Annotated in this window: 50 protein-coding genes and 1 riboswitch (2 of these 51 only partly in view); of the genes, 23 read left to right on the forward strand and 27 right to left on the reverse strand. The window is 40.6% G+C overall.

Annotated features, from left to right (window positions below):
- Positions 1-596: the start of a PAS domain-containing protein gene (locus tag NSQ11_RS18495; protein ID WP_341109363.1), read on the reverse strand. The gene continues 919 nt to the left of window position 1, outside the view; the window shows 596 of its 1,515 coding nt (coding positions 1-596); the start codon lies at positions 594-596; its stop codon lies off the left edge, out of view.
- A 318-nt stretch (positions 597-914) separates the two neighbouring features.
- Here NSQ11_RS18495 and NSQ11_RS18500 point away from each other — a divergent pair, with 318 nt between their 5' ends.
- Positions 915-2,252 carry an amino acid permease gene (locus NSQ11_RS18500; RefSeq protein WP_007498042.1) on the forward strand — a complete coding sequence of 446 codons (1,338 nt, stop codon included), beginning with the start codon at positions 915-917 and terminating at the stop codon, positions 2,250-2,252.
- A gap of 218 nt (positions 2,253-2,470) precedes the next feature.
- Here the strand turns inward: NSQ11_RS18500 and NSQ11_RS18505 are convergent, their stop codons facing one another.
- From NSQ11_RS18505 to NSQ11_RS18550, 10 genes are all read right to left on the reverse strand, one after another.
- The gene (locus NSQ11_RS18505) at positions 2,471-3,574 is read right to left on the reverse strand and encodes a DNA alkylation repair protein (protein WP_050826767.1); all 1,104 of its coding nucleotides are present in this window, start codon (positions 3,572-3,574) and stop codon (positions 2,471-2,473) included.
- Positions 3,575-3,760: 186 nt separating this feature from the next.
- On the reverse strand, positions 3,761-5,584 hold the full coding sequence (locus NSQ11_RS18510; RefSeq protein ID WP_342501195.1) for a hypothetical protein: 1,824 nt from the start codon (positions 5,582-5,584) through the stop codon (positions 3,761-3,763).
- A gap of 65 nt (positions 5,585-5,649) precedes the next feature.
- Complete coding sequence (locus NSQ11_RS18515) at positions 5,650-6,108, reverse strand: type II toxin-antitoxin system antitoxin SocA domain-containing protein (RefSeq protein WP_017359902.1); 459 nt, start codon at positions 6,106-6,108, stop codon at positions 5,650-5,652.
- Between the two features lie 386 nt (positions 6,109-6,494).
- A complete protein-coding gene (locus NSQ11_RS18520) occupies positions 6,495-7,823 on the reverse strand; it encodes a GntP family permease (protein WP_017359903.1) in 1,329 nt (442 codons plus the stop codon).
- A gap of 24 nt (positions 7,824-7,847) precedes the next feature.
- On the reverse strand, positions 7,848-9,392 hold the full coding sequence (gene gntK / locus NSQ11_RS18525; protein ID WP_024720429.1) for a gluconokinase: 1,545 nt from the start codon (positions 9,390-9,392) through the stop codon (positions 7,848-7,850).
- 193 nt (positions 9,393-9,585) lie between these two features.
- On the reverse strand, positions 9,586-10,419 hold the full coding sequence (locus tag NSQ11_RS18530; RefSeq protein WP_169476088.1) for a MurR/RpiR family transcriptional regulator: 834 nt from the start codon (positions 10,417-10,419) through the stop codon (positions 9,586-9,588).
- A gap of 116 nt (positions 10,420-10,535) precedes the next feature.
- Positions 10,536-11,471: a nucleoside hydrolase gene (locus NSQ11_RS18535; RefSeq protein ID WP_099496961.1), complete on the reverse strand. Its 936-nt coding sequence runs from the start codon at positions 11,469-11,471 to the stop codon at positions 10,536-10,538.
- A 98-nt stretch (positions 11,472-11,569) separates the two neighbouring features.
- Positions 11,570-12,049 carry a DUF1433 domain-containing protein gene (locus NSQ11_RS18540; RefSeq protein WP_182488999.1) on the reverse strand — a complete coding sequence of 160 codons (480 nt, stop codon included), beginning with the start codon at positions 12,047-12,049 and terminating at the stop codon, positions 11,570-11,572.
- A 63-nt stretch (positions 12,050-12,112) separates the two neighbouring features.
- Positions 12,113-12,592, reverse strand: coding sequence for a hypothetical protein (locus NSQ11_RS18545; RefSeq protein ID WP_017359908.1), 480 nt, complete (start codon positions 12,590-12,592; stop codon positions 12,113-12,115).
- A gap of 83 nt (positions 12,593-12,675) precedes the next feature.
- Positions 12,676-13,182 carry a DUF1433 domain-containing protein gene (locus tag NSQ11_RS18550; RefSeq protein WP_182489000.1) on the reverse strand — a complete coding sequence of 169 codons (507 nt, stop codon included), beginning with the start codon at positions 13,180-13,182 and terminating at the stop codon, positions 12,676-12,678.
- A 132-nt stretch (positions 13,183-13,314) separates the two neighbouring features.
- On the opposite strand from NSQ11_RS18550, the gene NSQ11_RS18555 reads away from it, so the two are divergent.
- The 3 genes from NSQ11_RS18555 (at position 13,315) to NSQ11_RS18565 (ending at position 16,981) form a co-directional block, all read left to right on the forward strand.
- A complete protein-coding gene (locus NSQ11_RS18555) occupies positions 13,315-14,799 on the forward strand; it encodes a lipase (RefSeq protein WP_335358078.1) in 1,485 nt (494 codons plus the stop codon).
- 12 nt (positions 14,800-14,811) lie between these two features.
- On the forward strand, positions 14,812-15,222 hold the full coding sequence (locus NSQ11_RS18560) for a hypothetical protein (RefSeq protein WP_076821413.1): 411 nt from the start codon (positions 14,812-14,814) through the stop codon (positions 15,220-15,222).
- Positions 15,223-15,304: 82 nt separating this feature from the next.
- A complete protein-coding gene (locus NSQ11_RS18565) occupies positions 15,305-16,981 on the forward strand; it encodes a hypothetical protein (RefSeq protein ID WP_136944665.1) in 1,677 nt (558 codons plus the stop codon).
- A 15-nt stretch (positions 16,982-16,996) separates the two neighbouring features.
- On the opposite strand, the gene NSQ11_RS18570 is transcribed toward NSQ11_RS18565, so the two are convergent.
- Complete coding sequence (locus NSQ11_RS18570) at positions 16,997-17,896, reverse strand: LysR family transcriptional regulator (RefSeq protein ID WP_017359912.1); 900 nt, start codon at positions 17,894-17,896, stop codon at positions 16,997-16,999.
- 171 nt (positions 17,897-18,067) lie between these two features.
- On the opposite strand from NSQ11_RS18570, the gene NSQ11_RS18575 reads away from it, so the two are divergent.
- From NSQ11_RS18575 to NSQ11_RS18605, 7 genes are all read left to right on the forward strand, one after another.
- Positions 18,068-19,063: a LacI family DNA-binding transcriptional regulator gene (locus NSQ11_RS18575; RefSeq protein ID WP_110487214.1), complete on the forward strand. Its 996-nt coding sequence runs from the start codon at positions 18,068-18,070 to the stop codon at positions 19,061-19,063.
- Between the two features lie 172 nt (positions 19,064-19,235).
- A complete protein-coding gene (locus NSQ11_RS18580) occupies positions 19,236-20,501 on the forward strand; it encodes an extracellular solute-binding protein (protein WP_046344817.1) in 1,266 nt (421 codons plus the stop codon).
- Positions 20,502-20,646: 145 nt separating this feature from the next.
- A complete protein-coding gene (locus NSQ11_RS18585) occupies positions 20,647-21,885 on the forward strand; it encodes a sugar ABC transporter permease (protein WP_007497272.1) in 1,239 nt (412 codons plus the stop codon).
- Between the two features lies 1 nt (position 21,886).
- Positions 21,887-22,729 carry a sugar ABC transporter permease gene (locus tag NSQ11_RS18590; protein ID WP_041087477.1) on the forward strand — a complete coding sequence of 281 codons (843 nt, stop codon included), beginning with the start codon at positions 21,887-21,889 and terminating at the stop codon, positions 22,727-22,729.
- A gap of 11 nt (positions 22,730-22,740) precedes the next feature.
- A complete protein-coding gene (locus NSQ11_RS18595; protein WP_144610858.1) occupies positions 22,741-23,949 on the forward strand; it encodes a glycosyl hydrolase 53 family protein in 1,209 nt (402 codons plus the stop codon).
- A 23-nt stretch (positions 23,950-23,972) separates the two neighbouring features.
- Entirely contained in the window at positions 23,973-26,039 is a 2,067-nt protein-coding gene (locus NSQ11_RS18600) for a beta-galactosidase (RefSeq protein ID WP_265784374.1), read from the forward strand.
- 294 nt (positions 26,040-26,333) lie between these two features.
- Positions 26,334-27,662 carry a citrate:proton symporter gene (locus NSQ11_RS18605; protein WP_052320571.1) on the forward strand — a complete coding sequence of 443 codons (1,329 nt, stop codon included), beginning with the start codon at positions 26,334-26,336 and terminating at the stop codon, positions 27,660-27,662.
- Positions 27,663-27,707: 45 nt separating this feature from the next.
- Here the strand turns inward: NSQ11_RS18605 and NSQ11_RS18610 are convergent, their stop codons facing one another.
- The 7 genes from NSQ11_RS18610 to NSQ11_RS18640 form a co-directional block, all read right to left on the reverse strand.
- Positions 27,708-28,136, reverse strand: a complete 429-nt coding sequence (locus NSQ11_RS18610; RefSeq protein ID WP_007497283.1) for a DUF4064 domain-containing protein — start codon at positions 28,134-28,136, stop codon at positions 27,708-27,710.
- Positions 28,137-28,162: 26 nt separating this feature from the next.
- A complete protein-coding gene (locus NSQ11_RS18615) occupies positions 28,163-29,113 on the reverse strand; it encodes an ABC transporter permease (RefSeq protein WP_035703987.1) in 951 nt (316 codons plus the stop codon).
- The gene (locus NSQ11_RS18620; RefSeq protein ID WP_035390031.1) at positions 29,110-30,039 is read right to left on the reverse strand and encodes an ABC transporter ATP-binding protein; all 930 of its coding nucleotides are present in this window, start codon (positions 30,037-30,039) and stop codon (positions 29,110-29,112) included. Before NSQ11_RS18620 ends, NSQ11_RS18615 begins: the two co-directional genes overlap by 4 nt.
- A 328-nt stretch (positions 30,040-30,367) precedes the next feature.
- On the reverse strand, positions 30,368-30,706 hold the full coding sequence (locus tag NSQ11_RS18625) for a zinc ribbon domain-containing protein YjdM (protein WP_017359922.1): 339 nt from the start codon (positions 30,704-30,706) through the stop codon (positions 30,368-30,370).
- A 93-nt stretch (positions 30,707-30,799) separates the two neighbouring features.
- Complete coding sequence (locus NSQ11_RS18630) at positions 30,800-31,939, reverse strand: glycerate kinase (RefSeq protein ID WP_342501196.1); 1,140 nt, start codon at positions 31,937-31,939, stop codon at positions 30,800-30,802.
- Positions 31,940-31,968: 29 nt separating this feature from the next.
- Positions 31,969-33,240 carry a GntP family permease gene (locus tag NSQ11_RS18635; protein ID WP_342501197.1) on the reverse strand — a complete coding sequence of 424 codons (1,272 nt, stop codon included), beginning with the start codon at positions 33,238-33,240 and terminating at the stop codon, positions 31,969-31,971.
- Between the two features lie 117 nt (positions 33,241-33,357).
- On the reverse strand, positions 33,358-34,470 hold the full coding sequence (locus NSQ11_RS18640) for a sugar diacid recognition domain-containing protein (RefSeq protein WP_035703978.1): 1,113 nt from the start codon (positions 34,468-34,470) through the stop codon (positions 33,358-33,360).
- A gap of 160 nt (positions 34,471-34,630) precedes the next feature.
- Between NSQ11_RS18640 and NSQ11_RS18645 the strand changes: the two genes are divergently transcribed.
- From NSQ11_RS18645 to NSQ11_RS18665, 5 genes are all read left to right on the forward strand, one after another.
- On the forward strand, positions 34,631-35,281 hold the full coding sequence (locus NSQ11_RS18645; protein ID WP_035703974.1) for a TetR/AcrR family transcriptional regulator: 651 nt from the start codon (positions 34,631-34,633) through the stop codon (positions 35,279-35,281).
- Positions 35,282-35,350: 69 nt separating this feature from the next.
- Complete coding sequence (locus tag NSQ11_RS18650; protein ID WP_035703969.1) at positions 35,351-36,604, forward strand: MFS transporter; 1,254 nt, start codon at positions 35,351-35,353, stop codon at positions 36,602-36,604.
- Positions 36,601-38,928 carry an ABC transporter permease gene (locus tag NSQ11_RS18655; protein ID WP_050826778.1) on the forward strand — a complete coding sequence of 776 codons (2,328 nt, stop codon included), beginning with the start codon at positions 36,601-36,603 and terminating at the stop codon, positions 38,926-38,928. Before NSQ11_RS18650 ends, NSQ11_RS18655 begins: the two co-directional genes overlap by 4 nt.
- Before the next feature lie 13 nt (positions 38,929-38,941).
- Positions 38,942-39,703: an ABC transporter ATP-binding protein gene (locus NSQ11_RS18660; protein ID WP_017368394.1), complete on the forward strand. Its 762-nt coding sequence runs from the start codon at positions 38,942-38,944 to the stop codon at positions 39,701-39,703.
- Between the two features lie 658 nt (positions 39,704-40,361).
- Positions 40,362-41,540: a tetratricopeptide repeat protein gene (locus tag NSQ11_RS18665; RefSeq protein WP_050826779.1), complete on the forward strand. Its 1,179-nt coding sequence runs from the start codon at positions 40,362-40,364 to the stop codon at positions 41,538-41,540.
- Positions 41,541-41,633: 93 nt separating this feature from the next.
- Here NSQ11_RS18665 and NSQ11_RS18670 read toward each other — a convergent pair whose 3' ends face one another.
- The 5 genes from NSQ11_RS18670 to NSQ11_RS18690 form a co-directional block, all read right to left on the reverse strand.
- On the reverse strand, positions 41,634-42,482 hold the full coding sequence (locus NSQ11_RS18670) for a PRD domain-containing protein (protein ID WP_008347382.1): 849 nt from the start codon (positions 42,480-42,482) through the stop codon (positions 41,634-41,636).
- Positions 42,483-42,513: 31 nt separating this feature from the next.
- Positions 42,514-43,980 (reverse strand): glycoside hydrolase family 1 protein, encoded by a 1,467-nt coding sequence (locus NSQ11_RS18675; protein WP_008347383.1) that lies wholly within the window; start codon positions 43,978-43,980, stop codon positions 42,514-42,516.
- Positions 43,981-43,984: 4 nt separating this feature from the next.
- Positions 43,985-45,844 (reverse strand): beta-glucoside-specific PTS transporter subunit IIABC, encoded by a 1,860-nt coding sequence (locus tag NSQ11_RS18680; protein WP_017368397.1) that lies wholly within the window; start codon positions 45,842-45,844, stop codon positions 43,985-43,987.
- 330 nt (positions 45,845-46,174) lie between these two features.
- The gene (locus NSQ11_RS18685; protein WP_035390045.1) at positions 46,175-47,128 is read right to left on the reverse strand and encodes a hypothetical protein; all 954 of its coding nucleotides are present in this window, start codon (positions 47,126-47,128) and stop codon (positions 46,175-46,177) included.
- 111 nt (positions 47,129-47,239) lie between these two features.
- Positions 47,240-48,133 (reverse strand): hypothetical protein, encoded by an 894-nt coding sequence (locus tag NSQ11_RS18690; protein ID WP_212338942.1) that lies wholly within the window; start codon positions 48,131-48,133, stop codon positions 47,240-47,242.
- Positions 48,134-48,315: 182 nt separating this feature from the next.
- On the opposite strand from NSQ11_RS18690, the gene NSQ11_RS18695 reads away from it, so the two are divergent.
- The gene (locus tag NSQ11_RS18695; protein WP_017368401.1) at positions 48,316-48,867 is read left to right on the forward strand and encodes a PadR family transcriptional regulator; all 552 of its coding nucleotides are present in this window, start codon (positions 48,316-48,318) and stop codon (positions 48,865-48,867) included.
- Between the two features lie 4 nt (positions 48,868-48,871).
- Entirely contained in the window at positions 48,872-49,360 is a 489-nt protein-coding gene (locus NSQ11_RS18700) for a DUF4188 domain-containing protein (protein WP_342501198.1), read from the forward strand.
- A 10-nt stretch (positions 49,361-49,370) separates the two neighbouring features.
- On the opposite strand, the gene NSQ11_RS18705 is transcribed toward NSQ11_RS18700, so the two are convergent.
- Positions 49,371-49,994 (reverse strand): CoA pyrophosphatase, encoded by a 624-nt coding sequence (locus tag NSQ11_RS18705; protein ID WP_017368402.1) that lies wholly within the window; start codon positions 49,992-49,994, stop codon positions 49,371-49,373.
- Between the two features lie 170 nt (positions 49,995-50,164).
- Here NSQ11_RS18705 and NSQ11_RS18710 point away from each other — a divergent pair, with 170 nt between their 5' ends.
- Both NSQ11_RS18710 and NSQ11_RS18715 read left to right on the forward strand, forming a co-directional pair.
- Positions 50,165-50,371: a helix-turn-helix transcriptional regulator gene (locus tag NSQ11_RS18710; protein WP_025208285.1), complete on the forward strand. Its 207-nt coding sequence runs from the start codon at positions 50,165-50,167 to the stop codon at positions 50,369-50,371.
- Positions 50,368-51,048: a DUF3169 family protein gene (locus NSQ11_RS18715; RefSeq protein ID WP_342501199.1), complete on the forward strand. Its 681-nt coding sequence runs from the start codon at positions 50,368-50,370 to the stop codon at positions 51,046-51,048. Before NSQ11_RS18710 ends, NSQ11_RS18715 begins: the two co-directional genes overlap by 4 nt.
- Positions 51,049-51,095: 47 nt before the next feature.
- Here the strand turns inward: NSQ11_RS18715 and NSQ11_RS18720 are convergent, their stop codons facing one another.
- On the reverse strand, positions 51,096-52,442 hold the full coding sequence (locus NSQ11_RS18720) for an amino acid permease (protein ID WP_008347408.1): 1,347 nt from the start codon (positions 52,440-52,442) through the stop codon (positions 51,096-51,098).
- Between the two features lie 162 nt (positions 52,443-52,604).
- Positions 52,605-52,684, reverse strand: a riboswitch (glycine riboswitch).
- A gap of 276 nt (positions 52,685-52,960) precedes the next feature.
- Here NSQ11_RS18720 and NSQ11_RS18725 point away from each other — a divergent pair.
- From NSQ11_RS18725 to NSQ11_RS18735, 3 genes are all read left to right on the forward strand, one after another.
- Positions 52,961-53,977, forward strand: a complete 1,017-nt coding sequence (locus NSQ11_RS18725) for a LacI family DNA-binding transcriptional regulator (protein WP_007497313.1) — start codon at positions 52,961-52,963, stop codon at positions 53,975-53,977.
- A 648-nt stretch (positions 53,978-54,625) separates the two neighbouring features.
- The gene (locus NSQ11_RS18730) at positions 54,626-55,807 is read left to right on the forward strand and encodes an MFS transporter (protein ID WP_007497314.1); all 1,182 of its coding nucleotides are present in this window, start codon (positions 54,626-54,628) and stop codon (positions 55,805-55,807) included.
- Positions 55,808-55,825: 18 nt separating this feature from the next.
- Positions 55,826-56,728: a quinate/shikimate dehydrogenase gene (locus NSQ11_RS18735; protein WP_335358123.1), complete on the forward strand. Its 903-nt coding sequence runs from the start codon at positions 55,826-55,828 to the stop codon at positions 56,726-56,728.
- A 46-nt stretch (positions 56,729-56,774) separates the two neighbouring features.
- On the opposite strand, the gene NSQ11_RS18740 is transcribed toward NSQ11_RS18735, so the two are convergent.
- On the reverse strand, positions 56,775-57,671 hold the 3' portion of the coding sequence (locus NSQ11_RS18740) for an MFS transporter (RefSeq protein ID WP_017368408.1). The gene runs 297 nt beyond the window's last position; the window shows 897 of its 1,194 coding nt (coding positions 298-1,194); its start codon lies off the right edge, out of view; the stop codon is at positions 56,775-56,777.

Below are 57,671 nucleotides of genomic sequence, written 5' to 3' on the forward strand. Positions count from 1 at the left end.
TCTTCTTTCAATTTCTGATCATGAATATCAAAAAGAGCCCCTGCCACACGAAGAGGTACCCCATTTCGATCTCGAATCGTCGTTCCAGTTGCTTTGAACCAGCGATACTCGCCATTTTTCAACATCAGACGATATTCGATATCATACGGTGTACGGCCAGAATGATCCAATAAATGCGTAGAGAATGCATTCAAGGTGTATTCCTGCTCATCTGGATGAATTCGAGATGCCCAACTGTCTAAGACATTCGGAAAATCGTTTTCATTTTGGAAACCTAGCATTTTGCGGAAATCATCCGTCCATGTGAATTCGTTTTTTGGATTCACAGGATCTCCTGCTACAACCGTCATATCCCATAGACCCACTTTAATGGCTTTTGTCACTAAATTCATACGCATATGAATATCTTCTTGCGCTTCTTGCATCTTTTGCAACGCTTCATTTATTTGAGCCACTGCTTCTATTGTTTGACTAGAAGAGAATGCAGCAGTATCAATTCTGGCTGAAAAATCTCCCTTCTCTATTCGTTCAACTAATTGACTGCTTTCACTAAGAAGGGCTCCCGACGATGAATCACTTGCTTTTCTCATAAACATCTTCAATAACTCCTTTCATTCTTTCGTACGTTTTTGAAATATTTTACAGTTATAAACAATTCTTTATTAGGACTTTAGTAATACAAAAGATATATCGACAAAAACTGAAAATTGTTTATGTCAGAATGAAGGCAAAAGTTCATTTTTTCACGAAGTTTCAGATTTTGGGGATGGGTCATGGAAAAGATTTATGGAAGAAAACGGCTCATTTGATAGAATCAACCGCCTATTTTGTCTGAAAAATCTCTTTTTTTATATTGACACTGACCGCTCGAAAAAAGAAAATGGAACATAAGCATTTTAAAAAAGGAGAACGTCATGAGCGCGAATCAGGAACAACACGAATTAAAAAAGCTTTTATCGCCGCGTCATATTCGCATGATTGCGATGGGCGGGGTCATTGGTACAGGAATCTTTAAAGGAAGTGCCGATACAATCGGCTTAGCAGGTCCTGGAGTTATCTTTTCCTATGTATTTGCTGGATTGCTTCTTCTCATTGTCATGGCGGCTTTAGCTGAAATGGCCATCGTCTACCCGGGGAATAACCTTCGCGACCTCATACAGATTGCGCTTGGTCAACGTTTTTCATTTGTTGTCGGATGGGTTTACTGTTTTATGTGGCTCACTGTATGTGTCATTGAAATCATTGCAGCGGGGAGTTTGCTTCAATATTGGATGCCAAACGTACCATTATGGTCTTTATGTTTACTTTGCTCGCTCTTAGTCATCGGAATTAATTTAAATAATGTAAAATACTTTGGTGAAATTGAGTTTTGGTTCGCTGGAATGAAGATTTTCGTTATTATTGTGTTTATTATTCTCGGTGCTGCATTATTATTTGGAATCATTCCGAGCGAACAAAGCACGCCTGTTCTCACCAATTACCAAAACTTTGTCCCGAACGGATGGGGTGCTGTCTTTGCCTCATTATTAGTAGTGATCTTCTCGTATGGAGGCTCTGAATTGATCGGGCTGACCATTACAGAAACAAAGGATGCAGAAAAGGTGTTACCTGGTGTTGTCAAAAGTATGATGTGGCGCATCATCTTGTTTTACACACTGCCGATTTTGATTATTTGCGGACTCATTCCTTGGAATCAAATCGATCCGAATAACAGTCCTTTTGTCCAAGTCTTTTCAGCAGCTGGCATGCAGGGTGCCTCTCACTTCATTAATTTCGTCTTAATTACAGCTGTTCTATCTGCCGCCAACTCTGGTATTTACGGTACGACGAGAATGATTCATTCTCTATCTAAATCAGACGGCGGTCCAAAAAAGCTGGCACAGGTCAACAAAAGAGGTGTACCTATTTTAAGTTTATGGGTGACCGTTCTGTTTCTTTTAATCGGAACATTCTTTGCTTACTTGTACCCAGATCAAATTTTCAGCTATATGCTGGCTATCCCTGGTTTTGCGGTTTCTCTTATTTGGATCAGCATCTGTCTGGCTCATTTGAAACTGCGTCCAAGATATCCGCAGGAACCGTATTTCAAAGTTTGGTTATTTCCGTATTTCACTTTATTTGCTGGTCTTGTACTCAGTGTCAGTTTTGTTCTGTTCCTATTCAGACCAGAGAACTTACCTAGCTCGATTATCAGTATCGGTTTCTTAGCAGCCGCCATCATTGCTTCATTCTTAATGAAAAAGAAAGCTTAGAAACGAAGCAAAAACCCGCCTCAGTGGCGGGTATCAAATTGTTGACAAAGGGCTAAAATGAACTTGATTTTAGCCCTTTGTCTTCTTTTCAGCGTGATAGAAAACCTTTGCAGTCTAAGAAGGACGAGTACTGGCGCGGAGCGAATTTGACATTCGTGAGCACCAGCGCGCAGGACTGACACCGAATGCGAGGGTTTGTCTACACGCTGAAACCCGCCTCAGTGGCGGGTTTTTTCATGAGCAGCTGCTGCGACTTCGAAATCAACAGACGCTTTTGGGATGCCGTTGATGATGATGGTTAATGTATGAATGCCCTCATAGTGCTTTCTCGTTGTCATATTTTGAAACGACTGTGACCGGACAAATTCTCTATGCAGCGCCGATCCTGTTTCAAATTCTGTGATTTTAAATACCTTTTGATTGCGTGTACCACGAGCTTTCACGTAATCAACGGCATACTCTACGCGCAGCTTTAATGGCTTATCAACCTGAAGAATAAAATGAAAGGTCAGCTTCTCTCCAATACGAACGGGGTCTTGCGTCACCTTCAAATCCGTTACTTGGATAGACGGATCATCTCCATAGCCAAATAAAGCCATGATATCTGGATCGCCTTTTTTCAATAACGTACGGGATGCATGTTTGACAATCCAGTTTGTATGTTCATTGGTTCCATACCAGCTTTTCACCATTTGCTTCATGAGGTCTGGCTGAATTGCAGAAATATCATTTAAATGATTCGCCACACTTTTTTGCACATACTTGGCCGAATCTGACTTCAAATTTTCTAAAATGGGCAGCGTGACAGAAGGGTCCTTTTTCAGCGCAGGGACGGATAATCCCCACGGCAAACGAGGCCTGCATCCTTCAATAGCGAGACGGCGAATATGTTCATTTTGATCCTGTGACCACACAAGCATCTGCGCCAGCATTTTCTCTTGATCTTGTATGAGAAAAGGTCGAACGGCAAATTCAGCAGTGGAAAACGGTGTAAAGAATTCAAGTGCTTTGATCGAGATATCCCAATGGTCAACACCATATGTCTCGACGTAGTCTGGAAATACAAGCGCACTGAGCCCTGTAAAATGCGGTGCTGTCTGACGCAGTACATCGATTGCCTTCTCATAATCCTCAGGCAGACAGGCGTGCATCGATTCAGTCACTCTTCTCATTCGTCCTTTTAACTCCAGCTGCTCCCAATCCTCTTGAAACACAAGCTGCTGAAAGTGATCAGCATCAAATACAGTTGACGCTTGCGCAAGTTTTTCTGCTAAATGTTGAATAAATGGTTCATTATATACATGTTTTAAAGGTTCGATCATGTCCGCCTCCCATAGCTCAATATCTTACCCTAACTGTCGAGAAAAGTGATTAATATTTTTAGTTTTCATTTAACGGAAAAAGTTAATACTAGGTTTCATTCATTTTACAAACATAATTTAGAAGATAGATCCTTTTATTACGATAAGAAACTCCCCAAAAGAACCTTAGCGAGTTTTAAAACATTGCTATAATAATTTATTTACTAACGAACTAATTATTTTGGGAAAAGATGCTTCTTTATCTGAACTAGGAGGGTTTACACCAAGTTCATTATAGATAATCTTCATAATTTCAGTATCCTCAAAAAATAGTAACCCATACTTTGTTGATGCTATCTTTGTTTTGGTTATTATGTACTCTGAATAATCACAAGGATTACATTCTTTTCTCAATTGTATCTCAGTGCCTTTTTCTCTTCTCCTATTTACATACCAAAGTTTTTTTTTAATAGAGTATACGTGTTGTCCATATAGTAGTATGAATGCTTTTCTAAGACAATAATCGAATGTTTCATCATTTATTTTAATTGGATAATCAGGATGCTCATTTATCCCTTTAAAAGTATCTTCATTTTTATTTTCCTGCTGTTCTTCCCATATTGATGTAAATAGAGTAGGACGTTTCTTTAGTATTTTTAGCCCCCTGTTAATATCCTTTCCTGAAATATTGGTTACAAGAAATTTAACAAGGAACCCTGCAGTGGCATAGTTAGAAATCTCTATACTTTTAATTAAATTTTGCAGAAGGATAATGATAGTAGAACTTTTAAGTATGTTGCTACTCAGGTAATCCTTTAGTGAATATACAGCATTAGTTAAGTTAATTAACTGATTTTTTGTTATTAATTTCATTATTAGATATTTATTTACAAATAGTGTTTGTTCCTTAGGTATATTGCTAATACCTTTAAGAAAAATAGATAGTTGCCTTTCATCACTTGTATCAATAGTATCTATGTAAGTAGCTAAATTGTTTTGAAATAACCGAACAAACTGCTCCTCAGGAATATACATCTTAAAATATAAGTCAACCAAATCTTGTCCTTTATTGTATTGTTGGTTTTTCATTAAAGAAATTATTAAAGAAAAGTTACTCCTTAAAGCAGATCGATATACCTCTAAAAATTGGTTACCATCTTTATCAATTAAATAAGAATGGACAAAACCAATATTATACCTGTCAGTATTATGCTTAAATTTTTCTATCACCATTATCTCGAACTGCTCTATATTATCTTGAAATTCCTTATTCATATTGTTTTCAGCTGCAAACTTGAAATTTTGGAACACACTTTCTAAGCTAAAATGAAGTTTTTCATACCATTCCTCTAATAATCCTTCAAACTTTGGGTTTCTGTCTGCATATACAATTTTATCAAATAATTTAGAGGTATCCTTTACAGAATCTTGAAGCATCTTATTCACACTCATAGTTTTAAACAAATGTTTAACTAGTCCAATTATTAGATAAACCAATAATAATAATGTACATAACATGAGTATATTACCAGAAAAAACCTTTTTTGTTATCGATAGAGATTCTTCATATCCGTTTTTTTTCATTAATCTGCTGTACTTAGAAACTAACAAACTTCCAAAAGTGACATTAAAAATCATGCAAAAAACAACTAACATAACCCACCTATTTCTTTTACTATTAGTCGAAGCAGATGGAGCAACACTTTTTTGCTCTCGATATGTAAACACATAAATTGCAGATATTAACGATATAATTATTGTAAGCGAGCTAATAATTGTCTGAATTAAGTTTTTAATATACACATCATGAATATTAGTAATTTGTTTTATCCATGTAAAGGCTTTTACAAATTCTCCATTCCAAGGATTAGGGATTCTATAAATCAAAAAGGCTATAGGGATTATTGATATATATAGTAACAAAATACATATTGAATGTTTATTTATTAATTTTGATATTTTATGTATAGCCCAATCTTTATACGTTCTTATATATCTAGCTTTAGTACTTTTGAGAAACCATTCTCTCACTTCAACACCCCTTAAAAGTAAAAATTTAGAAAATAGACCAAAAAAAAGAGGCGTTTAAAACTGCCTCAAATATTTAATGCTGGCTCATCAGCGAAATAGTCAATAATATCTTGAACTTCTATTACATCATTTATGGTAGTGTTAATCCACGGATCCTCTTGATGGGTAAGTTCTTCTAAGAACTTTCCATCTAGATGACCAAATTGTTCCCAGACTTCTGTTATTGTTTCAATTTCATCATCAGTTAATTTAGGCTCTTCAATGACTAATCCCTTATTTTCAAATTCCTTATGAGGAATTGTAAAGTATCCATAATCCTTATATCTACGGTAAATTTTCGGGACTACGGGGCCGTGTTTCCAAGCTTCAATTTCTTCAGTAAACAGAGTAGCTTTTCGATCTCGTAAGCTAAATGCCTGTGCGTAATATAGTAGTTTTTGTAGTTTTAACGGAGTTATAGCGAAACGTGTTCTTTCTTTACTAAGACTAATGAAGTATTCTGCAACATCTATTACATTTGCCATAGTATCTCCTCCTATCTACTCTTATTATAATACAAACACTTGTTTTTGTAAAAGCACACATGGAATTTTTGCCATTTAAATGTTCTTAACATTATTAAAACTATTCCCAACATTGTTGTATTTAATGTGTTTCTCTACAGTTTATGTAAAAGAGACATTTGTTGACCTGTTACTTGCCTAAAATAATCTAATCAACATGATTTTTTATTCCAGATAACCAGTCAAAATGCCTTGTGTCTTGTTGCTGAATTGTGTTTCTAATCTTAACTGTTCAATTATGAAAATGACAACACATTTTCACTCATATTGCATAACTGCTCAAGCACTGCATCTTTTAAGTGCAGCACTAAAACAGCCCAATTCCGAAGAATTGAGCTGTTGTCCCGTTATATAAACATATTAATAATCATAATAAATGCAATGGCGCTAACGGAAATGATGGTCTCCATAGCCGTCCATGTCAAGAACGTCTCTTTGATGGTCATACCAAAATACTCTTTGATCAGCCAAAAACCAGAATCATTGACATGAGACAAAATCAGTGAACCCGCTCCTGTTGCTAAAACAAGCAGCTCTCTGCTCACATCCGGCATGGATGCAGCGATTGGGGCTACAATTCCGGCCGCTGTCATCATGGATACTGTAGCAGATCCTGTTGCCACACGAATAACCGCAGCAATCAACCAGCTAAGTAAAATCGGTGAGATTGGGGAGTGTTTGGCTAAATCAGCAATATAATCCCCAACGCCTGAATCGATCAATACATTATTGAACGCTCCGCCTGCACCAATCACAAGCAGAATGGAAGCGATCGGTCCCAAACAATCGTTACTGAATGACAGCACTCGGTCACGGCTCATCCCTTGTATAAAGCCAAGACTAAAGAAAGAATACACTGTCGCAATCAATAAAGCTGTTATGGGATCTCCAATGTACTTAAACATCTGATACCACATACTATCCTCTGGCAAAATAATGTCCGCCAACGTGGCAAGCAACATAAGAATGACCGGCACCAAAATGGTAAACATCGTATTCGCAAAACCAGGAAGCTTCCGATCAGCATGTCGTTCCGTGAATTGCTTTCTGAGCATCTCTGGAACTGGTTTATGTATCCGTTTTCCAATCCACTTACCATACAGCGGTCCAGCGATAATAGCTGTTGGCAAACCGACGATGATTGAAAAGAAAATCGTTTTCCCCACGTTGGCATGATAGATGCCTACTGCTGCCATGGCAGCTGGATGAGGCGGAACTAGCCCATGCACAACAGACAATCCTGCGATTAATGAAATCCCAATCGTCACGAGCGAAATGCCCGTTTCAATCGCAATGGTAAAGAGTAAAGGAATGAGAAGAACGAATCCGACCTGGAAAAAGACAGGTATCCCCACGATAAAGGCTACAAACATCATCGCCCAATGCACATTCTTCGTCCCAAAACGACTGATGAGTGTTTGAGCTATCCGCTCAGCGCCCCCTGACTCAGCCATCATTTTCCCAAGCATGGTCCCAAGCGCTAGTACAATCGCCAGTAACGATAACGTGTTCCCTAATCCCGTTTTAATCGATTGAATGATTTCCTGTAAATCCATTCCTGTAGCAAAGCCTACTAGCATAGAGGTAATGATCAAACTCACAAACGGATTCAACTTAGCGACTGTAATGAGAATGAGTAAAAGGACAATCGCCGCAATCACAATGAATAAAAGCATGTTCTCCCACCTTTTCCCCGATGTTTAACGATTTTGTTTTAATTGCAACGCACTAATGACATCAAATTCATCCTTCAGTTTGTCATAGAGACGCTCATATAAATAAAACAGCTCTATGTATGTTTCGTTGTTCTTCATATTTGGTTCATGGCGGGCAGAAATACGAATCCATTCCTGCACCTCTTCTATCTCTTCCATATGACCTAAACTATGAAGTGCAAGGACAGCCGCCCCAAGTGCGGAAGCCTCGTAGCTTTCTGGTACGAGCACTTCTCTGCCCATCGTATCCGCCAAAATCTGTCGCCATAGAGGGGATCTCGCAAATCCACCAGAAGCCCTGACATCCTTCGCTGGACCTGTTAAATCTCTTAGTGCCACACCGATCGAGAAAACACTCATAATGACGCCTTCTAACACGGCTCTAATAAAGTGCTCGCGCTTATGCTGAAGACCAATCCCGAAGAACGTGCCTCTTGCGTTTGGATTCCAATAAGGTGCACGCTCACCTGTTAAAAATGGTAGAAACAGCAGCCCTTCTGAGCCAGCTGGAACCTTCTCTGCAATATCAATCATCAGATCGTAAGGGTCTACACCTAGACGCTTCGCTACCTCCACCTCTGACGACCCAAATTCATCCTTGAGCCATCTCAGCATAATCCCGCCGTTATTGGTCGGTCCTCCGACTACCCAGTGCTTGTCCGTCAATGCATAGCAAAATGTTCTTGATTGCTCATCTGTAATCGGCTGATCTACGACTGTACGTACTGCACCACTTGTCCCAATCGTGACTGCTACCTCACCTTTGCCAATCGCACCAACACCAAGATTCGCTAGGACACCGTCATTCGCACCCACAACAAATGGTGTATCTTCTTCAATGCCCATTCGCAGCGCAATTTCTGGCTGAAGCCCACGCAGCTGATGCGTCGTTGGAACAAGTTCAGACAGCTGATTCACCTGAATTCCTGCAATACGTAGGGCCTCCTCGTCCCATTGAAGCGTTTCCAATCGGAACAGTCCTGTTGCTGATGCAATTGAATAATCGACCACATACTGACCGAAGAAATGATAAAGAACATACTCTTTGATGGAAATGAATTTTGCTGCCTGATTGAAGACGTCAGGTGTCATTTCCTTGATCCATCGTATTTTTGAAAGCGGTGACATTGGATGGATCGGTGTTCCGGTTCTTTTATAAATTTGAAAGCCATCTAAGTCCGTTATGATTCGTTTCGCTTGTTCTGCACTTCTGTTATCAGCCCAAATGATACTGTTTGTTAATGCTTTTCCATTCTCATCCATGACGATTAAGGAATGCATCGCCGTACTAATTCCCACACCTATGAGGTTTTTTGCATCAAATGCTGCTTTCGTCAATGCGCCTCTTACACTCGCAATCACAGCATCTAAAATATGTTCAGGGTTCTGCTCAACCCATGCTGGCTGGGGGTGAATGAGGTCATAAGGAACAGAATGCTTTGATATGACTTTCCCCTGTGGTCCAAATAGAACCGCCTTTGTACTTGTTGTTCCAATATCCAAACCAATTACCGCCTGGTTTCCCTTCATCTGTATCACGCCCAATCATTGATTTGAAATAAAGTGTCGTGGTGTCGTGGTGCCGATGTACCTGATAAATCCCATTATAGGAATATTTTTTTCGACATTCAACGATCAAAAAGAAAATAATTTTCATTTAAAACCTTAGAATCATTACCACAACAGCATTTTTCACTAATAGAAAAATTTATTTTTGAAACCATTACACTCTTTTTTGAGAAATGGTTTCTCTCATTTGCTTTAAGTTTGTTAATGTTTCCTGCTGCCTTAAATGTGCAAGCGCAAAATATAGCACATCAATCACAGTAAGCTGGGCAAGCCTAGCGGACATCGCTTCCGTTCGGAAAGCCGTTTCTTGCGTTGATGTATACAGCGTGACATCTGCAAGCTGACTCAATGGAGAACGCTGATAGCTTGTAATGCCAATGGTTTTCGCTCCTTTTTCCTTAGCTGTTTTCATCGCATCCAGTAAATCCTTATTTCGACCAGAATGAGATATACCAAGCACTGTGCTCTTTTGATCAAGCAGACCTGCCGACATCGCTTGAAAGTGAGAATCTGTATGAACAATACAGTTGATGCCTGTTCTCATAAATTTGTGAAAAGCATCTGTGGCGATGAGGCCAGACCCACCGCTGCCATAAAACTCTAAGCGCTCTGCTTCATGGATTAATTGTACGGCTTTTTCTACATCTTCTGGATTCAACAATTGAAAACTATCCTTTAATGCAGTGATGTTTGCCTGAAATACCTTTTGCATAAAAATGGCAGTATCATCGTCAAGACTCATCTCTTCATCTACATAATCAGGCTTCGTTTGGTCTATTTCCTGGGCAATAGCAATCTTCAAATCTTGATACCCCTCAAATCCAAGCCTTTTACAAAGACGAAAAATCGTTGCCTCTGAGCTCTCTGTCTTTTTGGCAAGCTCGACAATCGACAAATGGATGATGTCGCGGGGCTCACTCGTAATATGCTCAGCAATTGCTTTCAGTTTTGGCGGCAATCCTCTGCTTGCTGCCCTTATCTTATCCATACTACTTAAACTGACAGAAGCCAATTGACTTCACTCCTTCCTCATTCATGTGAGCGCATACATTTCCTCATGTTCCCATCTTATAAAAAAGAAGCCTGTTTGCACAGACTTCTTTTTTAAGAATTCAAGACTTTGATCATTAAATCAAAAAACCCTTCAGCATCTACATCCATACACACTTGAAGATTGCGATCTTTTCCCCATTGATGCTGAAAATCACATATCATTTGACCATCGCAGAACTCACTCTTCGTCTCCACTTCTACATGAAAAGCCTGTGTATTCACAAGTTGTTTATCAATTGCAAGACTTACAGCAAGCGGATCATGCATGGCACATGCCCACACCCCATTCCGCTCAAAATAGCGCTGGCGATAAATGCTTGTGCTCTCTCTGATATAACTGGCTAACGTTTCATTTTGAATGGCATTAATTCTCTCATCCGTTAACAAGACCTGTCTCGTGACATCCAGCCCTACTTGAGTCAATGAAGGGAAACCAGCCTCCAGCACCAATTTCGCCGCTTCTGGATCTGCATATGTATTAAATTCCGCAACTGGTGTGACATTCCCCTGTCCCTGCACGACACCCCCCATAAAAATGACTTCTTTCACGTGATGAATCAGCTCAGGGCATTTTTTTACCGCAAGGGCTAAATTCGTTAACGGCCCTGTCAACACAAGCGTAACCTGCTTCGGATACTTCAACACTTGGTCAATGATAAAATCAGGCGCAAAACCTTCATCTGCGGTCTTCTTAGGCCGGGCGTCCTTTAAAGCGCCGCCAATTCCATCCTCCCCATGCACCCGATGTTCATAATGAGGGGCTCTCAAAAGAGGCGTTACTGCACCTTTGATGACAGGGATTTCCTCTGCCTCAACCAGCTCAAGCACTTTACACGTATTCAACGTCGCCGCTTCAACAGACACATTCCCGCACACCGTTGTGATCCCCAACATATCAAACCGCTTACTTTTCACTGCAAGCAAAATACCAATCGCATCATCAATTCCAGTGTCTACATCCAAGATCAATTTCTTTTTATTTGCCATGTTTGAAAGCTCTCCCTTGTTTGTAAGTGTTGTTAGGGGAATGATAGCATATTTTGAAATTGATTTAGGGAATCAATCGGCTTTGTCGACTTGTTATTTCACACTTTTTCTCCAATGTCTTTCAAATATTGTTCGCGTTCTTTTTTAGATAAACTATTCAGATAGTCTTCTTTCACTTGAGGATCAAAATCATCCCAGTTCTCAAAACGATCACCTAGTTCTGCTGAATAACTCATTGAACCGATTTCTTTTGTTCTATACTTTAATGAAGCGGAGAACTCGTACTTTTCTGGCTCATCATTTATATATCCTCTAATTACGATGTAGCCCATAGGATTAATAGTTACCCTCTCCTTAAACGTTATGGTCTTAATAAAGTGATGGATGTCTTCTTTGCGTAAACATTCTTCTATTTTAGGCTTCATTTTTTCTGCGAGCTCTTCTGCTTTTTCTTGATCGCTCTTTTCTTTTGCCACATCATTTGTTTTACTTTGCTTATTGTGCTGAGTGATTAACGAAGTCACTGAGACAATGATGATAACGACCAAAACAGATACAAGTTTTATTGTGTTTTTCATGTCTACCGTTGCCACCTTCTTAATAATGAACAATAAAAAACAGGTAGGTGATTACCTGTTTTATTATTTGTCTCCAATATCCTTAAGATACTGTTCTCGTTCCTTTTTAGAGAGTCTTTTAAGATAGTTTTCCTTTAGTTGAGGTTCATCTTTGAATTTATCCCAGTCTTTAAATCGATAAGATAATTCAGGAGAAAAAGTCATGGTACCTACTTCCTTAGATCGATATTCTAATGATACAGAGAAGTCATACTTTTCTGAGTTACCATTAATATACCCTCTAATTATTATATAACCCATTGGATTAACATTTACTCCCTTATCGAACGTAATGGTTTTAATAAAGTTGTGAATATCTATTTTATGTAAACGTTCTTCTACTTTCGGTTTCATTTCTTCTGCGAATTCTTTTGCTTGTTCTAAATCGTTCTTCTCTTTCACTACTTCATCAGAAAAACTCTGATGAATGGACTCTACAATGAACACAGTTATTGAGATGACGGTAACCACAATGATGATAGAAAATTTCAATGTATTTCTCATGAAAAGCAAAAACTCCTTAATATACTTTTAATCAGTCTACCAATGAAATTGGCAAAATAAAAACAGGTGGGCTAGTACCTGTTTTACTCTTTTTCTCCAATGTCTTTGAGATATTGTTCTCGTTCTTTTTTGGAGAGACTTTTTAGGAAATTCTCTTTTAATTGTGGTTCATCTTTATATTTTTCCCAATCCCTGAAACGAATTGATAACTCGTATGAATAACTCATTGAACTAATTTCGTTAGTTCTATACTTTAAAGATGCAGAAAAATTGAACTTCTCAGGTTCATCGTTAATGTATCCTTCAACTACAATATAACCCATTGGACTTATGGTAACTTCCTTTTTAAACGTTATATTTTTTATGAAATGATGGATGTCCATTTCATAAAGATCCTCTTCTATTTTTGGCTTCATTTTGTCTGCGAATTCTTCTGCCTTTTGTTGATCACTTTTCTTTTTTTCTTGCACAGTATCCTTTCCTCCTGAATCGCTAGTTTTATTTTGCTTATCATGTTGGTTTAAAAGCACTAACACAGATATGATTATTATTACAATTAGAGCAAATAAAACTTTTAATGTATTTTTCATTAGCACCAATATCCACCTTTTAAAATTTAAAATATATTTTTAACCTTTATGCTCTATAAACCCAGACTATAATAGATATTTAATACATTCTATAATATAATCATTATGATAAATATTACAGGAGTGACATTTTTGTCTAAAAAAATATCAAGAAATACGCTTAGCGACGAAGACTACAATAAGATTTCGGACGAATCCTATAAAATAGATAATTATAGCGATTCAAACATGATAAAAATAAGTAATGGTAACAACATGTACGTCATTGACTATAAAGAAACAGAAAAAGGGCTCAATGCCTTAACTCTTGTTTCTGAAGAGGATTTCACTCGCTCAAATGGAGGAAAAGACCTCACAAAAATCAAAAACGCCGTCATCGCCTACCGCGGGTCAGAACCGATTGGCGCAGGCCAATATAAAGATACCATTAAAAAACATGGAAAAAAAGAGTCAGATGATCTTCTTTCTACCATTTTGACAAAGCTGCCTCCTTTTAGCCAGTCAGAGACGTCAAAGGAAGTCACGACGAAGGTGACGACAGGGACAACGACCTATACAAATGAGATTGTACAAGATTGGTTGATTTCAGATACGAAGTATTTGATTAAAAATATCCCCTTTGAACACGGTGCAGAGAATCAAATGGTGCAGGCGGACCGGTATGCAAAAGAGATCCATAAGAAAATGCCGAATGCGAAGATGTATGTGACAGGGCATTCACTTGGCGGGTCAAATGCTTCTTATGTTCTTGTCAAAAATGATTTTATTAAAGGCGGGGTCACCTTTGAGAATCCGAATATTTACCCAAATCTATCGGATGGTCTGCAAGCCAAAGCATTAAAAGGTGATTACCGTAGTAGATTAACAGAATATATCAATCTCAATGACGGGCTTTCTCTCTTAAATCGTCATACGACAGAAATCGGTCGTGTGAAAGTGATGTATGATGCCGCTTTACCTGAAGGCGTCGATTACACTGAGGACTCCTCAAAGGCCGTCCAATTTATGAAAAATCTCCTCAATCGGGCAATGAGTGTGAATCCTTCACTTGATGCGAATTTATTTCTTGAAGCCCTCGCCGGCAGCCATGGCTTAGACCGGTATTCCTTTTCGTCAGATGGCTCCGTTCAAACCATTGATGATATGTTGAGAAAAAACCCTTCTCTCACTGCCGCCATGTTACATCAATTGAGCCAATCAAATGTTCACCCGCAAAGTGTGGTAGCGATTTTAATCAAGTCGCATGTTCTTATGAACACAGGTCGTACATTCTCCACATATGCCGAGCACCATATGCAGCAAATCATTCGCAAAATTGAGAAACTCGATGACAAAGTGGATCAATCAGTGGAACGCGTTCGTTCAAGATACAAACAAATTGTCGGTTTTGGCTCGTATGATCAGCTGACGGCTTCAGATGTGGATGCTGTCATTCGCCACTTAAAAACAGAGGGTCTTGACAATGAGTTCTATTCAGTTAAAAAGTATGATGCAGCGATTGATCATGCGATGAATATGAAAAGGTGGTTGGACTCAATATCAGATGATATGAGCCAGCTAGGAAAACAATACCACGATGCAGATACGGCCCTAGCCAAGAACATGGGTATTTCTTAAGGAGTACGACAAATGGAATTTTCAAAGAAACAACCAACAGATGCAGATCGTTTTTTGCAAAGAATGACAGATACGCATACATCAAGCTCCATCTTCTCTCAAGCAAACTTTAACACGGAAGACATGACACCAGCAGAGCTGGCTGCTTTGAAGGCAAAGATCAAAGAAGAACAGAAAACAGCGCTGATCAGAGCCATCCGGCATCAACTTCAAAATGAATTTGCAGAGGATCGCCAAGAAGCCAAAAAAATAGTAGATCTGATTGATGACCTTCTGATTAACGTGTACAAACATCAAAGGAACATCCAAACCCATATGTCAGGTGAAGCCATTGACGCCTTAATCGAAAAAATCGAACAAAGACTCACATTTTTTGAGCTGAAAGAAGATGTTCAATCCGCCATCGACTCGATCGGCATTTAAATGAACCTGCCATCCGGTGAATCTTTTCCCCGTCTCACTCGTATATACTAAAAGAGTGATTGATTTGAAAGGAGATCTGTTTGTGGGATATATGTTGTTATTTTCGGTTGTGATCGGTCTTGTCCTGACCCTTTTGCTCACACCACTCAGGTTAATCGTTAGAAAAAAAGGGACTGAACAACAGGTGCCGCTTATGTGGATTGCGGGACTTGCCCTGCTGTTTATCATCGGGATTTTCGGCTTCTACTACATCACCAATTTAGACCGCAACCCATCATCACTGTGGCTCATTGGACTTGTTGTGACAGCAGCAGGTGCCTTTTTATCAGTGGGATTGGAGCGGAAGATCAAGGGCGTTTTATTTCTCATATTATTGTTGCTCGGTGTTTATATGGCAACCGCTTTTCTATTCAATGCAAATGAGAAATTCGACGTGTCTAAGATGGATCAAAAAGTCGAAATCAAAGCGTTTGATGAGACAGAAACACCTGCGAGTGTACCACCGCAATTTGCTCGCAATAAGATGAAGAAATCGTTCGGACAGGTGCCAAACACGAGCTACTACGAGCTGGGTAGCTTGCAAATTCAGAAGGTCAATGGTGAGTATGTGTATATCGCTCCCGTCGAGTTCTCCGATTTCTTTAAATGGATTCGTTCTGGTAGCACACCGGGTTACTTTACATTAAGTGCGACCGACTCATCTGCCAATCCAAAGTTTGTGAAAACCGAGATGGTCTATACGCCTTCTTCCTATTTCAATAAGGAAATTGAGCGGCATATCCGTCTTCAGTACCCAGATTTGATTTTCTATGGAGACACGCAGCTAGAGATCAATGATGATGGCAAGCCTTATTACATCCAAACATTTGGGGATTTCATCACTGCACGAAACGGGTTTAAAGCTTCAGGTGTGGTTGTTGTGGATGCCAAAACAGGTGAAACGAAGAAATACGCCTTAGACAAAGTACCAGCCTTTATTGATGGCGCTGTTTCGCCAGAGGCTGTCAGTCTGCAAAATAGTTACTTCGGCAACTATGTACATGGTTTCTGGAACAGCCTCTTTGGAAAATCAGATGTGAAGCTGCCTTCTGATGAGGGGACTGAAGCCAATGTAAGTCCGGTGTTTGATTCAAAAGGGGATATGTATTACTTCACAGATTTCACGAGTCCAAAAGAGGGCGTTGATTCCATGCTCGGGTATGCACTAACAAATGCCCGAACAGGAAAAGCCACGTATTATACGGGTAATCTTGAAGAATCCTACATGGATTCACAAGGAGCTTTGCAAATTATTGAGAAACGATTTATCGAGAAGAAATGGAAGGGCCGCATGCCGATTCTTTATAATTTCTACGGGGAAGCCAGCTGGCTTACACCTGTTCTCGATTCAAACGGGTTCCTGCAAAACTACTTTATTGTTTCGGCAGCCAATCCTGAGATCGCCGCATACGCTTCTACACCAAATGAAGCACTAAGAGCCTATAAAACAGCTCTTCAAAAAGGCGGTGGTACCGTCAATAGTTCATCAAAGCAAGAAAAGAAAGAGTCAACAGGTAAAGTGAAAAGGGTGTATAAGGAAAAGACCGGTGATTATACAACCGTCACCTTCTTACTAGACGATGGGAAAAACTACACGATGTCATCTGAAAAAGAGCCTCTTATTATTTATTTAAAAGAAGGCGATCAAGTCAACATGAAGTATACAGATACAGGTGAGATTTTCCTCCCAGTCGATGAAATCAACATCAAAGGATTATAAAAAAAGACGTTTCTCCTACTGCGGAGAAGCGTCTTTTCTCTCTTTTCTCAACAACTCAACAAGCAATTCCTTATTCTTATTCCCACCTGTCATCGGGGATTCAACATAGGAAAATGTCCGTTTAAAGTCCATTCCCCTCACAGAAATGACAGCCAATTCCCCGCCAATGCTGCCCCGCTGGAGCACATATTTAGATAAAACAGACAGCCCCATTCCATGAATGACAGCTTCTTTAATCGCTTGATTGCTGCTAAATGTCACAAAGGTTCGCGCTTTCAGTCCATTTGATTTCAGGACGTGCTGTAAGTATTCTCCTGTCCCAGATCCTTCTTCTCTTGTGATCCATGTTTCATTTTGCAATTGATCAATGGTGACATCCTTTTTCTTTGCAAACGGATGGTCTAATGGTGCAACGATATACAATTCATCCTCTAGAAACGTTTCCACAGAGAGTTCTTTGTCATTGGTTTGTCCTTCGATCAGTCCGATGTCGACATGGAATAAGCGAACATGTCTGGCAATCGCCTCTGTATTATCAATAACTACCTCAATATCAACATGCGGATAAAGCTGATGAAATTGTGCCAAGATTTGCGGCAGCACATACTCCCCAATGGTAAAACTCGCTCCAATCGTGAGCTTCCCTCGTGCCAGATGATGATGCTCATAAATATCCTGCTTCGCCTGTTCATATAAACGAATGATTTGTTTTGATCGATGGTACAGCATATCCCCAGTTGGCGTCACCGTTAATTGCTTTGGCGAACGATTAAGCAGAACAGTCTGAAATTCCTGCTCCAAGTTCTTAATGTGAAGACTGACACTCGGTTGAGAAATCCGCAGCTTCTGAGCTGCTTTTGTAAAGTTTTTCTCTTCTACCACTGTCACAAATGTCTTCAGTGCATCATAATACATCTGTCCCTCTCCTATCAGAAATCTTAATCCTACATCTTCAATACATATATCTTACTAATTCCTTTCCAACTCGTAAAGAACAGCCTAAACCAATCAATTTAATAAAAATATTTACTAATTTTTTTAAAGACTCTATACTGAAAGGAGATATTTTCTATAGGAGGTGCTGACTTGGCAGCTAAAATAAAGGACATTGCGGAAAAAGCCGGATTATCCATCGCCACCGTGTCTCGCGTACTGAACCAAGATCCCAACCTATCGGTTACGGATCAAACACGTGAGAGAGTATACGCGGCAGCAGAAGCTTTGTCCTATCAAAAAAAGACATTCAAACATTCACTAAAAAAAATTGCCTTTCTCTATTGGATGACAGAAAAAGAGGAGCTTGAAGATATTTATTTTAAATCCATTCGTCTAGGCATTGAGGAACTCACCAATACCAGAAGCTTAAATGTTACCGCTTACAAACCGTCTGATGGTCTTCAATCGATTGATCCTTCTACAGAAGGCATCATCGCCATCGGTCGATTTAAAAAAACTGAGCTGGATCAATTATATGCGATCACAAAACATATCGTCTTTATTGATACATCACCAGATGAAGACCGCTTTGATTCTGTAAAACCAAACCTGAAACGAATTGTAGAAAAGATTATTGATTCTTTTATCGAAAAACAGCACACATCCATCGGATTTATTGGCGGGACAGATCTTGATCTCAATACAAATAGGCGGATTCCAGATATTCGTGAAACGACCTTCCGCCAGTACATGACAGCACACAACAAACTGGATGAACAATTGGTCTATATCGGTCACCACTTCTCTGTAGATGAAGGCTATTCATTGATGATGAAGGCGATCGACGAGCTCGGTGATCACCTGCCAACCGCTTTTTGTGTCGCAAGTGATCCTCTTGCGATAGGCTGTTTACAAGCATTAAATGAACGCGGTTTTTCTTTACCAAATCGAGTGAGTGTCTTTAGTATCAACGATATTCACGTCTCTCAATATGTGTCACCACCGCTCACAACTTATCACATCCATACCTCTTTACTTTGCGAAACAGCTGTCGATTTACTTTTAGAAAGACTTGTTGATGGCAGAACATTACCAAAAACCGTGCTGATTGCCTCAGAACCTGTCTTTCGGAAAAGCACGATATAAACAGCTGGAGGGCCTGCCGTATATGGTGGGCTTCTTTTCTCTTTATTTCGGTAAAAAATTTTACTTAATAAATTTAATAAAATGTGTTTACTTTTTTTACTCAAGTTGATATTCTCACATTAAGAAAGCGTTTTCTTATCATCTGTGAAAAAAGAACGAGAGGGGATTACGAATGAAAAAGGGAAAATGGGCGACATTATCGGCAGTCGTTGGTACTGCTGTGCTGCTGCTGTCAGCATGCGGACCAGGAGATGACAATTCAAGCGGTACACAGCCGGCATCTACAGGTACAAAGACCTTGCTAGTGTGGGAGGATGTCAAAAAGTCTGATGGGATTCAAGACGCTGTCAAAGAATTTGAAAAACAAAACGACGTGAAAGTCAAAGTAGTCGAAAAAGCATATGCCGACCAAATTGAAGCGCTTCGTCTTGATGGCGCAGCCGGCACTGGTCCAGATGTCATCACCATGCCTCACGACCAAATTGGATCAGCTGTCACAGAGGGATTGTTACAAGAAATCAAACCAGCTGAAAAAGTAATCAATTCCTTCACAGACGAATCGATTCAATCACAAACGATAGATGGCAAGCTATATGGCCTGCCAAAATCCGTTGAAACCACTGTGCTTTTCTATAACAAAGACCTTGTGAAAAAGGCACCAACGACACTCGATGGCTGGTATGACCTTTCGAAAAAGCTGACAAAGGACGGGAAATACGGTTTTGTTGCGAAGTGGGATGAAATTTATTACGCACAGAGTGTATTAGGCGGTTCAGGTGGCTATATTTTCAAACAGAAAAACGATGGGTCTTATGACGTCAATGATATTGGTCTTAATAACGATGGTGCCATCGAAGGCGGAAAATACATTCAGACATTCTTTAGCGAAGGTCTTTTCCCGAAAGGCATCATTGGTGAGCAAGGAATCAATGTCCTCAATTCCTTATTCACTGAGAAAAAGGCTGCGGCTGTGATTTCTGGTCCATGGTCATTTGGTCCTTATAAAGAAGCGGGTATCGACTACGGCGTGACGGAACTGCCAACACTCCCTAACGGAAAACATATGAGCTCGTTCTTAGGTGTAAAGAGCTACAACGTCTCCTCTTATTCTAAAAATAAAGAACTTGCCGAGAAATTTGTTGAGTTTATCACGAACGAAAAAAATTCGAAAAAGCGCTTTGAAGTTACAGAGGAAATTCCACCAGTGAAAAAGCTGATGAAAGACCCAGTGATTACTGAAAACGCAAATGCGGATGCTGTTTCAAAGCAAACGAAATATGCCACGCTGACACCGAACAATCCAGAAATGGCAGAGGTGTGGAAGCCGATTGACAGTGCATTAGGACTGATTGCGACCGGCCGTACCGATGTGAAAAAGGCATTTGATGATGCGGTCAAACAAATCGACTCGCAAATTAAAGCGAATCACTCCAAATAAACATCAAGCGCAGGTAGCTGTTCATCTATCATGCTGCCTGCACTTGATCTAATTTCATATGAAGTAGGTGTTAGACGTGACGGGTAACCTTGAACTAGACCGCACACACATAGTGGAATCAAAGACACACCGGAGACGGGCGCTAATGTTCTCTCTTATACCCGGGATGGGGCAAATATACAACAAACAATATGGCAAAGGGGCACTCTTTTTCCTGTTTGGCGTTTCTTTTCTAGTAGTGTTTTATGATTTATTCAATATTGGCTTCTGGGGGCTGTTCACACTTGGTACGATGCTGCCTCGTGACAACTCTGTTTTCCTTTTAGCAAAAGGAATTATTGCACTTTTAACAGCTGGATTTGGCATCGGTTTTTATGTACTCATGATACGAGATGCATTTATGAACGGAAAGAAACGTGATCAAGGGGTTCCGCTTCATTCCATCCGTGCTCAATACCATCAGCTCATCGACCAAGGCTTTCCTTACTTAATGAGCACTCCTGCTTTCTTTTTACTTCTATTCTCTGTTGTCTTTCCTATTATGTTCAGCTTTGCGCTGGCCTTTACAAACTATGATTTATACCACTCGCCTCCTGCCAATCTCATTGATTGGGTAGGCATCAAAAACTTTCAAAATATCTTTTCAATCGATATTTGGAGAGACACATTCATTGATGTACTAGGCTGGACGGTCGTATGGACGTTGGCTGCATCGACCCTTCAATGTGCTGTCGGCATTTTCCTAGCGGTTCTGCTCAATCAAAAAGATTTAAAAGGAAAACGGTTTTTCAGAACGATTTTGATTCTGCCGTGGGCTGTTCCAGGATTTGTGACCATTTTGGTGTTTGCTGGATTGTTTAACGACACGTTTGGTGCGATTAACAATACCCTTTTTGCATCGATTGGAATTGATCCAAAACCATGGCTGACAGATCCATTTTGGAGCAAAATCGCCCTCATTGCGATGCAGACTTGGCTTGGATTCCCTTTTGTTTTCATTATGACAACCGGTGTTTTGCAGGCGATTCCAGAAGATCTATACGAAGCTGCGACCATTGATGGGGCAAACTTCTTTCAGAAATTCCGGTCCATCACGTTACCGCTTGTCCTTTATTCCATTGCGCCTATATTAATCACGCAATATACGTTTAACTTTAACAACTTTAATATCATCTACTTATTTAATGGCGGAGGACCGCCTGTGGCTGGCTCAACTGCTGGGGGAACGGACATCTTGGTTTCTTGGATTTACAAACTCACGATGCAGTCTTCTCAATATGCACTTGCTGCCGCAGTCACGATCTTACTTTCAATCTTTGTCATCGCCATTGCACTCTGGCAGTTTAAGAGAACGAATTCATTCAAAGAGGAGGACATGATGTGATATGGGATCAAAACAAAACAAGCTCATTCGCCTGAGCATCACTTATTTTATCCTTTTCATTGCCTCCATTTGTATTCTATATCCACTGCTTTGGACGATCGGTGCTTCCTTTAATCCTGGGAACAGCCTGATGAGTACCAGTATGTTTCCGAAGAATCCAACGTTCAGCCATTTCACCGAGCTGTTCTTCGGTCAGGGGGCACTTTATGCAAAATGGTATTGGAACTCAATGAAGATCAGTATTGCCACTATGGTTTTAACGCTGATTCTTGTTAGTTTTACAGGCTATGCCTTTTCCAGATTCCGCTTCAAAGGACGGAAAAATGGGCTGATGCTCTTTTTGCTGCTGCAAATGATTCCTCAATTTTCAGCGCTGATTGCGATTTTTGTTCTTGCTCAAATGCTTGGACTTATTAACAGCCATCTTGCCCTGATTTTGATTTATGCAGGTGGACAAATTCCGATGAATACTTATTTAATGAAAGGCTATCTTGATGCGATTCCGAAGGATCTCGATGAATCAGCCAGAATGGATGGCGCAGGGCATTTCCGGATTTTCATCCAAATTATTATGCCACTTGCCAAGCCGATTTTAGCCGTTGTTGCCATCAACTCATTTACAGGACCGCTGGGTGATTTCATCATCTCCAGTGTCATTGTCCGTTCACCCGAAATGTATACGCTCCCAATCGGTCTATACAATCTTGTATCAGACAAAATGGGTGCCAGCTACACGACCTTTGCAGCCGGGGCTTTACTCATTGCGATTCCAGTTGCTTTATTGTTTCTTGTTTTACAAAAACAATTTGTATCCGGCCTCACACAAGGCGGGACAAAAGGATAAGGGGAGATTTGATGAAGAAATGGTTGCTTGTCACTGTTGTCGTTTTCTTTCTGATGGGGTTAGGTATTCTGCCTGAAGCAAAGGCTGATTCGATTTCGGTGAAACCGATCAATGGATTGCAAGGTGATTTCATCAAAGGAGCCGATATCTCCATGCTCGCAGAAGTGGAGCGAAGCGGCGGCAAATACTACAACCAAAACTGGCAGCAGGTTGATCCGCTCAAGCTATTAAAAGAGAAAGGTGTCAACTATGTGCGCATCAGACTCTGGAACCATCCATACGACAACCAAGGCCGTGCCTATAACGGCGGGACAAACGATTTAAATACCGCCATTGCTCTATCGAAACGTGCAAAAGCACAAAACATGAAAGTGCTGCTTGATTTTCACTACAGTGATTTCTGGACCGATCCCGGTAAACAGTTCAAACCGAAAGCTTGGACCAATCTCTCGCAAAGCGATTTAGAGAAAGCGGTTGGCACTTACACAAGCGATGTACTTAAAGCGATGAAAGCACAAAATGCCCTACCAAATATGGTGCAGGTCGGGAATGAATTGAATTCAGGTATGCTTTGGCCGAACGGAAAAAGCTGGGGTGAAGGCGGCGGTGAATTTGACCGACTCGCTGCTTTGCTAAAAGCGGGGACAAATGCTGTCCGCTCTGTCGATTCAAACATCAAAGTCATGCTTCATCTTGCACATGGGGGGGACAATGGTGCATCTCGCTGGTGGTTTGATGAAATCACCAAACGAGGCGTTTCCTTCGATACGATCGGTTTATCTTACTACCCGTATTGGGACGGGGGATTTAGCGGTCTTACTACCAATATGAATGATATTAGCGCCCGCTATAACAAAGATGTCATCGTGGTAGAAACCGCCTACGGCTTTACAACAGCAAATGGTGACAACCTCGATAACTCATTTAACCAAGATTCAGTCAATACGGCCGGTTATCCAGCATCACCACAAGGGCAGGCATCTTTTATACGAGATCTATCAGAAAAAATTTCACAAGTGAAAAACAATCGCGGGAAAGGGTTCTTTTATTGGGAGCCGCTTTGGATTCCAGCAAAAGGTGCTCCGTGGTCTAGTCAATACGGGCTCGCTTATATTCAAACAACCGGGACAGTCGGGAATGCTTGGGAAAATCAGACCATGTTTGATTTCAACGGAAAAGCCCTGCCTTCTCTTGATGTATTTAAACAAATGACACCGTAATTAAACAGATAGGACGTGACAAAATGGGAAAGCGTTACCCACTCGTTCACCCAAATGTGAAAGGCTTTTTGCATGGTGGCGACTATAATCCTGATCAATGGCTCCATATGCCGGAGATCATTGACGAAGATTTTCGATTAATGAAGCTTGCACACTGTCAAACATTCTCTATCAACATTTTCGCTTGGAGCAAGCTCGAGCCAAAAGAAGGGGAATATGATTTTGCCTGGCTGGATGATATCATGGACCGCTTGGCAGCACAGGGAGCTCACGCCATTCTCGCCACGCCAAGCGGAGCAAGACCTGCTTGGCTCTCGCAAACATATCCAGAAGTCTTACGCGTTGAAGCAAACCGCCAGCGCAACTTGCACGGACTTCGCCATAATCATTGCTTTACCTCACCAGTTTATCGAGAAAAAACGAATACACTCAATCGTTTGCTTGCTGAACGCTACAAGGACCATCCAGCGCTGATCATGTGGCACATTTCAAATGAATACGGCGGTGAATGTCATTGTGATCTTTGCCAAGAAGCATTTAGAGACTATTTGAAAGACAAATACAACCATGACCTTGAAGCTTTGAATCAAGCATGGTGGACGGGATTTTGGAGCCACACCTTTACCGATTGGTCGCAAATCGAGTCACCTGCACCGCACGGGGAGCACATGATTCATGGCATGAACCTAGACTGGAAGCGTTTTGTCACAGCGCAAACGATCAATTTTTATCAAAATGAAATTGAACCGCTGAGAGAATTAACACCTCATGTGCCAGTAACCACCAATTTTATGGGCGACTATCCGCATATGCGTCCATTCCTTGGACTGGATTATCATCAATTTGCAAAAGAAGTCGACGTGATCTCATGGGATAGCTATCCAGCATGGCATAGCGGCAGAGAAACCACTGCAGAATTAGCGTCAAACGTCGCCTTCGTTCACGATTTGTATCGTTCATTAAAGGGCGGTCAGCCGTTTCTCGTGATGGAAAGCACACCAAGCCTCGTGAACTGGCATGAAGTGAATAAGGTGAAACATAAAGGAATGGCACACCTCTCTGCCATGCAGGCGATTGCCCATGGGTCCGACTCCGTCCTTTATTTCCAGTGGAGGCAAGGCCGGGGCGCCTCTGAAAAATTCCACGGAGCCGTTGTGGATCATTCAGGACATGAACACACGCGTGTGTTTCAAGAAGTCGCTGATTTAGGAAAACAGCTGGAGCAGCTTCAGCCGATTGCGGGTACATCCGTTCAACCAGAAGTCGCCATCATATATGATTGGGAAAACCATTGGGCGATTGATGATGCGCAGGGCTTAAATAATACCAACAAACGCTATGTAGAGGCTTGTCAAACTCATTATCGAAGCTTCTGGAAAAAGGGCATCCCTGTTGATATTGTCGGGATGGAAAAGGATTTCTCATCCTATCGAGTGCTTGTTGGACCAATGCTCTACATGATCAAACCAGGTGTGGCAGAAAAGATCGAAGCATTTGTCAAAGAGGGCGGCATTTTTGTGGCAACATACTGGAGCGGCATGGTCGATGAAAACGACCTCTGTTTCCTTGGTGGTTTCCCCGGTCCTCTCCGCCATGTACTTGGTATTTGGGCAGAGGAAATCAACACATTGATGCCAGATGAACACGTCTTAATGACCACAGGAAATGGTCGCACCTATCATGTCGGGCAATATTGTGAGTCCATTCATCCTGAAACAGCCTCTGTGTTAGGGCATTTTGAGAATGGCTGCTATGAAGGACAGCCCGCCCTTACTGTCCGTCCATTTGGCAAAGGGAAAGCATACTATATGGCTTCTGAAAATGAGCAAGCGTTTTATGATGATTTTTACGAAGATCTCATCACAGGAATAGGCATCCAACCGATCCTATCCTCTTCGATTCCAGAGGGCGTCAGTGTCCAGAAACGAACAGATGGATCGCAGGACTTTGTGTTTATGATGAATTTTACAGAACAGCAACAGAACATTTCACTAGATTCAGCGGAAAGCTATGAAAATATGCTGACTGGACAGCATACATCTCGACGGTTACAACTGAATCCTTACGAATACGTTATTTTGAAAAAATAGTGTGAAAGAAGCGTCCATCCAAAGGGCGCTTTTTACTTTTTGTTGAATCTAAATACCTGTATATTTTCTCCCGATAGTAGATTATCAATAGAAGTATTATTTTTTATCTAAATTTTTTGACATATTAAACACCGCACCCTGATTGGCCCCGCCATCCTTTTTTACCATTGTATAGGTATGAAAGCGGTTGCCTAATACTCATATTTTTGATACTCTTTTTTTCAATGCAAATGTGGGATTGCATTGGTAAAAAAACAAACAAATGTAAACGGTTTATTGTAGGGGGAGGGGCTTATGTTAACGTTTGTTGGATTGTTGATTATTTTAACGATTGTTGTTTTGCTGATTTGGGGGAAAGCAAGTCCAATTGTCGCCATGGTCATGGTGCCTTTAATAGGGGCGCTCATCGCAGGATTTGGTATCAATGACATTCAAACTTTCTTTGAACAAGGGATTATCAAAGTTTTGCCAGTGGCGACCATGTTTATCTTCGCCATTTTATTTTTTGGCATTTTACAAGATACAGGGTTCTTTGAACCTGTAATTAAAGCGTTAATCAAGCTGACAAAAGGGAATGTTGTCACAGTTGCGATGGGAACTGCCTTGATTGGGGTCATCGCACACTTAGACGGAGCAGGCGCTACAACCTTTTTATTAACTGTACCTGCACTGCTTCCGCTCTATAAAAAATTACATATGAGTCCTTATTTATTGCTATTGTTAATCGGAACGAGTGCTGGATTAACCAATATGATTCCATGGGCTGGCCCCACAGGACGGGCAGCTAGTGTCCTAAATATGGACCCATCTGAACTGTGGGTACCGCTTATTCCCATTCAGCTGATCGGGGTCGTGCTCGTATTAGGAATGGCATTCATTTTAGGAAAAAGAGAAGAAAAACGAATTCGGGTGAAAATCGCGGCAAATGAAATAGCTGCTGTCCAATTAGAAGGCGCCGATTGGGATCGTGCTATTCAATCGATCAGCGAAACAGGCGATGCGTCTTTAAAGCGTTATCACTTAATCTGGGTCAACCTCATTCTATTTTTAGCTGTTGTTGTCCTTCTCGTGCTGAACGTGATTCCTGCTAGCTATATGTTTATGATTGGTCTTTCACTAGCACTTCTGATTAACTTTCCAAATGTAAATGTACAAATGGAGAGAATTAAGGCGCATGCTCCAAGTGCACTAATGATGGCAGCTGTTATTTTCTCCGCAGGTTCTTTTTTAGGAATTCTTGAAGGAACAGGCATGCTGAAGGCAATTGCAGTGGACAGTATTCACATTTTGCCAGCTTTCTTACTGCCATTTTTACATATCATTGTGGGGATATTTGGGGTTCCTCTTGATATGCTGACAAGTACGGATGCCTATTATTATGCACTCTTGCCGATTGTCGAATCGATTACATCAGAGGTTGGTGTGTCAGGGACATCTGCAGCATACGCCATGATGATTGGAAATATCATCGGCACCTTTGTCAGCCCCCTTGCACCTGCTGTATGGCTTGCCATCGGTCTTGCAGGGGTCGATATGGGGAAACATATCCGCTACTCCTTCTTTTGGATGTGGGGGTTCAGTATCGTTTTACTCATCATCGCCAAACTGATTGGCATCATATAAAAAAGAAAGACATGCGCAAAATCAGCGCATGTCTTTTTCTTTGAATTATGAAGGATATTCACTCGTGTGAATGTCTGTTTTCGGTTTTCTAATCAGTGACATCAATCCAACGATTAGCAACAAGATCATTGGAACGAAAGCAAGACCTACAGTTCCAATTAAAAGAGTCACAGCCGAAACCAAGAAAAGAATACCAGAAAGCACGGCACGGCGGTCTGTTTTCAAGACAATCACACCAACAAGGGCTAAGACAGCCGCAATTGCGGAAACAACCATAAACTGAACGCCAAAGGCATGAACCGAAGCTTCAAGTGTTTCAACTGGCAAGGCGCTGCCTTCCTCTTGTAAAATTTCATTCATTTCTTCATAAAATGCTGGGTCCACAGAGAGCATCAATGCCCCAAAACCAACACCAATTACGTTGAGGACAATACTGATAATCCCCATAATTTTTTCACCTTTACGCTTAATCATTGATAGAAACCTCCTAAAAAGTTAAATTAACCTGTTTTTACTTCTCGCTTTTGGAAGACGATTAAAGCAACCGCCAAGAAGATGGCCCAATAAATGACTAGGACCGTTAGTGAGAAACCTAGGGACATGCCTTCGATAACAGTAACCTGTTCCATAAAGTATTGGGATGGATCATTTGCGAATAACAAATATTTTGTCCAATCAAAGAAGAGCATTAAAATACCTGTAATCGTTCCACCTACAATATAAGCTAACACACTAATGGCAATGGAGATAGCTTCACTTCTGAAAATTGTTGATATAGCGAACGAAAGTGTCCCTAACACAACAAACATTGCGCAATTAGCTAAATAATAAAAAACCATATTGGCAAACTGCGAACGTTCAATCACTTCACCATTTTGATAGATCACACTCACATAATCAGTATTGAGTCCGAAGAAAATGGCACCCAATATAAATGACAAGATAAACAGCACCACCACCAGTAGAAGAGCATACAGTTGCACCGTAATATATTTAGATATTAAGATTTTTAGTCTTGATGGTGGGCGAATCAATAATAATTTAATTGTACCATGCTTGTATTCAGCCGAGACAATGGTGGAAGCGATAATGATCACAAACACACCTACAAGCTGAAGTAAACTGGCGTTTGTTTTCACATAGTCCCATACACTGTCGCTAAACTGATCAGCTGGCGGCAAGTTATGCTTAATTCGATAATCATTAATAGCGATCTCTTTTTCAAGGTTTCTTTTAAAGTAACCATTTTCTATTTCTTTGAGTTCCTTCTTGTTCTCAGTATTCATCATCTCTAGCTGGGCTTTCCATGCTCCAGATGATTGATCTTCGTCGTTTGTTTTAAGTGCAAAAATCAACGTCGCAATCATACCTAAAACAAGAAGCCCAACCATAATCCAAGTACCCACACGATAACTGATTTTCATCCACTCGTTTTGAATGAGGCGAATCATACGTCTGCCTCCTTTTTACCTGTTAAGCTTAAGAACTTATCTTCTAAGGTTTGTTTTTCTATTTTGATTTCGTACAAATGAATAGAAGCCTCGCTCAAATGACGAATCAATTGTGGCATTTTCTCTTCTAGGATGGAGAAGAATAAGTACTGCTCCTCTTCTCTAACTGTGATGCCTTCCTCAAATGCTTTAATGAGCTTTTGAGTTTCTTCTAGCTCACTTGATGCTACTTTCATACGATAGTTGACCAAATCATCCTGCTTCGTCTCTGCACGCTGATCCTCAATCGCAATCAGCTTTCCTTTTTGGATAATGGCGAAACGATCACACATCAATTCCATTTCTGACATGAGGTGACTTGAAACAATGACAGCAAGCCCTTCTTCCTTTGCCAGCCTTCTCAAGTAATCTCGTATCATACGAATTCCCTCTGGATCTAGTCCATTGGTCGGCTCATCTAAGATTAGCAGTTTCGGTTTATGTATCAATGCCTGAGCAATCCCCAAACGCTGCTTCATTCCTAATGAAAACGTACGGACACGCTTATGTTTCACATGCTGCAAACTAACTAGTTCTAGCAGTTCATCAATTCGACCTTCATCCACTTTTCCATTCATTCTGGCAAAATGAACAAGGTTTTGTCTTGCCGTTAAATGATTATACATTTCTGGATTTTCAATAATTGCACCGACATCTTGGATGGCATGCTGATATGAGGTTTGAATACTATGACCATTAATCAGAATGTCACCGGATGTAATGGGAGAAAGACCGACCATCATGCGAATGGTTGTCGTTTTTCCTGCGCCATTCGGTCCTAAGAAGCCAAAGACTTCGCCCGCTTGGACAGAGAAACTCAAGTCTTGAACAATCTTTTTCCCGCGAATATGCCTAGATACATGTTGCAGTTCTAAAACGTTCGTCACGTTACCTCTCCTTCTTTGTCTAAGTATCATCTATCATCTATTTCCTGATAAACACCATGATCCGTCAAAAATAGAAGAACACTTCCATATGGTACAGCAATGCCCAAAAGTTGTGAAGGGGATTAGGCAAAATTTAGAGAATCATCTGCCTTTTTTAAGGTAGAGTTAAGAAAAGCGTGAATTTTTATAAGAAAAGAGGCTTGATTTTTTAAAAAAAGAATGATTTTCAATAGGTACATATGTATGAAATGATGTTTAAGATTATACCTTTCACCTATAAATATCGAAATAAAAAAGAGGCTGATGATCGACAGCCTCTTTTCATATATTATACTTTCTTCACAAACTCCGATTTTAACTTCATTGCGCCAAAGCTAGGAATTTTACAATCAATGTTATGATCGCCTTCGACTAAACGAATCCCTTTGACCTTCGTTCCTATTTTTAAAACCGAAGAAGAACCTTTGACTTTTAAATCTTTAATCACAGTGACCGTGTCACCATCACTTAATAGATTTCCATTCGCATCTTTGACAACAAGCTGTTCCTCTGCCGCTTGTTCTTGTTCTAGCGACCATTCATGCGCACATTCTGGACAAATAAGCATGCTGCCATCCTCGTATGTATAGGTTGAACTGCACGATGGACAATTCGGTAGATTAGACATTTGTGTTTCCTCCAACTTTCTTTTTCATTTAGAACCATTTTACCACATTTCTATAGAAAGGAATGTGATAGAAAAGGAAACATTTTTCATCATTTACTTATCTCTTCCAAATGTCATGACAGCCGCAATATTCCTTGCTGTTCTCTCTACATGCACACTAGCATCATGCATGGCTTCAGCCAGAGTCGTGACGCCAGGGACAATACTAAAAAGTGCATCAATGCCATGATCATGTACGACTGCACTGTCTTTTGAGAGGGACCCAGCGATGCCAATGACAGGGAGTCCATATTGTTTCGCAGCTTTGGCTACACCGATCGGCGTTTTGCCGTAAATGGTCTGCTGATCAATCCGCCCTTCCCCTGTAATGACTAGGTCAGCGTCCTTTAGTATGTCAGCAAAATGTACGGCTTTCAGTACAATATCGATTCCCTTTTGAAGATCAGCCTGTAAAAAGCCTAATAAACTCGCGCCCAGTCCTCCTGCCGCTCCTGCACCTGCAGCCTCACCAAAGGAGACATGAAGATGCTGCTTAGCCACTTGTGCAAAATGAGATAAATTCTTGTCCAACAGTTGAACCATTTCTGTATCTGCTCCCTTTTGAGGACCGAACACAGCAGACGCTCCTCTTTCACCCGTTAATGGGTTGTCCACATCACACGCTACTTCCAGACGGACTGATTGCAATCTTGGATCCAGTCGAGATAGATCAATAGAAGCTAATTGATTCAGTGATCCACCGCCCGGCGTGAGGTCTTGGCCTGCTTTATCGAGAAAAGAAGCACCTAAACCTTGCATCATGCCAACGCCGCCATCATTTGTTGCGCTTCCGCCAAGCCCAATGATTAAATGCTTCGCTCCTTTATCCAGCGCTGCAAGCATTAATTCTCCTGTCCCTCTAGACGTCGTGAATAAGGGGTTCCGTTTTTCTGGCGGGACAAGATGTAATCCTGATGCTGCTGCCATCTCTATGACAGCTGTCTGACCATCTCCCAACATACCAAAAAAGGCATCCACAGGTTTGCCAAGCGGGCCCGTGACCACTTGCTGGACAATCTTCCCGCCTGTCGCATCCACTAACGATTGAACTGTGCCTTCTCCTCCATCTGCCATTGGGATTTTCATATATTCTGCGTGTGGCAAAATAGAACGAAATCCTCGTTCGATGGCACATGCTGTCTCATAAGCAGATAAACTTTCTTTAAATGAATCTGGTGCGATCACAATTTTCATCCAAAAACCCCTCGTTTCTCATTAAGTCCTCAGCCGAACAGCTGGAAAATACCAAAGATAATGGTCGATACCACAGTTAATGTCAAACCAATTAACGATTCAAAGGGCATTAATTTCAACCGTTCTTTTATATCCATTTGAACACTTCCCGCCGTTGCATGGAAAAAGCTTCCGTGCGGCATATGGTCTAGCACAGTTGCGCCAGCGTGAATCATAGCTGCGCCTGAAAGGGCAGATACACCAAGACCAATAAGAGTTCCGCTAAATACACCACTTGCAACTGCCGCCCCTGCAGTTGTCGAAGCTGTGGCTGCCGACATAAAAATTCCAGACGTTGGTGCAAGCAAGTAAGGAGGTAATCCCGAAGCGTCAAGCGCCTGAATAAATACCTCTTTCATGGAAGAATTCGATACAATTCCAGCTAATGTACCTGTCCCTAGTAACATGATCGCTACACCTGACATTTTATGCAGCCCTGACATCGCATAATCATTGAGAAACTTCCCTTTTTTCATGAAAAGAGCGCCAACAATTCCTCCTATTGGTAAGGCAATCATTGGATCAATATTTATTTGAAACAACGGTCTTAAGGCTAACAAGAGAATGGTCACAAGCGGGCCTATAAGCGCTTGTAGAAAACCAGGTACTTGAACCTCGCCTTGGTCAGCTCCCTCTTCCAGAACAGGTGTCCCTTTATTCGCAAGCTTTTTGGCTAATACATATGTGACGGCTATCCCGAAAATAGCCGGTATGACACCTGCCGCCATCAGGGAAGTAAGCGGTACACCAAAGGCATCAGAGGCTGCAATGGCATTCGGATTCGGTGACATGATATTCCCCGTCTTCCCTCCTCCAATCATCGCAAGTAAAATCCCCGTTTTAGAAAGTTTTGCACGCTTGGCAATGGCAAGTGCGATTGGTGCTACTGTAATGACTGCTACATCTACAAAAACACCCACCGTTGTTAAAATCATTGTTGCAAGTGCGAGTGCTAAAAGTGCCCTCGCCTCTCCAAGTTTTTTCACGATGGCCTCCGCAATAGATAACGCTGCACCCGACTCAATTAAAACCCCTGCCAGTACACCTGCCGCCATGATTCGAAGAACAGCCGGAATCATGTCCTTTGCGCCTTCCATCATGACGTTCACGGTCTGCACAACATCTACACCGCCAACCAAACCGCCAATAAATGCGCCTGCCAGCATGCCATAAGCAGGTGATACTTTTTTTAGAATGAGAACAATAGCGATCACAAGCGCAGTCAATGCGCCCAATGTACTTACTGTCACATCTCCACCCATACTCCATCCCTCCTGATTGTCTTTTCTTAATTGTAAGCGTTTACCCATTGGGATCGAGTTGTGAATCTAGATGAACTTCTTTTATTTATTTCTTTATCCAGTTGTGCAAATGCACAATTAAGACAGTTGATGGTCCAATTGTGCTATGTACAGCTCCATCAACTGTTTCACATGACGAGGATCTTTTCCGGTCAATGCCTGGATTTTATCTAAACGATATCGCAGTGTATTGCGGTGAATAAATAGACGATCAACGATTCTTTGTAAGTCCCCGCCCTCTTCAATGTAAACCTTTAACGTTTGAACGAGTTCCGTTTCTTGTATCAGCGGATGATAAAAATCACTCCACCGTTTGCCCTCTTTGGCGGCTCTCGCTTTTATAAACAAGCTTTCAAGCTGATAAGATTCAAAGACATATATGCTTTCCTCTGGATGGAGCACCTTTCCTAACCGCAGGGCCTCTCTCGCATGCTGAAAGGACAACGGTAATTGACTCATATCCTCAGCGACAGTTCCTACACCCACGAGCACTTGTCCATCAACTGCACCTGCCATTGTTTGTTGTAGCTGTTTCATCACATGCTTGAATTGATGGTCACATATCGGCTGTCTTAACAGGATCAATTCATGACGGAAGGTCATGCCTAGTAAATCATCCGCATTCTTATCGTATTGAATGGCATGCATCATTTTGTGTACCGTATCCTCGGACGATGGAATCGGCTGAAAAACAATAGCCATTCGCCGCTTGTCTAAATCCATTCCAAGCCAGTCAGCACGGTGCTTCAGCTGATGATCACCCATGTCAGACTCGGAGATGAGCTGATTCACAATTTCACTCTCTATTCGCTGCCGCCACTGGAAGCGTTCAAGTAGAAAAGACTGCTCTAATACGAGCTCAGCTGCCATTTTCACCAGCTCGGCATGATGACGAATATCCCCTGGCTCACCCGTAATCCCAATGACACCAACAACTTGTTCGCGAAAGCAAATAGGCAGATTGATTCCAGGTCTCACGCCTTTTAAGCGGTGGGATGTCTCCTGATCAATCTCCACACTATCTCCGCTTGACAGCACTAGACGTGCTCCATCATGTTTTTGTCCAATCCTTTTTCGTTCACCAGACCCAATAATGACACCATCCGCATTCATGACATTGATGTTTTGATGTAAAATATGCATCGTACGTTCAACCATCTCTTGCGCCAATTCACTGGTTAAAAATTGCATTCAGCATCTCTCCTGAAGGGGTTTTCATTCAATGTATCATAGTGTCATTGCACAATAAATGCAAAGCTGAAAAAAACAGCCGTTGACAAAGATACGCCAAAAAGTGTTTAATCAAATCAAGGGACCGACCGACAGTCTAGTCAAAAGAAAGGATGGCTTTATGAGAACCGTTAAACATCCTGAGGAACGCAAAAATGACATCTTAAATGCAGCAGAGAAGCTTTTTTCAACCAAAGGCTATCAGCAAACCACAATTATTGACATCCTCAAAGCCGTTGGCATTGCAAAAGGCACATTCTATTATTACTTTACTTCCAAAGAAGAAGTGATGGATGCAATCATTGACCGGATCATAAAAGCAGATATCATCGAGGCAAAGCGTATTGCCGCTGATCCAGATATCTCAGTGGTTGATAAATTATTTCGCATCATCATGGCACAATCTCCTAAACAGGGCAGCCATAAAGAAGGCATGATCGAACAATTTCATCAGCCTGCTAATGCAGAGATGCATCAAAAAAGCTTGATCAAAGCCATTACAGAGCTATCACCCGTTTTAGCAGAAGTCATTCAGCAAGGGGTAGAAGAAGGGATATTTCAAACGGATTACCCGCAAGAAACTGTCGAATTTCTCCTCGCTTCTGCTCAGGTTATCTTTGATGAGGGACTTTTCCAATGGACCGCAGCGGAAAGCATACAACGAGCTCTAGCATTTATCGCAATCCTTGAAGCCTCATTACATGCAGAAAAGGGAAGTTTCTCCTTCCTTCTCCAACGTTTAACTGGAGAACCGGAAGACAATAATCAGTGATTGGTCACTTCAATACCAATCCTGCATACATTATAGACTGACGGTCGGTCTAAAAGGAGAGTGATTTTCATGTCGTTATCAGCCAAAAATGGCTCCACCCATTTTATCTATCTCGTTCTCGGGCAAATTATTTCCGTTTTCGGGTCTTCCTTGATTCGTTTTGTTCTATCTTTACACGTCTTGGATATGACACATCGTGTTGATTTATATGCTCTGCTTTTCGCTTTATCCAATATCCCGCTCCTCCTTTCGCCATTAGCAGGAGCAATTGCTGACCGGTTTAACAGAAGAAATTTGATGATTTTATTTGATGTTCTTACTGGCATTATGATTCTGGCTTTTTATTTCTGGTTATTTTCAGGTCATGATTCACTTTATATGATTGGAGCCGTCATGATTCTCCTTGGTGTCATGAGTACGTTTTATGCTCCTGCTGTGATGTCCAGTATTCCTCAGCTAGTGAAAGAAGACAAATTAGAACAAGCGAATGGCATCGTGAATGGCGTGCAGGCCCTTTCAGGTGTTGTCGCTCCTATCATTGGCGGCGTTTTATACGGACTCATTGGGAGCCAGGTCATCATAGGCGCTAGCAGCATTGTATTTTTTCTATCAGCATGCATGCTTTTACGGTTAAATATCTCTTTCTCACCTAGCCCACTCGCAGAACCGATGACCAAAGTACTCTTGAAAGATATGAAACAAGGATTTTCCTATATCGGAAGCCAGCCATTTTTAAAAAGAGCCATGCTGCTTGCAGCGCTGCTAAATTTCATCCTCACACCATTTTTTATCGTTGGAGGTCCCATTATTTTAAGGGTCACAATGAAAAGCAGTGACATCATGTACGGAATAGGAATGGGTATCATTGAGTTTGCCGTCATCGCAGGCGCCCTGCTAGTTGGGCTTGTAGCGAAACATTGGCGCATTCCTACTTTGTATCGCTGGCTGCTCGTCATCGCAGTCATTTTGCTGCCTGTTGCTTTTTCAACATCCAAGATGGCTCTTCAATTTGGTACATTTCCAGCCTATTTTCTCTTTTTAGCAGGGTGTCTCCCAATTGCCATGCTGCTCACCATGATTTCGATCGTTGTCATCTCACATGTGCAAAAGAAAACACCCAATGCTCAATTAGGAAAAGTCATGGCCAATCTGACAATGGTCTCTCAATGTGCTGCACCGCTCGGTCAAATGATGTACGGGTTCTTGTTCAACACTTTTTCCGCCAGCATGTATGTGACCGTGTTAATCGTCAGTGCCTTGATGTTTGCACTTGCCTTCCTTACAAAAAATATGCTTCGACATGAAGGAGAATCAGCCTCATGAGATTGACGTTTATCAAGAAAGACCTAACCCGCCACCGTCTCATTTCAATCGGCTTAACCCTTTGCATCATGATGACATCATTTTTAGCAACAAGCGCTGCGCAAATGACGGTCCAGCTGAATGGTTCCATTTCTGATCTACTCCAATCAGCCAAAGCACCAGACTTTGTCCAAATGCACGATGGCAGCTTAGATGAAAAAGCGGTCGATATATTTTCAAGTAAACAGTCGATGGTAAAGGCACATCAAATTGTTCCAATGATTCCGATCGAACACGTCAGCATCAAGTTCGGGCAGGAGCCTGCTCAAGCGGGTGTGATGGATCATTTATTTGTAAAACAAAATCGCTATTTTGATTTTCTTTTAAACGAACGAAATGAAAAGCTCACTGTAAATAAAGGAGAAGTAGCAGTCCCTATTTATTTTCAACAAAAATACCACTTAAAGATTGGCGAAAGGTTACTCATTACAAAAGGCTCTCATCAATTCTCTTTTCAAATCAAAACGTTCTTACGAGATGCCCAAATGAATCCAAGTCTTGTCAGTTCAAAGAGATTTCTTCTGCATGATGCGGACTGGGCGGCACTGAATCAAGTGTTTCAAAAAAAGGAGTACTTAATTGAATTTTTATTGCATGATGCTGGTCAAGCAGATGCTTTTCAATCACTCTATCAATCATCTGAGCTGCCACAACAGGGGCCTGCTGTCACATTACCCCTGCTTCGCATGCTGAATGCCCTAACAGATGGTATGGTGATCGCCATTCTCCTTCTTGTCTGCTTTCTACTCATTAGCATTTCTCTCCTCTCTCTTCGTCTCGCTATGACCGCCGCTATAGAAGAGGATGAACGTGAAATTGGAATCTTAAAAGTACTTGGAATCCCTTTATCAAAAATCAAACAATTATACGTTGGGAAATATGCTGTGCTTGCCTGTATAGGGTGTATAGCAGGATATTTAATGACGCTCATGTTTGGTGATTTGTTTACAGCCAATATTCAGCAATATATGGGGAATCGCCTCTCTTTTATTCATCAGGTGATCCCGCTTTTGGTATCAATTTTGACGGCAATGATCGTCATCTCATTCAGCTATACTGTCCTAAGGAGATTTGGTCAAATATCAGCCGCTCAAGCCATTCAAGGCGGCATAAGCTCACCAAGCCGTAAAAAACAAATTCCTATGCACCTCCAGAAAAACAGATTCCTCCCAGTCAATTTTTGGTTTGGTTTGAAAGATCTGTTCTCGCGAATAAAGGTGTATTCAACAATTACCTGTATTATTGCGCTTTGTACATTTTTAATGTTAATGCCGATTCAGTTATGGTACACATTACAATCACCCGATTTCGTCACATATCTTGGCTCAGGAAAAAGTGACCTTCGAATTGATATTCGGCAGGGAAACCATTTAGAGAAAAGTACAAATAAAATAGAGTCTATGATTAGCGTAGACCAAGACATTCAAACATCTGCCGTCTATGAAACAACTTCTCTACAAGCCAAAACAATGGAGAATACACTAGAAACGCTCTATTTAGAAACAGGTGATCTATCAGCATTCCCTCTCACCTATTTACAAGGAAGGGAACCGTTGAAGGAGGAAGAGATTGCTTTATCGGTGTTGAGTGCTGCCTCACTTCAGAAAAAGATAGGCGAAAAAGTCACTCTCGCCACAAATGGACAGCAAGTTCAAAAAATGGTTACCGGCATTTATCAAGACGTCACCAACGGAGGGAAAACAGCTAAAGCATTATCTCAGCCTTTTCCGCATTCATCCCTTTGGAAAACCATTCAAATACAATTAAAACAAGGAATAGATATGGCAGGAAAAAAAGCAGCACTTGAAACAAATATATCTCCTGCAAAAGTGACGGATATGAAAGAATATGTGCATCAAACAATAGGAAGCACCGCATCTCTAGTAAAAGTGATTGCATTATTTTCAACCATCGCAGCTTTTGGAACAGCCAGCCTCATGTTAATAATGTTTCTGCACATGTTAAGGGCGAAAGATTTAAATCGTACTCACTTGTTAAGGACGATTGGTTTTTCTCAAAAAGATTTAACCTATCAATACTTAACAAGTTTTATCGTCGTTCTCTCTATTGGTGCCTTCATTGGAGCAATCGCTGTTCATACTATTGGTCCGGCGTTGATGAGTGCAGGCGGCGCATCATTAGGAGCATCCAGCCTTCAGTGGTTAGCCCCGAAATGGGTTTGGATCGTGTATCCTCTCCTGCTGTTTATGGTGAATTTAACTGTCATCTCGTGGTTATTGAAGTCCTTTTTTTCTAGTAAAATCAGCCGTCATACACTTTCATAAGGAGATGTTTCACATGGAACAATTAATTGAAGCGAAACAATTGTCTTTACAAATTGATTCATTAAAAGGACAAAAACAGACCATTCTTAGAAATATTCACTTAACCATTAAACGTGGAGAATTTGTCACCATTATGGGACCTTCAGGGTGTGGAAAAACCTCTTTGCTTTATCAACTTAGCGGTATAGAGACATCCTCCAGAGGAGAAATCAAATATAAAGGTCAACTGCTATCAGAAATGACAGACAAACAGTTAACAGCTTTGCGCTTATCAGAGATGGGATTCGTCTTTCAACACAGCCACTTACTAAAAAACCTCAATCTATTTGATAACATCATTGCTGCAGCTTACTTAGCGAAGAAAATGCCGAGAAAAGAAGTCAATGAACGAGCAAAATATCTAATGGAGAAACTTGATATTGATCATTTAGCTGATAGATATTTATCAGAAGTATCAGGAGGACAGCTCCAAAGAGCCTCTATCTGTCGAGCTCTTATGAATGAACCAAACATTCTTTTTGCCGATGAGCCCACAGGTGCTCTTAATTCAAGCACCACAAAGGAAGTCATGGATATTTTTTCACAAATCAATTCTGAAGGAACAACTTTGCTTCTCGTCACCCATGATCCAAAAGTGGCCCTTTGCTCTGAAAGAATTTTGTTTATGAATGACGGTGAAATTTCAGCCCATTTAAATTTAGGAAAATACGATCGCTTCACCGCTGAGAAACGAGAGGCCTTGTTAAACAAGTGGTTACAAAACTTAGGGTTTTAATTGGTGTCAAACAGGCAGCTTTCTGCCTGTTTTATTTTTTCTTACACTCAAAGGAGTAATCCATAGTCAAACTATTTGTTTCTAGTATGATTTTGCCGTCTTCTTGTTGACAAGATTCTGTCAGCAACTCAATTTCTTTGCTATAAAAGTATCTCTTTGAGATATAAAGAGTGACTAAAACAAGTAAAAGCGTCGTCATCACAATTGTCATTTGCCAGTTTAACATTTGAAATCTTTTTTTCATTTCAACATCCTTTCTGAAAGGTCAACACTTGTCTCGGATATTCACCTTTCTCAGTAACTACCAGTTTCTTTTCCAAAATCATCTAGCAACATCATAACTGATTTTCCCTTCTAGATCGACCTTTCATTGTTCTCCTCTCATAGCTAAAATAGCTTTATTTCATATATTCAGATGGTATTTTCGACCATAAACTTAAAACTAATAGTATCTATCACGTTTTTAGACTTCCAAAAAAAGATTTTACTCATTTGAATAAACAATCAATCATCATTACAATAACGTACATCTCATGACATAAGGTCCTTTTTATTACCTCCTGTCAATCACCTCCCAGAAACGATTATATTTTACCAAAAATTGTGATATCGTTTTTTATTGAAACAGGCGAAAGGATGTTAAAGAGGTGAAATTTCCATGAAAATCATTTCAGCTGAACAGGTGGGGAATCGTTTAAATGATTGGCGAATTGCCATTCGTAAGCATGATGTACACAATGCAAAGACAATCTACACAGAATTAAAGGAATTACTTCAAGAGATGGAAGAGAATCAGGAGGTCTTGACCTACTATTCATTGCTAGAAGGCAAGTTTAAGCTCATGTTATATGAACGAAGGGGTAAAAAACTGAATGAACCGACAGTGCTAGAATACCCTTCTAAAACAAACGACTTAATTGAATACTATTTTTACCTATATAAAGCCCTTTACGCTTCATATAACAGAGACTATGCATCAGCCATCGGACTGTTTAAAATTGCTGAGAAAAAACTACAAAACATTCCTGATGAAATAGAAGTAGCAGAATTCCATACGAAGGTCGCAAACCTATATATGATGCTTCGCCAAAGCCTGATTTCACTTCATTATATTCAGAATGCCATCGATATTTTCAAAGGTCATGATGGCTATGAAAGAAGACTGGCAGCAGCTTTTGTGATCGCAGCCACCAACTTCATGGATATTGGCGATTTCGAAAGAGCTGAGAATTACTACACAAAAGCATTACACATCTCAAATCAATTAAACGATCATTTTTTAGCATCACAGCTTTATCACAATATCAGTATTCTATATGCCGAAGTTGGAGAATCAAAAAAATGTATTGATGCCCTAGAAAAGGCTCTTAGTGATGATGACTACCTTTCATCTTGTTATTTCGAACACTCCATGTTTATGTTACTAAAAGAGCTACTCTCCATTGATGAAAAGTCGCAAGCTCTCTATTATTTTGAATTAGTCAAACAAAAACAAGAAATAGACAGAAACCCCATCTATACAGCAAAAATGAATTTTCTCTATCACCTATATTTCACTGAAGACATATCCAAAAAAGCTCAAACCTGTTTCGATGACATCAGTATTCTGAAAGAATTAAAGGATGTTGAAGGTGCCCGTGAATTAAGTGCACTAGCTGCCAAACACTTTGAAGAGCTAGGTTCAATTCACCAAGCATACCTCTTTTTGAAGGATGCCTATCAATTAGAACACACTACACTTAATTGGAGGAATTATGATGAAAAAAGTGAGTTTACTCATTTTCGCTTTAGCCATCGTTGTTTTCGGACAAACGGTGTCTTACAATTCGTTAAATGATACAAATCTTGGCCCAACAGAACGACCTATCGGAACATAAACCTATACAATACAAATAACCACTTGCCTCATTACAAGGCAAGTGGTCCACATTTATTTTAGTTCTTGATAAGAAATGAGGCGGTGAATATGTACCGCCAGATACGTAAGTTCGTCATTTGGAATAACAATACTATGCACCTGTTTAATATAATCTTTGATTTTGAAAGCTACATCCATCGCTTGAGGATACAAGTGTGCAATTTGTTCAAACAACTCATTTTCTTGATCTGATAATAATTTATTTGCGTAAAATCTTTCAACAAAGAATTTCACATGTGTAATAAATCGGCTGTAATGAATATTCTCTTGATCCATTTTCATATTCAACGTATAGCGGACGAGATTCACAATACTTCCAATCATCTTGGCATACTTCATGCCATCTTTAGAATCGGACTCTTCACCTAACGCATTAATTAAATGGAAGGCGATATTGGCCGCTTCTTCCTTTGGTAATTGTATGCCCAATGTATTGTTGACTAACTCAAGCGCATAATTACCTACTTCAAATTCTTCGGTATAGTAGTTTTTGATTTCCCAGTATACTCGATTTGTAATATTAATATTCTTCTTGTGCCGTTCTACTGCAAAATTCAAGTGGTCCATCAAGGTAAAATAGACACCAGAATTCAGACTCGAGTTTAAGCGTTTTTCAGCATATTGAACAATATGCTGAGTTAAATCGATAAACTCTTGTGGCATTGAATCTAATAGTTGGAGAAATTCCTTCGCTCTCATGTTATCGACAGACATAAACACTTGATCTGCCTTCTTTTCTTCAATCATTTGACCTGGTTTTTGTCCATAACCAATCCCACGGCCGAATAGAACCATCTCCTGTTGGTTCTGATCTTCAGCCAGAACCACACTCGAGTTTAAAACTTTTTTGATTTTAAACATCGTCATCACCTGTTTTCATGATTGTGGTTTTTCAATCAAGCGATTCACCATTTGTTTCAATGACCTTTTTGTACCAATAAAATGAGTCTTTACGAGAACGTTTTAATGTACCGTTTCCATCGTCATCTTGATCTACATGAATGAACCCGTATCGTTTTGACATCTGTGATGTACCTGCACTAATAATATCAATTGAGCCCCAGCTCGTATATCCGAAGAGGTCAACGCCTTCTTCCACCGCTTCTCTCATTTGGCGGAAATGCTCTTTGAAATAGTTAATACGATAATCATCGTGAATTGATCCATCACTTTCAACAACATCTTTTGCACCCATGCCGTTTTCTACAATGATCAGTGGTTTTTGATAACGATCATATAATTCTATTAAAGAAATTTTCAGACCAACCGGATCAATTTGCCATCCCCAATCAGTAGATGGAAGGTAAGGATTTTTGACCCCACGGATGGTATTTCCATCCGTTTTTTCTAATCCTTCATCAGCTGATTCAGTTAAAGACATATAGTAGCTGAACGAGATAAAATCTACTGTATTTTCTTTTAAAATAGAAAGATCATCTGATTCCATTTGGATATGAATGTTTTTTCTCTCAAGCATGCGCTTGATAAGCGGCGGGTATTCACCAAATACCTGAACATCTGCATAGAAATAGTTTTCTAAGTTTTGTTTCAATGCCCGCTCCACATCATTCGGATGACAAGTGTGCGGATACGTTGTTAATTTTGTCAGCATACACCCTACTTGACTGCCTGGTATGATGCGATGACAATCTGCTGTTACGAGTGCAGAGGCAATGAATTGATGATGGAGTGCTTGATAAACCGTCTCTTCCTCTTTCCCTTCTGGACAGCGATCAGGAATAATTCCTGCTGTAATAAAAGAGTGGCGGTGAATACTATCTATTTCATTAAAGGTCAGCCAATATTTCACATCATGTTTATAGCGTTCAAAACATACATTGGCGAACTTAACAAAGAGATCAACGACTTTTCTTTCAACCCAGCCATTATATTTCACGCTCAGTGCTAACGGCATTTCATAATGTGACAGTGTCACAATCGGTTCTATGTTGTGTTTTTTCATTTCTGCAAATAAACGATCGTAAAATTGGAGTCCTTTTTCATTTGGTTCGTTCTCTTCTCCAGTTGGGAAGATACGGCTCCATGCAATAGAGATGCGAAGAGTTTTAAAGCCCATTTCAGCAAATAGAGCCAAATCCTCTTTATAGTGATGATAGAAATCAACACCTCTGCGTTTTGGATACTTTTTATCATCTGGGTCTTTCATCGCTCGATCTATATTTTCAGAAGTAACAGCTAGATGCCCTTCATAATCTTCTACACTCAAATTAGACCGGTACATCGCAATATCAGCAACAGATGGGCCCTTTCCATCTACATTCCAAGCGCCTTCTGCTTGGTTGGCGGCAATGGCGCCGCCCCATAAAAATCCTTTTGGAAAACCTTTTATTGTCGTCATATGTTTAGCCTCCTAATTGGGTGATAACCATCAATGTATCTTGGCGATTGACCTCTTGTAATGGCTGTACCTTAATATCATATTGATCTGTATTCGTGATGACAGCAAGCGTAACTGGATCGTATCCTGCTTCCATGATTTTTTCTACATCAAATTCAATGAGTAAATCCCCTGCTTGTACACGATCTCCTGCCTGCACTTTTGGATAAAAATACTGTCCTTCCAACTGTACAGTATCAATGCCAATATGGAATAATACTTCAACCCCTTTGTCCGTTTTCATACCAAGTGCATGGTTTGTTTCGAACAGCAAGGTGACCTCACCATCTACTGGTGCATATAACGCTCCTTCTGAAGGAATAATGGCAATTCCGTCTCCCATGACCTTTGAAGAGAAAATATCATCTTTTACTTCAGCTAGAGAGATCATTTGACCAATCACAGGGCTTTTGAAAGTTTCCCCTGCTCCAATTTGTTCAGCAAATGCATCTTGATCATTTGTCTTTTCTTCTACTTTTTTATCCTTACCTAATACAAAAGCAGCGATAAAAGCAACAACGAAGGAAATGACAGCTCCAATGACAGCAAACATTAGATTTCGTGGAAGCTCATCTGATATAAACATCGACATACTTGCTAATCCAGGACCAACAAGTACAAAAGCTTGTATACCAACTAATCCAATGAAGATCCCGCCAACAAACGAACCAATCATGACACTTCCAAGTACGCGTTTATTTTGAAGTGTCACACCATACAAAGCAGGCTCTGTGATGCCAAAAAATGCTGAAATTCCTGCCGAAATAGCTGTTGATCTGAGTACCTTGTCTTTCGTGCGTAGTGCCACTGCGAAACATGCTCCACTTTCCGCAATATTATGCGCAAGTGATGCTGGTAAATAAAGTGCTTCTTTCCCGAGGTTCCCCATCGTTGTCACTGCATAAGGGACCATTGCTTTGTGCATGCCTGATGCAACCATAAACGGGAGTACCGCTGCTAAAATTGCAACAGCTACCCAGCCTACTGTATTAAACATCGCAAGAATAACGGATGAAAACCCTTGTCCTGCTGTAAAACCAAGTGGTCCTAATAACAGTAACGTAACGGGTACAGTAATGACTAATGACATCATTGGGACAAAGAAAATCCGAATTGGTTTTGGTGAAAATCGTGTGAAGAATTTTTCCATTTGAGCGTAAAGCAATACAGAAAGGATTGCTGGAAACACTTGATACGCATAAGCTATATTTTTTACGTCGAATGACATTAATTGCGCACCTTCAGTAAGCATGGCTGTCATGTTCGGAAGAAGGAGTGCACCGACTGCTGATAATGCGACCAGTGGGTTTACCTTTAGTTTATTTGCCGTTGTGACAGCGACTAGTAATGGCAGGAAGTATAGTGGTGCGTCACCCACCATGTTCAGTATTTGATAGGTTTGGCCTTTTGCATCCACCCATCCTAATAAAGAGAAGAGGAGAAGAAATGATTTTAAAATCCCTCCGCCTGCGATAGCCGGAACAAGCGGCTGGAAGACACCCACAATGAAATCTAATAGAACTGTGCCTGCTTTTCTTTTTTCTTTTGGCTGATTGGATGGCATGCTTTGCCCAGACGAGCTGCCGCCCATTAAATTTGTTACCTGTTGATACACTTCAATCACGTCATTCCCAATGACCACTTGGCATTGTCCTGACATTCTGACAGCTATGACACCTGGTGTTTTTTCTAATGCTGGTACATCTGCTTTTTTCTGATCAATTAGTGTGAAGCGAAGTCTTGTTGAGCAGTGTTCAAGGTGCGCAATGTTTTCTTTACCACCTACATGCTGTAAAACATCTTTGGCGACTTGTGTGTAATCCATTTTTTCTCCTCCTTTTCTCATACATGAGACCTATATTTTGGCAATAAAAAAAGGATCTAAAACGACAAATTAAAGAAATTCATCGTTTTTAGATCCTGCCTGCATGACCAGTCACATGTCTAATTTATTTATATTGGATTTGTTTTTAGTATATATTGATTATATGAAAGCGTCAACATTTATTTTTCTGAAATTTATTAAGGTCTATATACCCAAAATACTTTTCTTTATTTACTTAAAGCAACTCTTTTGTTCCTTCTATCATCAATCAACAAAATGTTTCTCCATAAAAAACCAGATAAGTTGATTCACTCATCTGGTTTAAGATGCCTATTTTCTCTTTTCTTCTGCTTTCTTTTTAAATGCTTTCGCTTGTTTTTCATATTCCTTTTTCGTGACAGCTTTTAACTCTACTGAATCGCCTGTCATGATATATGGTCTAGGGAGTTTTTTAAATTCCTGATACGTGAAAGCTTTTATCTCTATAGTACCGTTAGTCTTTTTAATTGGCAGTTTGATTGATTTTGCATCTCGATCAGTCGAACCTATAATGACACCTCGTTCAATTATAGGATCGTAGCTCATGTCTAAATAGTCTCCACCATCAGTTTCGCCCCCGACCTCTAATTTCATTTCTTTATATGGCTTACAACCATCTTCAGAAACAGTTGTTATTAGAAAAGAGCCGAGCCATCCATTCTCAATATGCATGCTTTCAACTTGTAAAAATAGTTGTTTGTCCTCTGCCGTATATAGAAAACCATATACCTTCGCCACTTTATCCCTGAAGTGTCTCATATTGTCATAAAATCTAGTTTCTGAAGTATCAACTAGATGTTGATGTCGAACTTGAAGTTTTTTGTGATACGAATCTAGCTTTTTTCGATTGATTGCTTTATATATTCTGCTTTTCTTATCACCTTGTTTTTTCACAGATAGGTCTTTACCGGACATTTGAACTTCGTATATGATTGTTTCTTTGCCTTGTTTGACTCGAAATTCATAACCGTTTTCCTTTGAACTCCCGGACACTACATATTGTTTTTTATATATTTTGGGATCCCACCATATTTCTTCTATATACTTTTCATTCAAATGCCCCGTTACTTTGCCTTTATTCTCAGATATCTCAAACCAGCTCATTTTATCCTTCGTTTTATACGCAAATGCATAGGCATGATTCAATGAATTCTTTTGTGCGATTGCTTGATATGCTGTCCAGCCGCCTCCACCTAAGACGAGTACTGCCAGGATAGACACGACCCACATTTTCAATTTACTCATAGGTACCTCCACTAATATATGATTTAAAATATCTTCATTATCCCTATTTATTCAACTAAATTCTGATCGCCCTGAAATGCCATTCACAACAATCATCTGTTCCAACACGATCTACTTTTGCCATTCTTTCGCCTTCTTTTTGAATGCTTCCGTTTGTTCTTGATATTCCTCTTTCGTGACCGCTTTAAATTCTATAATCCCGCCTGCCATTTTAAAAGGAAATTTAATGTATGTTGCGTCTCGGTCAGTTTCCCCTAAAATAAAACCCTTTTCAATTGCAGGATAAGTACTCAAATCAAACATTATCCCATCTGAAACTCCACCTGCTGTATGTTTCGTTTCTTTATAAGGTTCACCACCATCTCCTGGGGCCTTTCTCATTAGAAAAGAACCTGCCCATTCAGACTGCATATACATTCGTTTTACTTTTAGAAATAGTTGGTACGAACCATCCTCTGCCGTATACAGATAACCATAAGCGCCTGTTACTTTCTTAATGAAGTTTCGTACATAATCATGAAATCTATTTTCCGTGTCATCCATCAGTTTCTCATATCGAGTATGAATGTCCTGTTGAACAGCACGTAGGTTTTTTTGATCAATTGCTTTGTATGTGATGCTGTGCTTTTCACCTTGTTTTTTCACAGAAAGATCTTTTTCGGCAAGGTGAACTTCATATGTGACCGTTTCTTTCCCTTGCTTCACATAAAATTCGTAACCGTTTTCAATTGATTTTCCGGTTAATTGATATTTGTTGATAAATAGATTGGGATCATAATGCCTTTGCGGATTTTCCTCTAAAATGGTTTCGTTCAGCTGGCCTGTTACTTTTCCGTTTCTCTCCGTTACCTTGAACCAGTTCACACGATCATGAGTCTTATATGCAAAGGCGTAGGGATGATTCAAACCACTCTTTTGTGCGATTGCTTGATAGGCTATCCAGCCGCCTCCACCAATCAGTAGTACCGCCAGAATAGTCATGATCCAGATTTTCGATTTACTCATATGTCCCCTCCAAACTATGATCGTTCACTCTATATGAAGGATTCATCTCATTGATTAACAAATCAGTGATCTCTTCACCTCCTTTCTAGCATTTATTTTTTTCTCATACCTCTTGTATCTGCAGTTATACATCGTTTATTATATATCTAAATGATATATCTTTTAGATAGGTGTGTTAATCAATGAAAAAATACAATGATACGACGTATGCGATTTTGGGGATTTTAACGACAGATTGTAAGTCTGGGTATGAAGTGAAGCAATTAATTGATAGGAGCTTGCATCACTTTTGGAAAATTAGTTATGGACAAATTTATCCAGCTTTAAAGTTAATAGTCGAGGAAGGGCTTGCGAAGGTTTCACCCACTTCTACAACTGGCCGCTCAGACAAGCGGGAATATCATCTAACTGAAAAAGGGCTGGACACGTTGAGGCAATGGCTGGCGCAGCCGCTCGATCAAGTACCATCAGAACGAAATGAGGTGTTATTAAAGTTATTTTTTGGTCAATATCTTTCGTTTGAGAAAAAATTGGTGCTTTTACAGGATTATGAGAGGCAGCTCCGTATCCGTTATGAGACATATGTTGCGATTGAACAAAACATTCAAGAGCTGTATCCAGATGAAGCTGATGCGAAGTATTGGCTGTATACGTTAGATTACGGAAAGAAAGTGGCGCAGGCTGGAATTGATTGGTGCGTGGAGACCTGTGAATCAATGAGGAAAGAAGGGTGAACAAATGAAAAAAAATATACGTGCAGGCAGGTATACAACAGACAATTCTGAGCCAATTGTTGTGTTCATTATCGGAATGAGAATCAATAAACGCTGGGCTGTTCATCAATGGCTGCCAGTATTTAAGGCGATGCCGGGGATGATCAAAGAACTTTATACACATCAAGATGAACTTGGTTTTCTCGGGACAGAAAATTACTTCGGTTTACGCACCACCACCATGATCCAATATTGGAAATCAACAGAGGACCTCCTTGCCTATGCCAAGATGGAGAAGCATTTGGCTGCTTGGAAAGGATTTAACCAAAGAGCACGAAATAATGACGCGGTCGGAATTTATCATGAAACGTATCAAATTCAAGCCGGCTCATATGAATCTATCTACGTGAACATGCCTTCATATGGATTGAGCAAAGCTAAAGCACCCATCCTAATTGGAAAAGGGAAAGGAAAAGAAACCGCAAAAGAACGCCTTTCCACAACAAATTCCTAGAGCTGGTTCTCTAGGAATTTCTTTTTGCAACCATCACAAAATGTTTTAATATGCGGGCAGTTAATCCCCAAATGGTGTAACGATTGTAATCATAAAACCACTCTTCAATCGAACGACTCCCCCAGCTGTATTTTTCACCATTCATGATTTTTTCATAAGGAAAGTCCTCTCCTGGTGTTGGCTGCACCGATACATGGTGTAAGTACGGTTCGTATTGGCTGAGCCATGATAGAGGCACAGTAAAGGTCTCCTCTACTTCTTCTTGATTAAAGGAATGTTTGACCTGCTGTTCATCAATGATTCCGACAAATGGATATACCACAAAGGATGGAGAGGCAATATAAGGACTGAGCTGTCCTAACACCTTGACGGATTCGGGCGGAATCCCTAGTTCTTCATATGTTTCCCGCAGTGCAGCTTCTTGTGCGGTTTCGCCGCCGTCGAGTTTGCCTCCTGGGAAGCTAATATCGCCAGGCTGTTTTCTCATCGTCAGTGATCGCACTTCAAATAAAACATGCCATTCCCCGTTGACTTGCACCAAAGGGACAAGGACTGCCGCTTTGAACGCTGTCTCTTCTCCGATAAATAGCGGCTGTGATTGATGTAAATCACTTTTTAATTGATCAATGAACATGGGCATCACCTATTTTCTGTTTCTCTTTTCTTTAGCGTATCATTGATTCCCTTTTGAATAAAGGCGATCTTTCTGACAATTATTTTTATCATTTTGACAATTATACTTGTCAAAATGAATATAATACTTTACAATCAAGATAACATTTTGATCAGAGTTGAGGTGACAGAATGAAAAATCGGCTAAAAGAGCTGCGAGCACGTGATGGTTTAAACCAAACGGAGCTTGCGAAACGGGCAAAGGTTTCCCGCCAGACGATCAGCTTAATGGAACGAGATGAATTAATGCCGTCTCTCTTACTTGCTATGAGGCTTTCACGTATTTTTCAAGAACCCATTGAACAAATTTTTCTATTCGAGGAGGATGAACTCACATGAAAACTGTATACAAAATGCTCTTAGGTGCTCTCCTTGGTTTTCTCGGTGCTTACTGTTTGCTGGCATCCGAATTTGAGATGACACTTCTGCAGACAGCATTTGAAGCGACTCTTGTCATCACTGGCTTGACAGTTCTATTCATCATTTATTGTTTTTCAGGCATTTCGCGCATGAAGAAAAGAGTCTCTCTTTCAGTATCTGGTGATGAGGAGGATGAACTCGAGGTAAAACAGTACCGAACTTTTACTGATGTAACGTTAGCTAATACGGTGAGTACCATTTTATCGATCATTGCAATTGGTATTTCCATCGTGACTGAGCAGCCACTCTGGCTGATTCTCACAAATGCTGCCTTATTTTTGATCACCGTCATTCTTTCTTATGTGTCGACCTCTGTCCTAAAGCTCGTCTATCCTAATCGTCACCTACCTAGTCCAACCGATAAAGATTATGGCAAAAAACTGCTCGCCATTTCTGATGAAGGCGAAAAGCATGTGATGCTCGATGGGCTTTTTCACACTTATCAAATGATGAATATTTTATTGACCGGTGCCATGTTTATTTTGATTGTCTATTCTCTTGGCGCCAATCACTCTCAGCTCTTCTCCATCATCGTCGTTGGACTTGTTCTGATCATTCTTAATGCATACTATATGTTGAAGATTCGAAATCGTTAAATAAGCAAAAGCACAGCCATTTAAAAAGGCTGTGCTTTTTTCGTTCATTATGCTGAACGGCGTTTCTTTCGTGCATAAATCAAAAATAAGAACCCAAACCATACGGGTGTCAATAACAATGCTGGACGTGTTGCATCAGCGAAAAGCATGATAACAAGAATAGCAGCAAAGAGCACAAGAACCGCTATATTCACAAAAGGTGTAAATGGCGCTTTAAAGGTAGACGCCTTATGCAGTTCAGGACGTGTTTTCTTATATTTCAGATGGCATATTAAAATAATACTCCATACCCAAATGAAACAAATGGCACTAATCGTAGTCACAATACCAAAGGCTTGTTCAGGAATCAGCTTGCTTAAAAGAGCCCCTACTGACACCACAATCGTCGACACAAACAGGGCATTACTTGGAACAGCATGCTTATTTAGACGGCCAAAAGATGCCGGTCCTTGTTTTTGATGACTGAGATTATACAAAATTCGGCTCGTTGAGAACATACCGCTATTACAAGCAGAAGCCGCAGATGTCAGGACGACAAAGTTGATGAGTCCCGCCGCTACTGGTATCCCAATGAGCCCAAAGGTTTTCACAAAAGGACTTTCTGATGCACTGAGTTCTGTCCATGGGTTGATGCATAGTAATACAAAAATCGCACCTACATAGAAAAATAGAATTCTTAATGGAATTTTATTAATCGCAGACGGGATATTTTTTTGCGGATTCGCTGTTTCTGCTGCTGACACACCGACAAGTTCCACGCCCACATACGCAAAAATCACCATCTGGAATGACAATAAGAAGCCTGTCACACCATTTGGAAATAATCCTCCGTGTGACCACAGATTCGTTACCGTCACGGGTCCTGCATCTGTTTGAAAACCAATGATTAACAGGACAATTCCAACGCCAATCAACAGTAATATCGTAATCACTTTAATCAGTGCAAACCAAAATTCCATTTCTCCAAAAAGCTTCACCGTTAATAAATTAAATCCTAGTAAAATCAATAAACAAATAATAGCAGGAATCCACTGCGGTATATCAAACCAATACTGCACATACACCCCTACCGCAATAACATCTGCCATCGCTGTCATAATCCAGCAAAACCAATACGTCCAACCTGTCACAAAGGAAGCCCATGGTCCAAGATAATCCTCTGCTATATCCGTTAAAGACTGATAGCCCGCCTTAGATAAGAGCAATTCTCCAAGTGCCCTCATGACAAAAAAGATGGCCATTCCGACAATTAAGTACGCAAAAATGATCGATGGTCCTGCCAATTGAATGGCTTTTCCAGACCCTAAAAACAGCCCAGTTCCAATCGTTCCGCCAATGGCAATTAATTGAACATGACGGTTTGATAAATCTCGCTTTAACTCTTGTTGTGCCAATTTCAACACCCTCCTACGACACGATCCTATACTGAAATAATGAACTCACAAAAAGTCCATAAAAAAAGAGATTGGATGCGCTCCAATCTCACGGTCATAAAAGAATAGCAAAATAGAGAAAAGCAATACACAGTATGATCCATGCATCACAAATACAATATTTCGTACTCTTCTGTCCTTTTGCCTGAGATTGTGAACCCTTCGGCGCCGCACATACATGCGGTCTCTCCAGAAGCTGCTCCTGCCATAGTGTGACCCACAGCAATCATAGCCTTCGATATTTACTTTAAATGTTGCTATTTCTGAATAATTTTATATTTTACGCCTCTAAAAGAAAGCTGTCAATGGTAATCTTTTAAGATGTTGTTTCCTCCTTATCTGAAGCTGATATGACATCACTTCATCAACACCCCTTGATTAAGGTATAATGAAACAAAGAATGTTCGGCTCGTTTGGTGGAGACATCCATCTTGATGATGAACCATAGTTAGGCAATCCAATGAAGTTGGTGAAGACAAATGAAAAAAATGAACAAACAGCGTGTGACATTACAAGAAGTCGCTCGGCATGCCGGTGTATCGACTTCAACGGCCTCACTCGTTGTTCGCAACAACCCTAGGATCTCTGAAGCCACCCGGAAAAAAGTGCTGCAATCCATGGAGGATTTGGGATACGTGTACGATCGCGTCGCTGCCAACATGCGGTCGAAAAGTTCAAATATTGTAGGTGTGATCGTCACGGATATTTCAAACACCTTTATTTCTGAATTTTTAATCGGTGTGCAAACCACACTTGAATCACTTGGCTATACCGTTTTACTTGGGACAACCTTTGATAGTGTGGATAAGCAGGAGCGGCTCATCTCCACAATGGTAGAGCACCGAGTGGGTGGAATCATCTTAAATCCAGCATCGAAAAGTTCGACACGAACGGTGAAACAATTAAACAACATTCGCACACCAAAAGTATTGGCAAACCGTGAATTAGCAGATGTCCATTGTGATTATGTCGGCGTTGATTATGAACAAGGCACTTGGATGGCGGTCCGTCATCTTCTTCAAAAAGGGCATCGCCGCATCGCTTTCTTAGGCGGAGTCAAATCCTCCTCAACTTGGATTGAACGGATGAAAGGGTTCAAAAGAGCACATGATGATGAAGACCTAACAATGGATGAATCTCTTATTATCGATATGGTGCCTACCCGTGAAGGCGGGAAAGAAGCCCTTGCCCAAGTGATTGACCTTCCCGAACCACCTACTGCTATTTTTTGCTTCAGTGATTTAGTGGCGTTTGGGGTGATTCAAGAATTAGCAGCGCGTGACATCAAGCCTGGTGAAGACATTGATGTAGTTGGGTTCGATAACATCCCTGAAGCGGAGATGTATCACCCGCCGCTCACCACGGTCTCATCTTTTCCACGATCCATTGGAGTCAAAGCAGCCAACCTTTTGTATCATAAAATGAACGAGCAGGATGAAGAACTGCAGCGATTGATATTAAAGCCTCAACTTCATATTCGAGAAACCTCGACATGATCATGAAAAGGAGAATTGCAAAGCGATTTTCCTTTCAGATTGTTGACAAAGGGCTAAAATGAACTTTATTTTAGCCCTTTGTCTTCTTTTCAGCGTGATAGAAAACCTTTGCAGTCTAGGAAGGACGAGCACCGGAGCAGAGCGAATTTGACATTCGTGAGCACCGGAGCGCAGGACTGACAAAGAATGCGAGGGTTTGTCTACACGCTGAAAGGAGAATTGCAAAGCGATTCTCCTTTTTTTATTGAGCAAGTCAACTATTTCTTTATTACATTTTTCTTTTTTTAAATCGCAAAGTCATAAACTTGACACATTTTATACACAGGAGTATATTTATCTCGTTGCTTCTTTTAGTATATCGTTATACCTTTTGTGAACATATCGTTTTTTATGATATCAACTACAGTTAAAGATGGATCTTTTGATTCTGATCAAATCGAGGAAGTCCATCAACTTATGATAACTGTTATTATTTTTAATTATTTAGTAGAACGATGTACTTATTTGAAGAACAGATGAATATTCATTATTTTTTCATCAATCACACAAGGGGTGTTGTGATGGACTTAATATTATTTACGTTTAAGGAAATAACAAAGGGTAACAAGAATTTGGCCCGAACAGGGTTTCAAATATAGGAGTGGGAACATGAAAAATCCATACATTAAATCATCACTTGGCATGTACTTAAACTATTTCATGCTAGGCATGATCAATATTATTGTGGCATCAAACATGGAAAGCTTATCTGAACGCTACCATGTAGATATTCCAAAAATCAGCTTGCTTGTATCAGCAATCGGTATCGGTAAATTAATTGCTCTCTTTTTCTCTGGCCGGCTGGCAGACAGCTGGGGGCGAAAACCTGTCATTATTACAGGTAACTTTCTCTACTTATTATTCTTAATTGGGATTCCAACGACGACCAATTATACATTGGCTTTCATTTTTGCCATTTCCGCAGGGATTGCAAACTCATTGCTTGATTCAGGGACATATCCTGCTTTGACAGAGTCATTTCCTAAAAAAGCAAGTTCAGCTTCTGTATTAGTGAAGGCGTCTGTATCAATTGGTGCGACTGTTCTTCCATTTATCTTGGCATTCCTTATTGCACATGACATCTTCTGGGGCTGGGCGTTCTTTGGTCTAGGACTTCTTTATTTACTTGTAGGCATTTACTTGATCTTTATGCCGTTCCCAAATCATAAGCAAACGGCTTCTCAAAACGATCTTCCCGTTCAAGAGCAAATGAAGGAAGAACCGAAAATGTTTGGTGAAGGTTTAGCTGTAGTACTTATGGGATTCACGTCTACTGCATTATTTGTCGTATGGCAAACTTGGCTTCCACAGCTCGGGTTGAAATTGATTGGGCTTGGTTCAGGACAAGCGACACAGCTTCTTTCTTATTTTAGTATTGGTGCACTCGTATCTGTTCTATTGCTTTCAATCGTATTAGATAAATTCATTTCACCGATTATGGTCGCCATTATTTACCCAATCGGGGCATTCCTTGCCATGCTTTCACTATTTCAAATCGAAACGTACGGCATTGTCATTGTTAGTACCTTTTTCTTAGGATTATTTACAGCCGGCATTTTCCAGTTGGCGATGAGTATTATGATGAAATTATTCCCTACAAACAAAGCAACGGCTTCATCATATGTCAACATTGCGGCAAGCTCAGCGTTTATCCTTGTTCCGCTGATTACAAGCGGACTCGTTAGCACGTACGATATTAAAATGACTTTATTCTTCGATATGATCATTGCGGTCATCAGCGTATTGTTAGCAGTCTTTGTTTTACGACGCATGAAAAAATTGTTTAGATAATTAAAGGAGATGTCAATCATGACAAACATACATGAACGTAATATTGATGGAAAAACAAAATTAGTCGGTCTTCTTGCAACACCAATCGGGCACAGCCTGTCACCACGGATGCACAACCTTGGCTATACACTAACAGGAATCAACTATGCTTACCTTGCTTTTGAGGTAGCAAATGATGAACTAGAAGCAGCAGTAAACGGGATGAAAGCAATGGGTGCAGCTGGATTTAACGTATCCATGCCGAACAAAATGAAAGTGCTCGATTACTTAGATGAACTAGATGATTCTGCAAAATATACTCGCGCAAGCAACACAGTTGTGAACAAAGATGGCAAGCTAGTTGGTTACAACACAGATGGTCTTGGTTACGTAAGAAACTTAATTGAACACGGCGTTGAATTAGCTGGACAAAAGGTCACACTCGTTGGATCTGGCGGCGCTGCAACTCCGATTGCCATTCAGCTTGCACAATCAGGTATTCGTGAAATTAGTATTTTTGCTCGTAATGACCAATACTTTGTTCAAGCAGAAGAAAATGTAAATTACATCAACAACGAAATGAAATCCTTCGGTGTCAAAGCGAATATTTTCCCACTTGAAGACAAAGACGCTTTCCGTCGTGAAGTAGCTGAAAGTGCGATCTTAGCAAACGGGACAAGCCTTGGCATGAAACCATTAGATGAGCTCAGCATTATTGACGATACACTTGATGTATTACGCAAAGACTTAATCGTGACAGATGTCGTCTACAACCCGCAAAAAACAAAACTTCTTGCTCAAGCACAAGAAGCGGGTGCCAAAACGATTAACGGTCTTGGCATGATGCTATGGCAAGGTGCCCTTGCGTACAAACTCTTTACTGGCGAGGATATGCCGGTTGAACAAGTGAAACAAATTCTATTTGAAAATGACCGTTTCTAAACGAAACACATAAAAAAGACGACCTCCGCTTTGGAAGTCGTCTTTTTTATTCGTGTATCATCACACGGCGATATCGATAAAGGATATACATCGCCCCGATGATCGCCACAACAGCCACACCCGCATCAAATATAAAGATTTGCAAAATCGTCGAGTGGGTTTCGATCAAACCAGTGACGACCGGAATCACAATGGCGGACACTCCGCCTGCTGTTGAGATAATTCCTGTCATCGTCCCTTTGTTTTTCCAGAAGAACTCAGCCATTACGGTTAACGTCAGCTGAAAGACACCAGCTGTTGAAAAGCCCAATACAAATGCATTGACGGTCCCGATGACTGGAGACTTCACGACCAATAGCACACAGATAGAGGCTAATGTAATAATCGGATAGAGTAGCAGCACGGTGACCGGACGAACAATGCGGCGCAAAAGAAATGCGAGCAATAAGACAGACAGCAAACCGCCCATGCTATAGTAACTAAGCAGCTTCACAGCACTGCCAGAAGCCATCCCCAAAATTTCCTCACCGTACGTAGGCAGCCAAATTTGCGGCAAGGCGTACAGACCATTTGATGTAAAACTGATCACAATCAGTGCGACCCCTTCTCTCCAAAACGTAGGCTCTGATGAGAAGCGCGGAAGTCCATCATGCTCCGTCACCTGAACTTGCTCCACCTTGCGATGATTCGGAAATGGCAATGTCCACAACATCATCACATTCACTAAATAGATAAAAGCAGGTACAAAAAACGCAAATCCATAAAACAGATCATGCTCTGCTAAAAAGAAAATAGCGAGCGGCAGAATGGTCGCCCCAATCGAAATAAACGCCTTCACCATCACATTTGCAGATCCCGAGTTTTGAGGAAAAGCTTCCATTAAAGCCGGATACGTCCCTGCATCCATCGCCGAATTCGCCACCCCTGCCAAAATCGCAAACGC

It is taken from the genome of Bacillus sp. FSL W7-1582 (assembly GCF_038593325.1).
GTDB lineage: Bacteria > Bacillota > Bacilli > Bacillales > Bacillaceae > Bacillus > Bacillus altitudinis.

Bases quoted from the DNA above. Each gene is read 5' to 3' on its own strand.
- NSQ11_RS18540 (WP_182488999.1), bottom strand. From the start codon at position 12,049: ATGAAAAACACAATAAAACTTGTATCTGTTTTGGTCGTTATCATCATT.
- NSQ11_RS18730 (WP_007497314.1), top strand. From the start codon at position 54,626: ATGAAAAATCCATACATTAAATCATCACTTGGCATGTACTTAAACTAT.
- NSQ11_RS18505 (WP_050826767.1), bottom strand. From the start codon at position 3,574: ATGATCGAACCTTTAAAACATGTATATAATGAACCATTTATTCAACAT.
- NSQ11_RS18545 (WP_017359908.1), bottom strand. From the start codon at position 12,592: ATGAGAAATACATTGAAATTTTCTATCATCATTGTGGTTACCGTCATC.
- NSQ11_RS18645 (WP_035703974.1), top strand. From the start codon at position 34,631: ATGAGAACCGTTAAACATCCTGAGGAACGCAAAAATGACATCTTAAAT.
- NSQ11_RS18700 (WP_342501198.1), top strand. From the start codon at position 48,872: ATGAAAAAAAATATACGTGCAGGCAGGTATACAACAGACAATTCTGAG.
- NSQ11_RS18590 (WP_041087477.1), top strand. From the start codon at position 21,887: ATGGGATCAAAACAAAACAAGCTCATTCGCCTGAGCATCACTTATTTT.
- gntK (WP_024720429.1), bottom strand. From the start codon at position 9,392: ATGAAGGGAAACCAGGCGGTAATTGGTTTGGATATTGGAACAACAAGT.
- NSQ11_RS18570 (WP_017359912.1), bottom strand. From the start codon at position 17,896: ATGTATTATGATGCACTGAAGACATTTGTGACAGTGGTAGAAGAGAAA.
- NSQ11_RS18665 (WP_050826779.1), top strand. From the start codon at position 40,362: ATGAAAATCATTTCAGCTGAACAGGTGGGGAATCGTTTAAATGATTGG.
- NSQ11_RS18640 (WP_035703978.1), bottom strand. From the start codon at position 34,470: ATGCAATTTTTAACCAGTGAATTGGCGCAAGAGATGGTTGAACGTACG.
- NSQ11_RS18515 (WP_017359902.1), bottom strand. From the start codon at position 6,108: ATGGCAAATGTAATAGATGTTGCAGAATACTTCATTAGTCTTAGTAAA.
- NSQ11_RS18625 (WP_017359922.1), bottom strand. From the start codon at position 30,706: ATGTCTAATCTACCGAATTGTCCATCGTGCAGTTCAACCTATACATAC.
- NSQ11_RS18725 (WP_007497313.1), top strand. From the start codon at position 52,961: ATGAAAAAAATGAACAAACAGCGTGTGACATTACAAGAAGTCGCTCGG.
- NSQ11_RS18500 (WP_007498042.1), top strand. From the start codon at position 915: ATGAGCGCGAATCAGGAACAACACGAATTAAAAAAGCTTTTATCGCCG.
- NSQ11_RS18550 (WP_182489000.1), bottom strand. From the start codon at position 13,182: ATGAAAAATACATTAAAAGTTTTATTTGCTCTAATTGTAATAATAATC.
- NSQ11_RS18580 (WP_046344817.1), top strand. From the start codon at position 19,236: ATGAAAAAGGGAAAATGGGCGACATTATCGGCAGTCGTTGGTACTGCT.
- NSQ11_RS18585 (WP_007497272.1), top strand. From the start codon at position 20,647: ATGTTCTCTCTTATACCCGGGATGGGGCAAATATACAACAAACAATAT.
- NSQ11_RS18635 (WP_342501197.1), bottom strand. From the start codon at position 33,240: ATGGGTGGAGATGTGACAGTAAGTACATTGGGCGCATTGACTGCGCTT.
- NSQ11_RS18690 (WP_212338942.1), bottom strand. From the start codon at position 48,133: ATGAGTAAATCGAAAATCTGGATCATGACTATTCTGGCGGTACTACTG.
- NSQ11_RS18530 (WP_169476088.1), bottom strand. From the start codon at position 10,419: ATGGATAAGATAAGGGCAGCAAGCAGAGGATTGCCGCCAAAACTGAAA.
- NSQ11_RS18660 (WP_017368394.1), top strand. From the start codon at position 38,942: ATGGAACAATTAATTGAAGCGAAACAATTGTCTTTACAAATTGATTCA.
- NSQ11_RS18630 (WP_342501196.1), bottom strand. From the start codon at position 31,939: ATGAAAATTGTGATCGCACCAGATTCATTTAAAGAAAGTTTATCTGCT.
- NSQ11_RS18685 (WP_035390045.1), bottom strand. From the start codon at position 47,128: ATGAGTAAATTGAAAATGTGGGTCGTGTCTATCCTGGCAGTACTCGTC.
- NSQ11_RS18520 (WP_017359903.1), bottom strand. From the start codon at position 7,823: ATGCTTTTATTCATTGTGATTGCGGCGATTGTCCTTTTACTCATTCTC.
- NSQ11_RS18710 (WP_025208285.1), top strand. From the start codon at position 50,165: ATGAAAAATCGGCTAAAAGAGCTGCGAGCACGTGATGGTTTAAACCAA.
- NSQ11_RS18705 (WP_017368402.1), bottom strand. From the start codon at position 49,994: ATGTTCATTGATCAATTAAAAAGTGATTTACATCAATCACAGCCGCTA.
- NSQ11_RS18655 (WP_050826778.1), top strand. From the start codon at position 36,601: ATGAGATTGACGTTTATCAAGAAAGACCTAACCCGCCACCGTCTCATT.
- NSQ11_RS18595 (WP_144610858.1), top strand. From the start codon at position 22,741: ATGAAGAAATGGTTGCTTGTCACTGTTGTCGTTTTCTTTCTGATGGGG.
- NSQ11_RS18650 (WP_035703969.1), top strand. From the start codon at position 35,351: ATGTCGTTATCAGCCAAAAATGGCTCCACCCATTTTATCTATCTCGTT.
- NSQ11_RS18610 (WP_007497283.1), bottom strand. From the start codon at position 28,136: ATGATTAAGCGTAAAGGTGAAAAAATTATGGGGATTATCAGTATTGTC.
- NSQ11_RS18605 (WP_052320571.1), top strand. From the start codon at position 26,334: ATGTTAACGTTTGTTGGATTGTTGATTATTTTAACGATTGTTGTTTTG.
- NSQ11_RS18735 (WP_335358123.1), top strand. From the start codon at position 55,826: ATGACAAACATACATGAACGTAATATTGATGGAAAAACAAAATTAGTC.
- NSQ11_RS18680 (WP_017368397.1), bottom strand. From the start codon at position 45,844: ATGGATTACACACAAGTCGCCAAAGATGTTTTACAGCATGTAGGTGGT.
- NSQ11_RS18695 (WP_017368401.1), top strand. From the start codon at position 48,316: ATGAAAAAATACAATGATACGACGTATGCGATTTTGGGGATTTTAACG.
- NSQ11_RS18535 (WP_099496961.1), bottom strand. From the start codon at position 11,471: ATGGCAAATAAAAAGAAATTGATCTTGGATGTAGACACTGGAATTGAT.
- NSQ11_RS18615 (WP_035703987.1), bottom strand. From the start codon at position 29,113: ATGATTCGCCTCATTCAAAACGAGTGGATGAAAATCAGTTATCGTGTG.
- NSQ11_RS18715 (WP_342501199.1), top strand. From the start codon at position 50,368: ATGAAAACTGTATACAAAATGCTCTTAGGTGCTCTCCTTGGTTTTCTC.
- NSQ11_RS18675 (WP_008347383.1), bottom strand. From the start codon at position 43,980: ATGACGACAATAAAAGGTTTTCCAAAAGGATTTTTATGGGGCGGCGCC.
- NSQ11_RS18670 (WP_008347382.1), bottom strand. From the start codon at position 42,482: ATGTTTAAAATCAAAAAAGTTTTAAACTCGAGTGTGGTTCTGGCTGAA.
- NSQ11_RS18600 (WP_265784374.1), top strand. From the start codon at position 23,973: ATGGGAAAGCGTTACCCACTCGTTCACCCAAATGTGAAAGGCTTTTTG.
- NSQ11_RS18560 (WP_076821413.1), top strand. From the start codon at position 14,812: ATGGAATTTTCAAAGAAACAACCAACAGATGCAGATCGTTTTTTGCAA.